The 48534-nt window shown below is 56.0% G+C and carries 47 protein-coding genes, 5 tRNA genes and 2 riboswitches; of the genes, 19 read left to right on the top strand and 33 right to left on the bottom strand.

Features of this window, described 5'->3' with window-relative positions; all coding sequences use genetic code 11:
* Positions 1 to 285 precede the first annotated feature (285 nt).
* Positions 286 to 1548 (bottom strand): UDP-N-acetylglucosamine 1-carboxyvinyltransferase, encoded by a 1263-nt coding sequence (murA, locus tag WG938_RS09880; RefSeq protein WP_339980040.1) that lies wholly within the window; start codon positions 1546 to 1548, stop codon positions 286 to 288.
* A 47-nt stretch (positions 1549 to 1595) separates the two neighbouring features.
* Between murA and WG938_RS09875 the strand changes: the two genes are divergently transcribed.
* Entirely contained in the window at positions 1596 to 2174 is a 579-nt protein-coding gene (locus WG938_RS09875) for a cob(I)yrinic acid a,c-diamide adenosyltransferase (RefSeq protein ID WP_339980039.1), read from the top strand.
* Positions 2175 to 2249: 75 nt separating this feature from the next.
* On the opposite strand, the gene ramA is transcribed toward WG938_RS09875, so the two are convergent.
* From ramA to WG938_RS09850, 5 genes are all read right to left on the bottom strand, one after another.
* The gene (ramA, locus tag WG938_RS09870) at positions 2250 to 3086 is read right to left on the bottom strand and encodes an acetate metabolism transcriptional regulator RamA (protein WP_339980037.1); all 837 of its coding nucleotides are present in this window, start codon (positions 3084 to 3086) and stop codon (positions 2250 to 2252) included.
* A 317-nt stretch (positions 3087 to 3403) separates the two neighbouring features.
* Positions 3404 to 3663, top strand: a riboswitch (cobalamin riboswitch).
* Positions 3664 to 3861: 198 nt separating this feature from the next.
* Positions 3862 to 4656: an energy-coupling factor ABC transporter ATP-binding protein gene (locus tag WG938_RS09865; protein WP_339980035.1), complete on the bottom strand. Its 795-nt coding sequence runs from the start codon at positions 4654 to 4656 to the stop codon at positions 3862 to 3864.
* 12 nt (positions 4657 to 4668) lie between these two features.
* Positions 4669 to 5421, bottom strand: a complete 753-nt coding sequence (gene cbiQ, locus WG938_RS09860) for a cobalt ECF transporter T component CbiQ (protein WP_339980033.1) — start codon at positions 5419 to 5421, stop codon at positions 4669 to 4671.
* Positions 5421 to 5798, bottom strand: a complete 378-nt coding sequence (locus WG938_RS09855; RefSeq protein ID WP_339980032.1) for an energy-coupling factor ABC transporter substrate-binding protein — start codon at positions 5796 to 5798, stop codon at positions 5421 to 5423. Before WG938_RS09855 ends, cbiQ begins: the two co-directional genes overlap by 1 nt.
* A gap of 6 nt (positions 5799 to 5804) precedes the next feature.
* Positions 5805 to 6554, bottom strand: coding sequence for an energy-coupling factor ABC transporter permease (locus WG938_RS09850; protein ID WP_339980056.1), 750 nt, complete (start codon positions 6552 to 6554; stop codon positions 5805 to 5807).
* A 66-nt stretch (positions 6555 to 6620) separates the two neighbouring features.
* Positions 6621 to 6856, bottom strand: a riboswitch (cobalamin riboswitch).
* A gap of 224 nt (positions 6857 to 7080) precedes the next feature.
* Between WG938_RS09850 and cysK the strand changes: the two genes are divergently transcribed.
* Both cysK and epsC read left to right on the top strand, forming a co-directional pair.
* Complete coding sequence (gene cysK, locus WG938_RS09845; protein WP_339980031.1) at positions 7081 to 8013, top strand: cysteine synthase A; 933 nt, start codon at positions 7081 to 7083, stop codon at positions 8011 to 8013.
* A 99-nt stretch (positions 8014 to 8112) separates the two neighbouring features.
* Positions 8113 to 8706, top strand: coding sequence for a serine O-acetyltransferase EpsC (epsC, locus tag WG938_RS09840; RefSeq protein WP_339980030.1), 594 nt, complete (start codon positions 8113 to 8115; stop codon positions 8704 to 8706).
* A gap of 90 nt (positions 8707 to 8796) precedes the next feature.
* On the opposite strand, the gene WG938_RS09835 is transcribed toward epsC, so the two are convergent.
* The 7 genes from WG938_RS09835 to WG938_RS09805 form a co-directional block, all read right to left on the bottom strand.
* A complete protein-coding gene (locus WG938_RS09835) occupies positions 8797 to 9078 on the bottom strand; it encodes a GNAT family N-acetyltransferase (RefSeq protein ID WP_339980029.1) in 282 nt (93 codons plus the stop codon).
* A 76-nt stretch (positions 9079 to 9154) separates the two neighbouring features.
* A complete protein-coding gene (locus tag WG938_RS09830) occupies positions 9155 to 9613 on the bottom strand; it encodes a hypothetical protein (protein ID WP_339980028.1) in 459 nt (152 codons plus the stop codon).
* 157 nt (positions 9614 to 9770) lie between these two features.
* A tRNA-Phe gene (locus WG938_RS09825) sits at positions 9771 to 9843 on the bottom strand.
* A 23-nt stretch (positions 9844 to 9866) separates the two neighbouring features.
* Positions 9867 to 9943 (bottom strand) — tRNA-Asp (locus WG938_RS09820).
* Between the two features lie 129 nt (positions 9944 to 10072).
* A complete protein-coding gene (locus WG938_RS09815) occupies positions 10073 to 10390 on the bottom strand; it encodes a rhodanese-like domain-containing protein (RefSeq protein ID WP_339980027.1) in 318 nt (105 codons plus the stop codon).
* A 169-nt stretch (positions 10391 to 10559) separates the two neighbouring features.
* Positions 10560 to 10633: transfer RNA gene (locus WG938_RS09810), tRNA-Asp, on the bottom strand.
* Positions 10634 to 10659: 26 nt separating this feature from the next.
* A tRNA-Glu gene (locus tag WG938_RS09805) sits at positions 10660 to 10735 on the bottom strand.
* A gap of 192 nt (positions 10736 to 10927) precedes the next feature.
* On the opposite strand from WG938_RS09805, the gene WG938_RS09800 reads away from it, so the two are divergent.
* Positions 10928 to 11446, top strand: a complete 519-nt coding sequence (locus WG938_RS09800) for an NUDIX hydrolase (RefSeq protein WP_339980026.1) — start codon at positions 10928 to 10930, stop codon at positions 11444 to 11446.
* A gap of 6 nt (positions 11447 to 11452) precedes the next feature.
* Here WG938_RS09800 and WG938_RS09795 read toward each other — a convergent pair whose 3' ends face one another.
* Positions 11453 to 12961: a succinate CoA transferase gene (locus WG938_RS09795; protein WP_339980024.1), complete on the bottom strand. Its 1509-nt coding sequence runs from the start codon at positions 12959 to 12961 to the stop codon at positions 11453 to 11455.
* A gap of 146 nt (positions 12962 to 13107) precedes the next feature.
* Positions 13108 to 13180 (bottom strand) — tRNA-Lys (locus tag WG938_RS09790).
* Positions 13181 to 13398: 218 nt separating this feature from the next.
* Here WG938_RS09790 and WG938_RS09785 point away from each other — a divergent pair.
* The 6 genes from WG938_RS09785 to phoU all read left to right on the top strand — a co-directional run bounded on the left by WG938_RS09785 (position 13399) and on the right by phoU (position 21561).
* Positions 13399 to 14952 carry a cytochrome ubiquinol oxidase subunit I gene (locus WG938_RS09785; protein ID WP_339980023.1) on the top strand — a complete coding sequence of 518 codons (1554 nt, stop codon included), beginning with the start codon at positions 13399 to 13401 and terminating at the stop codon, positions 14950 to 14952.
* A gap of 20 nt (positions 14953 to 14972) precedes the next feature.
* Entirely contained in the window at positions 14973 to 15977 is a 1005-nt protein-coding gene (cydB, locus tag WG938_RS09780; protein ID WP_339980055.1) for a cytochrome d ubiquinol oxidase subunit II, read from the top strand.
* 132 nt (positions 15978 to 16109) lie between these two features.
* Complete coding sequence (locus WG938_RS09775; RefSeq protein ID WP_339980021.1) at positions 16110 to 17732, top strand: ABC transporter ATP-binding protein/permease; 1623 nt, start codon at positions 16110 to 16112, stop codon at positions 17730 to 17732.
* Positions 17729 to 19357 (top strand): thiol reductant ABC exporter subunit CydC, encoded by a 1629-nt coding sequence (gene cydC, locus WG938_RS09770; RefSeq protein WP_339980020.1) that lies wholly within the window; start codon positions 17729 to 17731, stop codon positions 19355 to 19357. Before WG938_RS09775 ends, cydC begins: the two co-directional genes overlap by 4 nt.
* Positions 19358 to 19398: 41 nt before the next feature.
* On the top strand, positions 19399 to 20589 hold the full coding sequence (gene dusB / locus WG938_RS09765; protein ID WP_339980019.1) for a tRNA dihydrouridine synthase DusB: 1191 nt from the start codon (positions 19399 to 19401) through the stop codon (positions 20587 to 20589).
* 243 nt (positions 20590 to 20832) lie between these two features.
* Complete coding sequence (phoU, locus tag WG938_RS09760; RefSeq protein ID WP_339980017.1) at positions 20833 to 21561, top strand: phosphate signaling complex protein PhoU; 729 nt, start codon at positions 20833 to 20835, stop codon at positions 21559 to 21561.
* 278 nt (positions 21562 to 21839) lie between these two features.
* On the opposite strand, the gene pstB is transcribed toward phoU, so the two are convergent.
* The 5 genes from pstB to mshD all read right to left on the bottom strand — a co-directional run bounded on the left by pstB (position 21840) and on the right by mshD (position 27118).
* On the bottom strand, positions 21840 to 22616 hold the full coding sequence (pstB, locus tag WG938_RS09755) for a phosphate ABC transporter ATP-binding protein PstB (protein WP_339980015.1): 777 nt from the start codon (positions 22614 to 22616) through the stop codon (positions 21840 to 21842).
* 40 nt (positions 22617 to 22656) lie between these two features.
* Positions 22657 to 23592 (bottom strand): phosphate ABC transporter permease PstA, encoded by a 936-nt coding sequence (gene pstA / locus WG938_RS09750; protein WP_339980013.1) that lies wholly within the window; start codon positions 23590 to 23592, stop codon positions 22657 to 22659.
* A gap of 20 nt (positions 23593 to 23612) precedes the next feature.
* On the bottom strand, positions 23613 to 24656 hold the full coding sequence (gene pstC / locus WG938_RS09745) for a phosphate ABC transporter permease subunit PstC (RefSeq protein WP_339980012.1): 1044 nt from the start codon (positions 24654 to 24656) through the stop codon (positions 23613 to 23615).
* 155 nt (positions 24657 to 24811) lie between these two features.
* Positions 24812 to 25912, bottom strand: coding sequence for a phosphate ABC transporter substrate-binding protein PstS (gene pstS / locus WG938_RS09740; protein ID WP_339980011.1), 1101 nt, complete (start codon positions 25910 to 25912; stop codon positions 24812 to 24814).
* Positions 25913 to 26194: 282 nt separating this feature from the next.
* Positions 26195 to 27118 (bottom strand): mycothiol synthase, encoded by a 924-nt coding sequence (gene mshD / locus WG938_RS09735; protein ID WP_339980009.1) that lies wholly within the window; start codon positions 27116 to 27118, stop codon positions 26195 to 26197.
* Positions 27119 to 27277: 159 nt separating this feature from the next.
* On the opposite strand from mshD, the gene WG938_RS09730 reads away from it, so the two are divergent.
* The gene (locus tag WG938_RS09730; RefSeq protein ID WP_339980007.1) at positions 27278 to 28036 is read left to right on the top strand and encodes an LmeA family phospholipid-binding protein; all 759 of its coding nucleotides are present in this window, start codon (positions 27278 to 27280) and stop codon (positions 28034 to 28036) included.
* A gap of 135 nt (positions 28037 to 28171) precedes the next feature.
* A complete protein-coding gene (locus tag WG938_RS09725; RefSeq protein WP_339980006.1) occupies positions 28172 to 28822 on the top strand; it encodes an FABP family protein in 651 nt (216 codons plus the stop codon).
* A 41-nt stretch (positions 28823 to 28863) separates the two neighbouring features.
* On the opposite strand, the gene WG938_RS09720 is transcribed toward WG938_RS09725, so the two are convergent.
* On the bottom strand, positions 28864 to 29754 hold the full coding sequence (locus WG938_RS09720) for an aminodeoxychorismate lyase (RefSeq protein ID WP_339980005.1): 891 nt from the start codon (positions 29752 to 29754) through the stop codon (positions 28864 to 28866).
* Positions 29755 to 29796: 42 nt separating this feature from the next.
* Here WG938_RS09720 and ygfZ point away from each other — a divergent pair, with 42 nt between their 5' ends.
* A complete protein-coding gene (gene ygfZ, locus WG938_RS09715; RefSeq protein ID WP_339980003.1) occupies positions 29797 to 30972 on the top strand; it encodes a CAF17-like 4Fe-4S cluster assembly/insertion protein YgfZ in 1176 nt (391 codons plus the stop codon).
* A 222-nt stretch (positions 30973 to 31194) separates the two neighbouring features.
* The gene (locus tag WG938_RS09710; protein ID WP_339980002.1) at positions 31195 to 31374 is read left to right on the top strand and encodes a DUF3073 domain-containing protein; all 180 of its coding nucleotides are present in this window, start codon (positions 31195 to 31197) and stop codon (positions 31372 to 31374) included.
* A 103-nt stretch (positions 31375 to 31477) separates the two neighbouring features.
* Here the strand turns inward: WG938_RS09710 and purM are convergent, their stop codons facing one another.
* Both purM and purF read right to left on the bottom strand, forming a co-directional pair.
* Positions 31478 to 32545, bottom strand: a complete 1068-nt coding sequence (gene purM / locus WG938_RS09705) for a phosphoribosylformylglycinamidine cyclo-ligase (protein WP_339980001.1) — start codon at positions 32543 to 32545, stop codon at positions 31478 to 31480.
* 33 nt (positions 32546 to 32578) lie between these two features.
* On the bottom strand, positions 32579 to 34126 hold the full coding sequence (purF, locus tag WG938_RS09700) for an amidophosphoribosyltransferase (RefSeq protein ID WP_339980053.1): 1548 nt from the start codon (positions 34124 to 34126) through the stop codon (positions 32579 to 32581).
* A gap of 147 nt (positions 34127 to 34273) precedes the next feature.
* On the opposite strand from purF, the gene nagB reads away from it, so the two are divergent.
* Entirely contained in the window at positions 34274 to 35041 is a 768-nt protein-coding gene (gene nagB, locus WG938_RS09695) for a glucosamine-6-phosphate deaminase (protein ID WP_339979999.1), read from the top strand.
* A gap of 13 nt (positions 35042 to 35054) precedes the next feature.
* Here the strand turns inward: nagB and WG938_RS09690 are convergent, their stop codons facing one another.
* The gene (locus WG938_RS09690; RefSeq protein WP_339979998.1) at positions 35055 to 35432 is read right to left on the bottom strand and encodes a sterol carrier family protein; all 378 of its coding nucleotides are present in this window, start codon (positions 35430 to 35432) and stop codon (positions 35055 to 35057) included.
* 91 nt (positions 35433 to 35523) lie between these two features.
* Between WG938_RS09690 and WG938_RS09685 the strand changes: the two genes are divergently transcribed.
* Positions 35524 to 36492, top strand: coding sequence for an acyl-CoA thioesterase (locus WG938_RS09685; RefSeq protein WP_339979997.1), 969 nt, complete (start codon positions 35524 to 35526; stop codon positions 36490 to 36492).
* On the opposite strand, the gene WG938_RS09680 is transcribed toward WG938_RS09685, so the two are convergent.
* A complete protein-coding gene (locus tag WG938_RS09680) occupies positions 36489 to 36929 on the bottom strand; it encodes an arsenate-mycothiol transferase ArsC (protein WP_339979996.1) in 441 nt (146 codons plus the stop codon). The two genes, WG938_RS09685 and WG938_RS09680, sit on opposite strands and share 4 nt — an antisense overlap.
* Before the next feature lie 85 nt (positions 36930 to 37014).
* On the opposite strand from WG938_RS09680, the gene WG938_RS09675 reads away from it, so the two are divergent.
* Positions 37015 to 37446 (top strand): ArsR/SmtB family transcription factor, encoded by a 432-nt coding sequence (locus WG938_RS09675; protein ID WP_339979995.1) that lies wholly within the window; start codon positions 37015 to 37017, stop codon positions 37444 to 37446.
* Positions 37447 to 37627: 181 nt separating this feature from the next.
* On the opposite strand, the gene purL is transcribed toward WG938_RS09675, so the two are convergent.
* From purL to purS, 3 genes are read right to left on the bottom strand one after another with little or no spacing between them, the layout of a single operon-like run.
* Positions 37628 to 39979, bottom strand: a complete 2352-nt coding sequence (gene purL / locus WG938_RS09670) for a phosphoribosylformylglycinamidine synthase subunit PurL (protein WP_339979994.1) — start codon at positions 39977 to 39979, stop codon at positions 37628 to 37630.
* Between the two features lie 23 nt (positions 39980 to 40002).
* Entirely contained in the window at positions 40003 to 40674 is a 672-nt protein-coding gene (gene purQ / locus WG938_RS09665; protein WP_339979993.1) for a phosphoribosylformylglycinamidine synthase subunit PurQ, read from the bottom strand.
* A complete protein-coding gene (gene purS / locus WG938_RS09660) occupies positions 40671 to 40913 on the bottom strand; it encodes a phosphoribosylformylglycinamidine synthase subunit PurS (protein WP_339979991.1) in 243 nt (80 codons plus the stop codon). The genes purQ and purS overlap by 4 nt, the downstream gene beginning before the upstream one ends.
* Positions 40914 to 41057: 144 nt before the next feature.
* Between purS and WG938_RS09655 the strand changes: the two genes are divergently transcribed.
* Positions 41058 to 41843: a CHAP domain-containing protein gene (locus WG938_RS09655; protein ID WP_339979990.1), complete on the top strand. Its 786-nt coding sequence runs from the start codon at positions 41058 to 41060 to the stop codon at positions 41841 to 41843.
* Positions 41844 to 41859: 16 nt separating this feature from the next.
* On the opposite strand, the gene WG938_RS09650 is transcribed toward WG938_RS09655, so the two are convergent.
* The 5 genes from WG938_RS09650 to WG938_RS09630 all read right to left on the bottom strand — a co-directional run bounded on the left by WG938_RS09650 (position 41860) and on the right by WG938_RS09630 (position 46927).
* Positions 41860 to 42351 carry a glutathione peroxidase gene (locus WG938_RS09650; protein WP_339979989.1) on the bottom strand — a complete coding sequence of 164 codons (492 nt, stop codon included), beginning with the start codon at positions 42349 to 42351 and terminating at the stop codon, positions 41860 to 41862.
* 11 nt (positions 42352 to 42362) lie between these two features.
* Positions 42363 to 43112 carry a polysaccharide deacetylase family protein gene (locus tag WG938_RS09645; protein WP_339979988.1) on the bottom strand — a complete coding sequence of 250 codons (750 nt, stop codon included), beginning with the start codon at positions 43110 to 43112 and terminating at the stop codon, positions 42363 to 42365.
* Positions 43113 to 43212: 100 nt separating this feature from the next.
* Positions 43213 to 43878: a 5,6-dimethylbenzimidazole synthase gene (bluB, locus tag WG938_RS09640; protein WP_339979986.1), complete on the bottom strand. Its 666-nt coding sequence runs from the start codon at positions 43876 to 43878 to the stop codon at positions 43213 to 43215.
* The gene (locus tag WG938_RS09635; RefSeq protein WP_339979984.1) at positions 43878 to 46037 is read right to left on the bottom strand and encodes a S9 family peptidase; all 2160 of its coding nucleotides are present in this window, start codon (positions 46035 to 46037) and stop codon (positions 43878 to 43880) included. The genes bluB and WG938_RS09635 overlap by 1 nt, the downstream gene beginning before the upstream one ends.
* Positions 46034 to 46927 carry a phosphoribosylaminoimidazolesuccinocarboxamide synthase gene (locus tag WG938_RS09630; protein ID WP_339979983.1) on the bottom strand — a complete coding sequence of 298 codons (894 nt, stop codon included), beginning with the start codon at positions 46925 to 46927 and terminating at the stop codon, positions 46034 to 46036. The genes WG938_RS09635 and WG938_RS09630 overlap by 4 nt, the downstream gene beginning before the upstream one ends.
* Before the next feature lie 233 nt (positions 46928 to 47160).
* On the opposite strand from WG938_RS09630, the gene WG938_RS09625 reads away from it, so the two are divergent.
* Positions 47161 to 48483: an acetyl-CoA C-acetyltransferase gene (locus WG938_RS09625; RefSeq protein ID WP_339979982.1), complete on the top strand. Its 1323-nt coding sequence runs from the start codon at positions 47161 to 47163 to the stop codon at positions 48481 to 48483.
* Positions 48484 to 48534: the final 51 nt, after the last annotated feature.

Genomic DNA, 48534 nt, shown 5'->3' with positions numbered 1-48534 from the left:
CAAACCCCGCAGAACAAAGTCAAACCAGACCCGAACCACAACAAGGAACGAAACCATCCCCACCAACACAACAACCACAACCACCGGCCGCAGCCCGTCGCGCTGACTCCGATAACAATACACATACCGCTCCAACAAAGGCCAACTCCGCTGGTCGCATGTGTTTTTTAGCCCTATTGACACCGTCGAGAAGCGGAATATTGCTGGAAACAGCTGTCAGAAATGGAGAAGGCGGCACCCAAGAAGGATGCCGCCTGTTGTGTTCTTACTTAACGTGTCTTGGAACTAGGAGACGCGTTCGATTTCTGCGCCGAGCGCAGTCAGCGTTTCTACGAAGCATGGGTAGCCACGATCAATGTGGTAGACATCGTGCACTTCGGTGACATCCCCCGGCTCCGCACACAGACCCGCGAGTACGAGTCCAGCTCCGGCACGAATGTCCGAAGACCATACGGGAGCGGAACTCAGCTTGTCCTTGCCACGGATCATGACATGGTGACCATCGATGGTGGCATCAGTGCCGAGTCGAATCATTTCGTCGACGAAGCGGAAACGCGACTCGAATACATTCTCGGTGAGAACGCTGGTTCCTTCGCTCACTGCGGAGAGTGCAATTGCCATCGGCTGCAAGTCAGTGGGGAATCCCGGGAAAGGCAGAGTTTGGTAGTTGACTGCCTGTGCGCGGCCATCCATACGAATGCGGAATCCGTTGGTAAACGTCTCGATCTGAGCACCCGCGTTCTTCAGCTTCTCCAGCGGAAGATGCAGGTGACGCGGATTAATGCCACCAACAGTGACATCTCCACCGGTCATAGCCGCAGCATAAGCCCACGTACCAGCAATAATTCGGTCACCAACGACCTCGTGTGTCACGGGGTTCAAGGACTTCACGCCATCGATAGTGATGGTATTCGAACCCGCACCCTGGATCTTCGCACCCATCTCGATCAACATGTTGCACAAGTCGACGATCTCAGGTTCACGAGCAGCGTTGTCCAACACTGTGTGGCCCTCTGCCAACACAGCAGCCGTCACGATGTTCTCGGTTGCACCCACCGACGGGAAGTCCAACTTGATGTTCGCACCATGCAAGCCATCGGCTTCTGCCACGACGCAACCATGATGAATGAACGTCCGCGCACCCAGCTTCTCCAAACCAGACTGATGCATATCCAAAGGGCGAGAACCAATGGCATCGCCACCAGGCAGCGCAACTACAGCCTTGCGGCACCGCGATGTCAACGGCCCGAGCACACATACTGATGCTCGGAACTGACGAACCGCCTCGAAGTCAGCGACTGGAGAGATGCTCTGGGGAACATCAATGCGGATGACATCCCGATCACGCTCGACGGTGCAGCCCAATCCTTCGAGCACCTTTTGCATCAGCGGTACGTCATCAATTTCAGGGCAGTTTGTAAGAACAGTCGTGCCTTCGGCAAGCAGGGCTGCGCCCATCAGCTTGAGCACGGAGTTTTTCGCGCCAGACACGCGGACCTGCCCGCTCAGCTGCGCGCCACCTTTGACAAGGAATCGTTCATTTCCCACGCAACCTACCCAACCACACTTTTGCGATTCACGCTTAGGCTGGGTGTATGTCTGTACATCTCACACGCATTTACACTCGCACGGGCGACGACGGAACCACCGGCCTTTCTGACTTTTCCCGGGTTCCGAAGGACGATCCACGACTGATCGCCTACGCCGACTGCGACGAAGCGAACACAGCTCTCGGTCATGTTATTGCTCTGGGCGAGCTTTCCGACGACGTCGCAAAGGTCATCCGTCACGTCCAGAATGATCTCTTTGATGCCGGCGCAGACCTGTCTACCCCGATCGAAGAGAACCCAAAGTATCCACCGCTGCGCATTACCCCGGAGTACATCGAGCAGCTAGAGAAGTGGTGCGACCAGTTCAACGAGGATCTGCCGAATCTAGATTCGTTCATTTTGCCAGGTGGTACGCAGTCCGCAGCGTGGCTGCACACGGCTCGGGTCGTCACTCGGCGCGCGGAACGTTCGGCATGGGCTGCCGTCCGCGAATTTCCTGACACCACCTCGGTACTTCCCGCAAAGTACTTAAACCGGCTGTCCGACCTCTTGTTCATTCTGGGTCGCGTCGCCAACAATGGCGATGATGTTAAGTGGGTTCCGGGCGGTCAGCGCGATCAGTAGCGATATATACAAACGGGGTCGTCGTTAAGCGGAAAACTTAACGACGACCCCATCAACGTTTGTACGACATGAAGCTTATGGCAGCGCGCCAATTCGACGCGCGGCGTTCACGGCTTCGTAACGGGTGTGAGCACCCAGCTTGCGCATCACCGAGCGCAAGTACGACTTCACCGTTTCAGCACCAATACCCATTTCTTCGGCGGCCTCGACATTCGTGTGACCGAGTGCGACGCATGCCAAGACATCGAGCTCACGCGCAGACAGCTTGGTGGTCTGCTTGACGCGAACTGGGGTGACCATCTGATCGCACAGTTCCTCGAGTTCCTGACGAAGCTTTTCGTCATCGACCCGGTTGGCCAACATGCGCAGCTTCGAGTGCGTAGAGCGAACCTGCTCCCACTCGGCGCCGTTCATTATTCGGCCGCCCTTACCGCCACTCGTGCGGTCCATGTTGCGACATGCATCTACGACCGCCAGGTCTTGTTCCAAGCAACGCGCAGTCATGGTGACCTCTTCGAGGACCTTGTCCCCTAGTCGCACCGACGAATGCACCCCTGCGTACAAGACGCCACGAACCAATCGGCTCACAATAACTGGAACTGCAACCAACGAGTGCAGGCCTTCGTCTTTCACTGCCTGGTCGTATTCATGCGTGATCACCTTCGCGCGAAGGTAGTCACTCACACCTACCGGACGACGAGTCGCCAGCACGCGGCCACCAACACCTGCGCCAGACTCTATTACCAAGTTCTGCATAGCGGGAGTGCGCAAGCCAACCCAATGGCTAATCTGCATCTTCCCGTGCTCAGTGACCTCTGCATACATGGTGACCGGAATCCCGGTGGCATTCTTAAGCGTCACGAGAGACGACTTAATAACCTCTGCATCATCCAGAATGCGGTGGGGGTCCATCTAGCATCCTCCTGCTCCGCGGAAACCACCCGCCGGGGCAACCCAAGCGGGGGCGAAATTTCGTACAGGTTAGATATTACCCTCCGTTTGGGTGCCCCTGCATTGAGGCAAAAATCACACCACTACTAAACAGCGCTCAAAAATTGTCACTTTCCCACAACTTTAATGCATATTAACAATTCGCATGATTCACAGTTTGTCCACGTTATCTTTGATTGTCCTGTAATTGTGCAAGTTTGCTACCCCCACAACGGGAATCGTGTATCGCGCCTCCGAAATTTCGTATGCTGGCATGTGCACCAGGTCTTGTCTGATCGTTTTGCGTCATTCCTCCAAGTGATCCGAACTTTCATTGTCAAGCGCAAGAGGGAATCCGGTGAAATTCCGGAGCTGTCCCGCAGCGGTCAACTGGAACGAAATTCGACATGTGCACTGGGTGAATCAGCTCACCTGGGAAGCGTCGAAAAGTAGGCCATCTATCGTGTGGTGCTGCCAGCATTTGTGCGGCAGTCATCAAAAGCCACCGATAAGACAAACGCCAGTGAGCCCGAACACCTACCTGTTGCGTCGGATCCTGGTGATCCGGCCACTGAGGGCGCCCGTGGACAGGCGTGACGTGAAAGCCTGCAGGTAGACGACGCGACACGTTTGCTGCACTTCCGGCGTGCTGTTCCATGGGTCCTCTTAGTTTAGGTGTGCTCCAGTGCACGAGCTGCGACGTCACTACGCGAAGGCCCCACAGTGGAAAACACGCTTCTAACTGGTCAGTTAGCGACTATTTCTCACCGAGAATATCGGCGGGAGTCCTCACCGTTCGCCCCAACGCCTCAGATACCACTGGTGCCCACGGCAACGTGAGTCGCGCTTTGTTGATCAATTCGGACCTCAGCAAAACATCATTCGGCTCACCCACCACGAGCTTCTTTTCGACGATCACCGCTGCCCTATGTGCAAAATTCCAAGCAATGTTGACATCGTGCGTAGCCATGACGATTGCGGTACCGCCGGTATGGAGACGTTGAAGAGTGTCCAGGAGCCTCGCCGTTGAGGCAGGGTCGAGCCCTGCTGTCGGTTCGTCGAGAAGCAAGATCCGTGGGCGCATCGCCAAAGCTCCGGCTAGAGCCACCCGTTTGCGCTGGCCAAAGGACAGTTGGTGTGGAACGCGATCCGCAAGATCTGAGATCTCGGCAGCGTCCATGGCCTCGCGAACGCGGGCGCGGATCTCAGGTTCTTCGAGGCCTTGGTTCGCTGGCCCATACGACACATCCGCAGAAACAGTAACGGCGAAAAGCTGTTCGTCGGGATCCTGCGTCACCATTTGGACACTGCCCCGAATCCTATTTCGACCGCGACGCCCGTATGTGTAGGGAGCATCGTCCAGAGAAATGCTGCCCGTCGACGGGACAAGCGACCCTGCCAACATCCGCATCAACGTGGATTTCCCAGAACCGTTCGCACCGAGGAGCGCAAGCTTTTCGCCAGGATGAATATCCATATTGATCGCGTCGAGAATCTGCATACCGGGGTACGAAAAACCGAGCTCAGACGCCGTAAGAATTGGATCTGGCATTGAAATTCCTCCTCACCGCGTTAGATCTGGCACGTACCACTGAATTATCGCCCACACTGCAAGTACCGCGAAAAGCAGCCCGACAGAAACCACGACGAATCGCTTATCGACGGGCCGTATCTCAGCCAAAACCCTCGTTGCGCCTGGCTCCGCTCGAAGTTCTAGACCGTCTTGGAGCTTTTGTGCGCGGGCAAAAGCCACGATGAAAAGGTTCGCAGATTGTGCTGCCACGCCGGTTACCATCCCACGTCGAGTCGTATGCCCCAGCCTGCGTGCTTGTGATTCGTGCATGCCACGCGCAGTAGCGATCAGAGAGTCTGTCATGCGGTACGTCAGCTCGGCAACGTAGGTGATGGACCGCGGAATCCCACGGCGTTCCAGCCACACCAAGAGTTCTGACATGGGAGTAGTCAACGCAAACGTCATCGTGCAGGTTATGCCCGCAATAGATCTCATGACCACTTCTGCCGCCCGCTGTGGCCCAGTCGGTGACCACATGATGCCCTCTGCGGACACGGACACTAAAAGCGGAGTGATCCCCACTAATACAAAAGTGGCTGGCGCAATGACCATGGCTGCGAGCAATCGCATTGGTACTCGTGCAATCCACGCTGTGACAACCGCGATGGCGAAAACTAGAGGAGCTACTGCCCAGGGTGATAGCGAGATCACCAGCAGCAGTAGCCCACCGAACAGCAGTACTTTCTCGCCCACATTTCGCTGCGCCCACAGACTTGCTGCGGCCGCTACTTCCAGGGCGTTCATTAGGACGTGGTGTTTCCTACATCAGCTGCGCTTCGAGAAGCATTGTCAGCTTCACGACGGCTCCGTTCCTGAGAGCGACCACGATAGTTGCCCAGCACGTACCCAAGAACTCCAGCCCCGAGGCCAGCTTGGAGGGCAAAAATACCGGACTCAACTTCTCCAGGAAGTTCTCCGATTACAGGTTTAAACCATGGTTTGTAGTCAGGGTTGGATTCTTCAACCAACTCCGTTGCTGCACCGTCGGCTCCTCCGAACGATTCCTCCGCCTCGGGATCGCCAAAGTTGAAGAACATAGGAAACGCGGCCAGCAGAGCGATCGCTGCGATGATCAGCGCGGTAATCCAGCCATTGTTTTTTGTTGTGTCTTTGGTGGACATGGTGTTTTACGCTCCCTGCTTGACCGCGACGTCGTCACGTGTGTTGTCTTCGTACTCCGCTGCAACTTCAGCTGCAACACTGTCTGATACTTCGCTGCGAGTGAGCACGCCGAGACCAAACAGTTCCTTTGCTGCTACAGCTCGCAACGCACGAACTACCAAAACGGTGAGCAGACCCTCGATGACGGCTAGTGGGATCTGAGTGATAGCGAAAATGCCCATGAAAGTCGCAAGTGCACCGAGGAACCCGCCAGGATCTGCCGGGTGAGCCAACGCGAGCTGAGCCGAAGTGACACAGTACGTGGACAAGTCAGCCAAGAACGCGGCGACAAAAACTGCGGGGAGCAAGCCACTCCCCAGTTTTCGCGCTAATAGATAGCCGGCATAGCCTACCCACGGACCAACGACAGCCATCGAGAACACATTGGCACCAAGCGTCGTAATGCCGCCGTGAGCAAGCAATAACGCCTGGAATAGCAACACGATGGTGCCCAGCAGCGCCATCACTGGTGGCTTGAACACCACCGCACCAAATCCGGTTCCCGTCGGGTGCGAGGTAGACCCCGTCACAGATGGAATCTTCAGTGCCGACAGGACAAATGTGAACGCACCCGCCGCGCCCAACAACATGCCGGATCCGGGATGCTCTTTCAGCGTCTTCTTCACCCGAACCGCACCATGAATGAGAAATGGCGCCGAGGCAACAGACCAACCAATTGCATGGCTTACAGGGAGAAATCCCTCTGCAATATGCATTTTCTTCTTCTTTCCGCGACACCCATCACCTCGTGGATGACGCACGGTGAATCCAACCGCGTATGCGGCTGGGGCGATGCGACGGCCGGTCTCCTGGCTGACGAGGCACGCAACCACCATGCGCGAATCTGCATTGCAGTTTGCGACCAAACCGACGCCTTCCGCAACGTCACCGCACCTTTTCCATCGAGCACGATGCATCACGTGGCACCAACTGTCGGTTGGAGTCACCTCGATCACAGTGGCGAGGGCCGCTGTCCATTTTCAAGACATTCCCGTCCACCGTCGATCAGAATTGATTTTAGCAGTCACTTACGAACATTCTCGATTGCCTACCGCTACACATCTGTTCAGTGGCCAACCCTGCAATCACGCCCACTACCTGCACAGATAAACACATACCTGCCCGACCCCTGCCGCAAATAGACTAACCAGTCTGTACAAATGGAATAGTTGCGCGTACACTCGCCGTTGAATTCGACGATTAGACAATGAATCTCACAAACAGTGAAGGGAAAGACTACAAATGACAATCCACAACGATGTCACTGAACTCATCGGCGGCACCCCGCTGGTTAAACTCAACCGCGTAACCGAGGGCCTTCCAGGAACCGTCGTAGCGAAGCTTGAGTACTACAACCCGGCTAATAGCGTGAAGGACCGAATCGGCAAGGCGATTATCGATGCAGCTGAAAAGTCCGGCGAACTCAAGCCAGGTGGCACAATTGTCGAAGGAACCTCCGGAAATACCGGCATTGCGCTGGCTATGGTGGGCGCAGCGCGCGGTTACAAGGTCATCTTGACTATGCCGGACACGATGAGCTCCGAGCGTCGTGTTCTCCTACGCGCATTTGGCGCCGAGCTGGTACTGACTCCAGGCGCAGATGGCATGAAGGGTGCCGTCGATAAGGCAAAGGAGATCGTGGCTTCGACGGAGAACTCGATCCTTGCTTCCCAGTTCGACAACCCTGCCAACCCAGCAATTCATGAAATCACCACTGGTGAAGAAATCTGGGCGGACACCGATGGCAATATCGACTACTTCGTGGCGGGCATTGGCACGGGTGGCACGGTCACCGGCACCGGCAAGACCCTGCGCCGATACAACTCCGACATCAAGATCGTCGGCGTCGAGCCTGCTTCTTCCCCACTTCTTACCGAGGGCAACGCTGGCCCACACAAGATTCAGGGAATTGGCGCGAACTTCATCCCAGAGGTATTGGACCGCGAGCTTCTCGACGAAGTGATCGCGATCAGCAACGAAGACGCAATTGCAGTCTCGCGTGAGGTAGCGACCGCCGAGGGTATCTTGGGCGGCATTTCTGCCGGTGCAAACATCAAGGCAGCACTCGAGATCGCTGCTCGACCAGAAGCTGAAGGCAAGACGATCGTCGTCATCGTTCCTGACTTTGGCGAGCGTTACGTATCGTCAATCCTCTACGAAGACCTGCGTAACTAAGTCCCTAGACGCCTTCAACCTCCATGAGGCCACGACAGTATGCCGTAATTTCAGGCAGCACTGTTCGTGGTCTCATTCCACTCTGTAAGGTGTTTCCCTATGAACCGTATCTTCGAGATCCTCAAGGAGGATCTGGACAACGCACGTAATCACGACCCAGCTGCTCGTGGAGACGTGGAAAACGCTGTTGTCTACTCTGGCCTCCATGCGATTTGGGCACATCGGTTAGCTCATCGCCTATGGAAGCGAGGCGGAGCAGCCAAGGGAGTTGCGCGAGTTTTGGCGCAATTCACCCGCTTCCTCACTGGCGTCGAGATTCACCCCGGCGCAACCATCGGCCGACGTTTCTTCATCGACCACGGCATGGGCATTGTTATTGGTGAAACCACTGAAATTGGTGACGACTGCATGCTGTACCACGGTGTCACCCTCGGTGGCCGCAGCCTCGAGAAGGTCAAGCGTCATCCCACGCTGGAAAACGGCGTCACTGTCGGTGCTGGCGCCAAAGTACTTGGCCCAGTTGTAATCGGGGCCGGCTCTAGCATCGGTGCGAACTCGGTTGTCACGAAGGATTGCCCTCCGAACTCCATTGTTGTCGGCATCCCAGGCAAGGTACGGCAGGCCAAACCAACAGAGCATGAAAAGCTGTGTGATCCTGCTACCTACGTGCAAGGCGACGGCGACCGCAGCTAAGCGGATTCCCCTCGACTACAGCAAAACCCCAGGCATTTGCCTGGGGTTTCTTCTATCCACATGAAGTACGAACTACTTCGATGTAACTGGCTACTTCTGCACGACATCCTGGTATTCAGGATTCTTGGCGATAAACCGCTCCACGGCTGAGCAGGATGGGATGATCGTGCGACCGTTCACTCGAACGTCGTCAAGCGCAGCCTTAACGAGTGGCTTAGACAGCCCCTGGCCCTGGAACTCTGGGTAGACCTCAGTGTGGTTGAAGTCCAGGGCGTCACCAGCGGTCTCATAAGCTGCGAAACCAGCCTCGGCACCGTCGACAGTAATGACGTAACGTGAGGCGTCCTTATCGTGGGTAATTTCCTGCGACATGGTTACTTCCTTCTTTCAGAACTTTGGCAACAGCGCTTGTTTGTTTGAGTGTACTAGGACAGCAAACGCGTCGTCTTTAATTCTGGATAAGTGGAGGTTCGCCAGGATGCTCATCAGCAACGCCGACGGCTACACGGCATGGAACATTGCCTTCGGACTCTGCGCGCTCAGCTGCATGGCCTGAACGCCACCCTGGGCTCACAATGTCTGCGAGCGGACCGGACAAATCAGCCAGTTCCGCGTGGGACAACCCTGGAACGATGACAGAGATACGCTGACGCGCGCGATCGCCTGGATCCTGACCAGGGTTTGCCTGTGCCCACAAATCAGCCAACGACGACGTGCGATCGACATCCGGCATGACATCCTCGTAGACCGTGGCTTCACTCTCAGGAGCGAATTCAGTCAGCGCAGCTTTAATTTTTGCCGCAGCCTCCTTACGGCCTGCACCATCGGTATAGAGGAAAATACGAATTACCGATGGCAAGGTTGCGTCGCCAGACATCGTGCCGGCGGAAGCGTACTCAGTGGTCATAACCCCCATACTAGCGACCCCAATTCGCGGTTAAGCAATGTCCCCGAAACTCGTGGTCCATATAGTGAGAAATGTTGAAACTCGACGCATTTCTTGCCTCGATGGAGGTAACACCGACACAAAAGCCCCAGTTGACGAACCAACTGGGGCTACATTGTGGCCAGAAGCGGGATCGAACCGCTGACCTTCCACTTTTCAGGCGGACGCTCTACCGACTGAGCTATCTGGCCATAGCTTCACCATAAGGAAAAGCTGGCGACCCTGACGGGACTTGAACCCGCGACCTCCGCCGTGACAGGGCGGCGCGCTAACCAACTGCGCCACAGGGCCAAAATGTCTTTGCAGACATCTGCCGCGCTTGGACTTTCATCCTTGCACGAGAGGTTACTTTACACAGAATGGCATGAAAGCCACAAATCACCAGGTCACCCGCAATTTAGCCCAATGTGAAACAGCTCTCTACTGTGTTGCATTCCAGGAGCTTACGCCACCGGCCAACCAGTAGGCTTCGAAGCCTTCCTTCCGCAGCACGCTTGCCGCACGACGAGCTCGGGGACCATGCGCACATACCGCTACGATTGGACGCTTCTTGTTCAGTTCTTTACTGCGAGACGACAATTCGTGAACCGGTATATGAGCCGACTTCTTCAGCGGCTGAGACTTCCGCTCTGCAGCAGTGCGCACATCAAGCAAACGAGCACCGCCTTTAACCAAGGTGGCCGCCTCAAGTTCGCCAACCTTCCACTCGGAGCCAAACAACTTGCTAAAGAAGCCCATGCTGATCCCCTATTCCACGTCTTAACGGCACGCGATTGACAACATTTCAGGAAATCGTACCTGCAGAGCACGGAAATTGAGGAGCGTTGGCTCCGTGGAACTCAACAAATAACCCACCCGGGAAAAGCAAAAAAGGCACAGACCTAGAGTCTGTGCCTTCACATAATTGCGACCCTGACGGGACTTGAACCCGCGACCTCCGCCGTGACAGGGCGGCGCGCTAACCAACTGCGCCACAGGGCCATGAAGAAAACTAAAAAGAATTTTAGTGGTACTCCCAACGGGATTCGAACCCGTGTTGCCGCCGTGAAAGGGCGGAGTCCTAGGCCTCTAGACGATGGGAGCCCGGCTTCATATTGCTCTTGCTTTCGCTGTAAGCAACGATAGAAAGCCTAAATCATAAGGCATAGAAAGTACAAAACAGCAGTTCACAGCCACCTTTTCGAGTGTTTTTTGCTAGTTTTGGACACAGGTTTTACTTTACGACGACCGTCGCAAAGCCACCGTGCAAAGCCAGACCGAAAGGACTTGGTAGCTATGCCTACTCCACAGTTCATCGTGGATATTCGCGAGAAAATAGGACATGACTTGCTGTGGCTGCCCGGTACAACATCGGTGGTGCTTCGAGAGCGCGACTGCGATTCGAGCACTCTCGAGGTCTTGCTCGTGCAGCGCAGCGATAACGGTGAATGGACTCCTATTACCGGAATTTGCGAGCCCGGCGAAGAAGCACACGTGACCGCGGCTCGGGAGGTTCTTGAGGAGACGGGCGTTGCAGTGGATGTCGAGGCGGTCATCGGTGTAGTTACTATTCCACCACTCGTTCATGCCAACGGCGACAAGGCGAGCTACCTTAGCGTATGGTTTCGCTGCTGCCCTAAGGGCAGTACGGCAGCGCACGTGGCGGATGACGAATCCAGCAATGTCGCATGGGTTCCTGTCAACGAGCTACCGCCAATGCTCCACCGCTTTGAAGCGCCAATTCACGCCGCGGTGGAGCACTATCGAAATCCATCGGATTTCACGGTGGTGATGGGAATGCCTCCCGAAGCTTAAGCAGCCCTACTTCCCCTTCATGGAACCTTCCAAGAGGAAACGCTTGTGGAAGTCGAATGCAGTTTCCAGGTCATGCGGAGTCTGCATGAACGGGGTGGCTTTCAGAGCCCGCTCGTAGTACTCCTCCAACATCGGGCGGTAGTCAGGGTGTGCAATTGAAATCATCTTTGCGACGCGCTCACGAGGCGCTAGGCCCCGCAGGTCCGCATAGCCATACTCCGAGACCACCACCATCACGTCGTGCTCGGTGTGGTCGTGGTGGGACACCATCGGCACAACCGCAGAAATCTTGCCTCCCATCGCCTCAGACGTCGTAATGAAAGACGAAATGTAGGAGTTGCGCGTGAAGTCACCACTACCGCCGATGCCGTTCATGATGCGAGAGCCAGCGATGTGGGTGGAGTTCACGTTGCCGTAAATGTCAGCCTCGAGCATGCCGTTTGCCGCCACCACATCGAGACGACGGATAACTTCAGGGTGGTTCGAGACCTGGAGCGGACGCAGGATGATCTTGTCGCGGTATTTCGCTGCATCACGGTTGAGACGCTCGGCGTACTCTGCCGACAGACCGAATGCTGTAGCAGAGGCTACTTCCATTTTGCCGGCATCAATCAGGTCGATCATGCCATCCTGGATAAGCTCCGTGTACGCGTGAATGTTTTCGAATTTCGATTCCAACAACCCGGCCATAACCGCATTAGGTACATTGCCGACACCGGACTGCATCACGTAATTGTCATAGGAGAGACGACCAGCGGCTACCTCGCCCTCCAGGAAATCGAGGTAGAAACCTGCGATCTTCTCGGAAATCTCGTCAAACGGCTTGAACGGCCCGTTCGAGTCCGGCCCATTCGTCTTTACAACCGCGACTACCTTGCTTACATCGATATCGATGTAGGTCGTGCCGATACGGTCTCCCGTGCTCGTAATCGGAATCGGCTGCCTCCCTGGTGAGGTACCAATGCGGTAGATGTCCGCCATACCTTCGAGATCAAGGGATGGCCATTCATTAACCTCAATGATGATGTTCTTCGCCGCATCGAGGAGTTCGACCGAATTGCCGATACCTGATGACGGGACGATATGCCCCTCTTCAGTGATTCGTAGTGCTTCCACGATGGCGACGTCGATTGCGCCAAAGTAGCCTTCAGAAATCTGCTTGGCGGAGTGGGACAGGTGGACATCGTCGTAAAGCATGCTGCCGGCGTTTACCGACTTACGCATCGTTGGCTCACCCTGGTACGGCATGCGGAAGCGAATAGCATTTGCCTCTGCGAGAACGCCGTCACACGTAGCGGAAATCGATGCGCCAGTGAGGAGGTCGATCTGGAAAGCTTCTCCGCGCTCCTGGTGCTCCTTAGCTCGCGTCGCGATGGCACCGGGAAGCTCTTTAGGGCAGGCAAAGCCTGTGAAACCGGAAATACCGACACGATCCCCGTGCTTAACGAATTCTGCAGCAGCTTCTGGGGTGGTGACCTTCGCACGAAGTGCGGAATTAGCAATACGATCAGACATACCTTCTCCTAGGAAACGAAATAGCCTGAACACTACTTACCACCCCGTATAGGCGCACCAGGCGGTTTCTGGGAAAACAGTGTGCGCCGATCCAAGCGGCATCTAGACACAAAAATGCCTGCAGTCGCGTGACTGCAGGCATTTTGTGGGCCCCGCGGGGCTCGAACCCGCGACCTACGGATTAAAAGTCCGCAGCTCTACCAACTGAGCTAGAGGCCCGTGAGTGAAGATTCTAGCGCTCACGTTTTTCATTGGGTAATCGCCCTACCCAAGACACCGACAATTGCAGGTCAGAGCCACTAACCCACCCAATGAGACCAACACCACAATACCCCCCCTCCCATAATTCGGAACTTTATTAGCGGATTTAACGACCTACTAAGTGAACTCGCTAAAAGCGACCAAAATGTGCGTCGTTTAACAAATGAGGTTTTTCTATGGATGTCGTCGATATATCGCGGTGGCAATTTGGCATTACCACTGTCTATCACTTCATATTTGTTCCATTAACGATCGGTTTGGCTCCTCTCGTTGCGCTCATGCAAACGTTCTGGGTCACCACTAAGAAGGCTCACTGGTATAAGGCAACACGGTTCTTCGGAACTGTGTTCATCATTAACTTTGCGATGGGCGTTGCCACCGGTATCGTCCAAGAATTCCAGTTCGGCATGAACTGGTCGGAGTATTCGCGCATGGTCGGCGACGTATTCGGTGGCCCGCTGGCGCTCGAAGGTCTCATCGCCTTCTTCCTTGAATCGACATTCCTTGGATTGTGGATCTTCGGATGGGGTCGAATTCCTGCATGGCTGCACACACTGTCTATCTGGATTGTGGCTCTGGCAGTCAACTTGTCTGCATATTTCATCATCGTGGCCAACTCGTTCATGCAGCATCCAGTTGGCGCCGTGTACAACCCTGAAACTGGACGTGCGGAGCTTAACGACTTCGGCGCGTTGCTCACCAACCCCACAGCTCTCGCTGCATTCCCCCACGCAGTTGCGGGTTCATTCCTGACTGCAGGCACGTTTATTCTCGGTGTTGCAGGCTGGTGGGTCGTTCGAGACAGTAAGAACAAGACCCACCGCTCAGCAATGAAGGTTGGCTTCTGGGCAACGATCTTATCGTCGATTGGTGTCGCTGTAACCGGCGATATCCAGGCGAAGCTGATGTTCGTGCAGCAGCCGATGAAGATGGCTTCGGCCGAATCTCTTTGTCATACCCAGACCGATCCAATGTTCTCGGTTCTCACCATCGGTACGCACAACAACTGTGAATCTGTCCACCACCTGATCGAGCTGCCTTGGGTGCTGCCATTCCTTTCAGATGGCAAGTTCTCGGGTGTCACTCTCGAGGGTGTCCTTGATCTGCAGCAGAAGGCCGAGGCTCTGTACGGCCCCGGCAACTACTCTCCCAACTTGTTCGTTACGTACTGGTCGTTCCGAGCAATGATTGGCCTGATGGTCGGTTCGCTGGCTATTGCCTTTTTCGCATGGCTGTTCACACGCAACGGCCGTACACCGCAGGGCAAGATGGCTAGCATTTTCGCGACGTGCAGTCTGATTGCTATTCCGTTTCCATTCCTCGCTAACTCCGCTGGTTGGATCTTTACGGAAATGGGACGTCAGCCATGGATCGTGCATCCGAATCCTGAATCAGTCGGAGACTCCCGCACTGAGCTCATCCGCATGACCGTCGACATGGGTGTGTCCAACCACGCACCAGCAACAGTAATCCTGACCCTGGTTGGCTTCACGCTGGTCTACGCGGCACTTGCAGTCGTGTGGTTCTGGCTCATTAAGCGCGCCGTGATTGCTGGTCCCCCAACTGAAGATGCACCAGTGCTTCACGACGGCGCTGCCACTACGGGTGCTCACCCAGCAGATGATCCTTCGGCTGCTCCTGGCCCATCTGCTCCGGTAGCCACCGCCATTGGCGCACGTATTCCGCAACCAGTCCGTTTCGCCGCACGCGACGATGAGAACGAAAAGTAGGTGAATCTGTCATGTTCGGTTTGGAATTGCCTGTCATCTGGTTCGTACTCGTAGCCGTGCTGTTTGCGGGCTACTTCTTGCTTGAAGGTTTTGACTTCGGCGTCGGTATTCTGTTGCCGTTTGTCGGTCGAGATGAGAATCGCCGTGCTGCACTTCTCAAGACCATTGGTCCAGTGTGGGATGGCAACGAAGTGTGGTTGATTACCGCTGGAGGTGCACTTTTTGCAGCATTTCCCGAGTGGTATGCGACCATGTTCTCCGGTTTCTACCTGCCCTTGTTCTTGATTCTGATTGGCTTGATCGTCCGCATTGTGGGCTTGGAATGGCGGTTCAAGGTCGCGGATGAAAAGTGGCGTCGTTGGTGCGACGCAGCAATCATCGTCGGCTCCTGGCTACCACCAGTCCTCTGGGGTGTAGCTGTCGCCAACTTGCTAGGTGGCATCCCTATTGATGCAAACCGGCAGATGGACGCTGGCCTTGGCGGGCTGCTTGGCTTGCTCAACCCTTACGGTTTGCTGGGTGGCGTCGCCCTGACTGCAGTATTCGTCCTACATGCAGTGGCATTCCTTCGCTTGAAGACCGCCGGTAGTATCCGCGAAGAAGTGGGCAATTCGCTCACGATCGTGGCTGCTCTCGCCGTCGTTTTCGGAGCGCCATTCGTCATTTGGACTCAGCTGGCACACGGTAAGGCTTGGACCTGGATCCCAACGGTTATCGCTCTTCTTGGCGTAATAGCAGGTGCTGTATTTGTGAAGATGGGCAAGGATGGTTTGTCATTCCTTGCAACATCGTTTGCAGTACTGTCAGTCACTGCTCTGGCGTTCGGATCCTTGTTCCCTAACCTGATGCCAACAACCTTGGCGGACGGAGTCACGTTGGATATCTGGAACTCGGCGTCGAATCCGTACACCCTGACAATCATGACCTGGTCTGCGCTCTTCATCACTCCATTGGTGATCGCCTACCAGGGATGGACGTACTGGGTTTTCCGCAAACGTATTGTGGCAGAACCTGTCACTGCCTAGCAGGCGCACAACTGCTACGTTGTTGCTCGACTATTTGTGCATGAAAGCTGGCTCAACTCGGGAAACGTATTCTCGGATTGAGCCAGCTTCTGTTTTTCTAACTCTCGCAGTTTTGTCATTCGTGGTCTAGGAGTGAGCACTATCAAGCCCGTCGACCCCCGTCTCCTTCGGCATTCTCGCCCGGCGCGCCAATGGATCGTATTATCTGGCGTTCTCACTGCAATCGGCAGCGTTGCTGTGATCGGCATGGGCATGATCGTGGCGACCATTGCAGCTGACATGATCATTTCTCCGGCATCTCCGTCACAGTTGTGGGAACGCCATGCATCGAAGTTCACGTGGCTGATTGCCTGCGCCGTGGTACGCATTACCGTGGCGTGGGCGTTGGAGCGTTTCGGGAAACTTGCTGCTGCGCAGGTAATTGCAGATCTACGTCAGCGCGTACTCTCCCGCCTCGCTGTGTCCGATCCCCGCACGATTGATGTTCCGTTGTGGCGAGCAATCACCACCACCGGAATCGACGGTTTGAGCCCCTATATTTCCGGGTTCCTCCCGTCACTTGTTGCGATGTGTATTTCCACTCCGGTGGCGCTGGCAGCGGTAGCGTGGCTTGATCTCGGGTCGTTTGTCATTGCGATAATCACGCTGCCGCTGATTCCCGTGTTCATGTGGTTGGTAGGCCTGCTCACTCAGGGCAAGACGGAACAGCGGCTACGCGATGTAGGCACTCTGCGCGATCAGATCCTCGATCTCGTCGTCGGACTGCCGACGCTTCGCGCACATGGAACTATTGATGCCCCGACACATGAGGTCAAGCGCCTTTCGGAAGCGCACCGCACCTCGACCATGGGCGTGCTGAGAATCGCCTTCTTATCTGGCATGGTGTTGGAGTTCTTCGCAACCATCTCGGTCGCTCTTGTCGCCGTCGGCATTGGTTTCCGACTCCTCGACGGAGCCATGGCATTATCCGCTGGCTTGGCAGTCCTCATCATCATTCCGGAGGTGTATGCCCCGGTTCGCGACGTCGGAAAGCAATTCCATAATGCACAGGATGGTCTGATTGCTTCCGCTGCTGTGTTGGATGTGCTTCACGACGAATCGTTGCACAGCGACCAAGCAAACCAAGTAGATGAAGTGCCAGAACAGGTCTTGATGTCGGGATGGCCCGGCTTACACGTGGTGTTGACTGGTTTCACGGCTGAGGGGCGAGATGGTCAGCGTCCGTGGAACTTGTCAGTGCATGCTCGTCCCGGCGAGATCACAGTTCTGGCTGGCGAAAATGGCTCTGGCAAGTCTACGGCACTGTTAGGTGTGCTCGGCATTGCGACGGAAGGCATCAGCGGAACAGCAACGGTAGTGCAGGTTGCGAGCGGGCAGCCAGCTGAATGGAGGCCTGCCGGGACGGCACCCTCACCTCGGATTCTTCGCGATCAGCAACTGTGGGAGCACTGCGCCTATCTGCCACAACGGCCGGTCTTGGATTCCGACGCGGTTGGCGACACGTCGAATTTGTCGCTAGGGCAACGCCAGCGTGTCGCCCTCGCCAACGAACTAGCCGACCGGCAGCGCACGCTGCTCATTCTTGACGAACCAACAGCACACCTTGATGAGGCGAATGCACGCATAATGATGGATACTCTCCGCGACCGTGCCCACGCTGGCGATACAGTCCTCATGGCTAGTCATGATCCGATTGCGATGGAGGCTGCAGATTCCGTCGTCACGGTTTCTCACCTGGAGGCCCAAGCCTCATGATTATCACTACCTTGCGAGAAATCACTGGGCTCAAGGCACGAGCGCTGGTCGGACCGGTAGTAGCGGGAACGGTGACATTGTTGTCAGCGCTAACGTTGACGATCGTGTCGGCGTGGTTGATTACCCGCTCCTGGCAGATGCCACCAGTCATGGATATCACCGTCGCAGTGACTGCTGTCCGTGCCCTTGGCATTTCCCGTTCCGCGTTCCGCTATTTGGATCGTGTCTTGTCGCACAATGTCGCTTTCCGAGCAGCATCTAACGCACGTGCGAATATGTGGACTCGAGTGGCACGGTCCAGGTCAGGCACCTTGTCCACGTGGTCACGGGGAAATGTACTGACCCGACTTGGTGATGACGTTGACGCGATTGCCGATGTCATCGTTCGTGCGCTCGTCCCTATCTGCGTTGCTGCACTGACCTCCTTTTTCGCGGTCATGTTTACCGCTCTTCTGTCACCGGGGGCTGCGATAGCGCTTGCGACGGGCTTACTCTTTGCGGGAGTAGCCGCGCCATGGATTGTCTACCGCGGCACGATGAAGGCCAATGCTTTGCATGCAGCCGCCCTCGACGAGCACGCCACAGCGGTGGATCGGGTGCTGACTGACGCACCATCGCTACGCGTCCACAATCAACTGGACACCGCCCTGGCGCGCACTCAGAAGTCCACCTTGGCGCTGGCTCACGCTACAAAAGCCGCTGCACCTCATGACGGTGCCAGCCATGCACTGTCCACCGCCGCGTCAGTTTTCACTGCGATTGCAACCATCGTCGTTGCCCTATGGACGTACACGGCAGCAGACCACACACCACTTCATACGCCGGAGTGGCTCGCGGTCATCGTCCTCGTTCCGTTGGCAGCATTTGAAGCCGTGTCCGTTCTACCCAGCGCTGCGATAGCGTTGGCTCGAGCTCATGATGCTCTGACCCGGCTATCCGATGTCTGTGGCCTAGACACAGAGACACCACTTTCAGACGACCAGACACCCCAGCACTACGCTGTGGACGTTGACCATGAACTACGGCCACGACTGCGTGCACTTTCGCTCGTCACCGGCTATGACCGGGACTTGCAGACGTGGAACGCGGATGTACCTTTCGGTGCTCGTCGAGAAATCATCGCTCCCTCTGGTGCCGGTAAGACCACTTTGTTGAAAACCCTGGCGGGTCTCGTACCCCCTCGCTCCGGAACAGTCCATATCACCGACGCTGACGGCCATGAACTGACCAGCTCCCCTGGTACACCAGTGCTCTTCGTCGCCGAAGACGAACATATCTTTGCCACCACCATTCGGGACAACCTTGCCATCGGCAACCCCTACGCTACGGATGCCGACATGATCGCGATTCTCACCGAACTGGGTCTCGGCGACTGGCTCACCGCCCTCCCCGAGGGTCTCTCTACTGTTCTCGCGGCTGGCGATAACAGTGTCTCCGGCGGCCAGCGTCGCCGCCTCATCGTTGCCCGCGCATTGCTCACCCACGCACCGATCCTGCTTCTCGACGAACCCACCGAGCATCTCGACACCCACAGCGATGACGTCTTGCAGAAGCTCCTTCACGACGAGACCCTGCCGGGCATACGTGCTGAACGGACAGTGATCGTCGTCAGGCATCCACGATAGGAATTTCGCAATATTAGGACGAAAGTGGAACAATAACCGCCGTGACTACCCCCACCGTTTCTTCCGCATCTGGCCTGCACATCGGACCTTTCGAGCTGCCATCCCCTGTCGTGCTCGCACCGATGGCGGGTGTCACAAACGTCGCTTTCCGCACCCTGTGCCGTGAGCAGGAACGGCAGCGGACCGGAACGGTGTCGGGGCTGTATGTCTGCGAAATGGTGACGGCACGAGCGTTGGTCGAACGCAACGAAAAGACGCTGCATATGACCACGTTCGCCCCAGAAGAGAATCCGCGCAGCCTGCAGCTGTACACCACTGATCCAGAGTGGACATACAAAGCTGCGAAGCAGATCGTCGATGAGAACCTCGCGGATCATATCGACATGAACTTTGGTTGCCCGGTTCCAAAGGTAACTCGAAAAGGTGGGGGTTCCGCACTTCCCTACAAGCGTCGCCTCTTTGCGAATATCGTGGCAGCTGCAGTGAAAGCTACCGAAGGCACTGACATCCCGGTCACGGTGAAGTTCCGCGTCGGTATTGATGACGAACACCATACCCACCTCGATGCCGGCCGCATTGCAGCTGAACAAGGCGCGAAATCAGTTGCTCTTCACGCTCGAACGGCTGCGCAGCGCTACTCTGGCCAGGCAGATTGGTCTGAAATCGCACGTCTGAAAGAGCACATGGTCGCGTCTGGTTTTGAAGACATTCCTGTTCTTGGCAATGGCGATATTTTCGCGGCAAGTGATGCCCGTCGCATGATGAACGAAACCGGCTGCGACGGGGTCGTTGTCGGCCGTGGCTGCCTCGGTCGCCCGTGGCTCTTTGCCGAGCTTTCTGCCGAACTCCGGGGGTTAGATGTACCCGCTCCCCCGACCTTCGGCGAGGTGGCTGCTATCATTCGTCGCCACGCTGAGCTACTAGTAGAGCACGACGGAGAGCGCAAGGGTTGCCGCGATCTTCGCAAGCACATCAGTTGGTACCTGCGTGGCTACCCAGCTGGTTCTGAGGTACGTAAGGCTCTCGCTCAGGTTTCGACTCTGCAAGAGCTGGACGATGCATTGGCACCGCTTTACGACGGTCCGAATGCCGCGGCTCTGCCGTGTGACGCCGATGGTGCCCGCGGCAGGCAAGGCTCGCCTGCAAAGGTAGTCTTGCCAGAAGGATGGCTCGACGACCCTGAGGATGACACTGTTCCAGAGGGCGCTGACATCATGCATTCAGGTGGATAGCTACACTTTTATGACCATCGACGTGGTGACTGGATTTCGGACCCACTAGCTGTTTACCCCACAATAGGGGTAACACTGTGACCAGCACTACTCCAGGCTGTTTTAGTATTGTGACTAATGGTGTTCACATCGCGGTAAACACGCAGGTAGAAAGTTTGACGATAGAAAGTACGAGACGCTTTATCGTTTTCTGCCAATCATCAAGGGCGCGCATCTTAAACGATTAACCCTTAACATTTAGATATGCGCACTATTTACCGAGAACAGATGGACGCCCTTGCACATGGCCTCATTGTCATGTGCGATCACGTCCATGGCATGCACCGCGCAGCGGCAAAGGCTCTCTTCGATGCCGATTTGGAAGCTGCTGAACAGGTGCTCTCTAGCATCGACAAGCTAGACGAGCTTCGCACGTCGGCCGAAGAGCGCGCATTCGAACTGCTCGCCCGCGAAGCGCCTGTTGCACGAGATCTGCGACAGGTCGTGTCTGGTATCTATATTGTGGAAGATATTTCCCGCATGGGTGCTTTGTCCGTACACATCGCAAACGTGGCTCGTCGCCGTTTCCCTGAAAAGGCTTTGCCAGAAGATATCACTGGTTTCTTCCAGGAGATGGCTAAAGTCTCCGACCAATTGACGCATGACACGCGCCAAGTCCTCATCGATTACGACGTTGATCTGGCCATGAAGGTCAATCACGATGATGATGCAATTGATGATATTCATGCGCACCTGCTTCAGGTCACCACGTCACCAGAATGGACTGGCACTCCTGCTCAAACAGTCGACATCACGCTGCTTAGTCGCTACTTCGAACGCTACGCAGACCATGCTGTTGAGGTTTCAACCCGAGTTGTCTACTTGGCTACCGGATACAAGTGGGGCGATTACCTCGAACGAATCGAGGATGAGAAACAGCGTGACTCTATCTCACGTCGCCTGGAGTACTTGGAGCGTCACTTCACCATGTAGCGAGAGCATGCTCAACGATTAGTCATCAAGCATGTACCCCACGCTGATCACCGAACCCAGCCGCACTTCCTCTTGAGGATAGTGTTGCTGGATTCGTGCTTTCCACAGCCCGGAACTAGAGTTTGACTGCTGTCTCCAGGTGACTGGCTTAGCCACTGGATGACGACAACAGGCTATACGACTGCAAAAGCGCCACCATCCAGAATTGGACAGTGGCGCTTTCAGGCTTTGCGACGACAGCTCGTCGCTAAACACACAACTTCGCGGACGCGCTCGACTTAGCCGAAACGACCCGAAATGTAGTCTTCGGTTTCCTTCTTGTCTGGGTTCTCGAAGATCTTCTTGGTTGGGCCAACTTCAACAAGCTGACCTGGCTTGCCAGTAGCTTCGAGGGAGAAGAACGCGGTCTGGTCGGACACACGAGCAGCCTGCTGCATGTTGTGCGTCACGATGACGATGGTGAATTCTTCCTTCAGCTCGTGGATCAGGTCCTCGATTGCCAGAGTCGAGATTGGGTCGAGAGCGGAGCAAGGCTCGTCCATGAGGAGAACTTCTGGCTCAACTGCGATTGCACGAGCAATGCACAGACGCTGCTGCTGACCACCGGAGAGGCCACCGCCTGGCTTGTCAAGACGGTCCTTAACTTCATCCCACAGGTTTGCGCTGCGGAGAGACTTCTCTGCAACTTCCTTCAGACGCGCACGATTTTTCACGCCCGAAAGCTTCAGACCCGCAACAACATTGTCCTCGATGGACATGGTTGGGAATGGGTTTGGACGCTGGAAAACCATGCCGATGGTATTACGAACGGACACTGGGTCAACCTTTGGTCCGTAGATGTTCTCGCCATCAAGAAGAACCTCGCCCTTGACGTATGCGCCTGGGATAACCTCGTGCATACGGTTCAGGGAACGAAGAACAGTGGACTTACCACAGCCGGATGGGCCGATGAATGCGGTAACCGAGCGTGGTGGTACATGCAGGTTGACTTCCTTAACTGCGTGGAAATCACCGTAGTAGATGTTGACGTCGTTCAGATCAAGGCGCTTCGCCATTGTTCTTTACCTTCCTAGGAATCTGAGGCTTAGCGCCCGATTAGCTCTTTACAGAGAACTTTGCGGAGATGACTCGCGCGATGACATTGATGAGTGCAATGATCAGGACCAGCGTCAGAGCTGCGCCCCACATCTTGTCGAATGCCGCACCGGTGTTACCTGCCTTGTACATGTCCAGCATGAACAGTGGCAACGAAGACTGAGACTGACCGAATGGGTTCCACATGATGATTCGGGAAGTAGCAACCAGAATCAGCATTGGTGCCGACTCACCCATAACACGTGCAACTGCAAGCATGACACCGGTAACAATGCCGGAGAGAGCGGTAGGCAAAACGATCTTTGCGATGGTCTTCCACTTTGGAACGCCCAGTGCGTAAGACGCTTCACGCAGGTCGTGAGGAACAACGCGAAGCATTTCCTCTGTGTTTCGAACAACTACTGGGAGCATAAGCAGCACCAGAGCCAACGAAACTGCGAAGCCTGAACGGCTCATGCCGAACATAACGACCCACATGGAGTAAATGAACAGCGAAGCAACGATGGATGGAACACCCGAAAGGATGTCCACCATGAAGGTCGTGATCTTGCCAAGACGCGAGTTGCCCGCGTACTCGACCAGGTAGATTGCAACGAAGATGCCGACTGGCACCGTGATGATTGCAGTAACCAGAGCCTGAACAATGGTACCGATGATTGCGTGTGCAACACCGCCTTCTGCAGAACCAACGGTCACACCTCGCTGAGAGGCGGTCCACCATTCTGGAGAAAGAAGTGAGCTGGTGCCACGGGTGATGAGTTCGAACAAAACCCAGCCGAGTGGGATCAGTGCCAGCGCCATGCAGGCGTAGATCAATACGGTCGAAAGGTTGTCAACTACCTTGCGCGAACCCTTGAGAGGGGTAAAGGCAGAGTCACTCGTAGAGACCTTTTCATTAGGGTCCGCCACGATGACGCTATCGTTTTGGTTAGTCATGTCGATATCCTCTTTTCCGATTACTTCTTCGCAATCATGCGAGCAGCGGAGTTAACCACGAAGGTCAACAGGAACAAGACAAGACCTGCGGACATGTAAGCGCCGGCCTTCAAGTTGTCGTTGAACTCCGGAGCAGCATTAGCAATGGCCGTTGCGAAAGTGGTGCCACCATCGAACAGCGAACCACGGAACGCGTCAGACGTAGAGATAACCATGTACAACGCCATGGTTTCACCGAGTGCACGACCAAGACCCAGCATCGAGCCGGAGATGTAGCCGGACTTACCGAATGGAAGAACCGCCATACGGACCATTTCCCAGCGGGTTGCACCGAGTGCGAGGGCAGCTTCGATGTGTCCACGAGGAGTCTGAACGAAAACCTCTCGGGTGGTAGCTGCGATAACCGGCAGAATCATAATTGCCAGGACGATGCCACCAGTGAAGAGGTTACGACCCGTCGCAAAGTCCGGAGAGTTGACGTAGGTCTGGAACAACGGAATGAACGACAAGTTCTTTGCCAAGGCCTCGTAGAAGCCTGACAGTGCTGGTCCAAGAGCCATGAAGCCCCACAGACCGTAAACGATGGATGGTACTGCAGCGAGCAGGTCAACTAGGTAACCAAGTGGCTTAACTAGTCGCTTTGGCGCGTAGGTGGTCAAGAAGATAGCGATACCAAGTGCAACCGGCATAGCCAGGATCAGGGCCAAGATCGAAACCGTGATGGTTACGAGGAACAGGTTTGGAATACCGAAGTGCATTGCTGCGGTATCAGCCAAGTTCCAGCGCTCTGAGTAGGTGAAGAAGTTCTCTTGGTTTCGGGAGATGGCCGGAATAGCGCGGAGCATCAAGAATGCCGCAATCGCGATAATGAAAACCGTAACCAAAGCCGAAGAACCGACCGAAAGCATGCGGAAGATACGGTCACCTGGGCGCACCACACCGTGTGCTACCTGAGCTTCACCCGGCTCATCTGAGCGGGTGCCAACGCGAGGCGCGTTGGACAACGTATCGGCAGTTACTTCTTTCAGCTCTTCGTTTCCCTTAGCGGATGTAGGGGAAGACATAATCAATTTCCTTGTCAAAGTATTTAGCTGCCATTTACGCACCTGAGGCCGATTGACCTATTGCACCGCTTTTCAAAGAAAACACGTGTCAAATGGTCAACCGGCCGGCGGCTCTCGTGACTGCTAAAAGTCAGGATTATACGATTCGCAGAGAACTACTTGATGGCGTCGACTGCGTCGACCAGCTTCTGCTTGAACTCACCCTGAACTGGGATGTAGCCCAGCTCTTCGAGCTCTGGGGACTGACCCTTCTCAAGAACAACCTTGAAGAAGTTCTTGACCAGGTCGCGGGTCTGCTCGTCGTAGCCAGCGGAGCAAACGATCTCGTAGGTGGTCAGAACCAGTGGGTAAGCACCTTCCTGATCCATCGAGAAGAGCTTGTCGGAGTCCACAACCATGTCGTGGCCCTCGGACTTGTACTCAACGTTGTCCATTGCCTTACCAACGGTTTCAGCGTTCAGCTCAACTGGGCCGTTGCCGAAGTCCATCTTGGCGATGCCAAGATCCTTATCCTTAGCGAAGCCAGCCTCAACGTAGGTGATGCCACCGTCAATAGCTGCAACCTGGTCCACAACACCAGCGGAGCCGTTAGCGCCAGCACCGGTTGCGGTTGGGAAGGACTTCGAAGCCTCGTGCTTCCACTGATCTGGAGCGGAAGCCGACAGGAACTTCATGAAGTTGTCGGTGGTACCGGACTCTTCCGAGCGGTAGATAACCGAAATGTCCTTGTCTGGAAGATCTGCGCCTTCGTTCAGCTTGGCGATCTTTTCATCGTTCCACTTGGTGATCTTGCCGTCGAAGATTTCAGCAACAACTTCTGGCGACAGGTTAAGCTCAACGCCCTCGAGGTTGTATGCAACAGCAACTGGGCCGATGACCATTGGCAGGTGCCAAGCGTCGTTGCCACCGCAACGCTTCTTAGCTTCTGCGATCTGATCCTTGCCGTCCTTCTCCTTCAGTGGAGAGTCCGAGCCAGCGAATGCAACGGTGCCTGCGATGAACTGGGTCTGGCCAGAGCCCGAACCGGTTGCGTTGTAAGACAGGGTCGAACCGGTCTCTTCGTACAGGGTTGCAAACAGGTCCATTGCACGCTGCTGGGAGGTAGCGCCCTCACCCTGCAGCTCACCGGTGGTTTCGGTCAGACCTTCAACTTCAGATGCTCCGGTGTCTCCACCCTCAGAGCAAGCGGAGAGGGTCAGACCAGCAACAGCGGTCAGTCCCAAAATGGCAGCACGGCGACGAGTGTTCTTCAGCACGGGTTCCTCCGGATGAAAATTAATGCAGCATCTCTAGTACGCGCCAGGATTGGCGACAACCTTCAACACTTAACGGAATCAGGGGGGCGAACACGGTTCCTATTCAGCGAGCACAGCCGCAGACATCAGTTCCGCATCTTCCGTGGAACCAATGTCCAGGCCCCACTAGTAGGCGAAGATAACGTTCCAGGGTGACGCACTGCTGTTATCTAGGTTAACAATTGGTTAACTACTTAATTTTGACTGTGAGTACTGCAACAAATTCGCCATATATTCCTGTAATTACCCGTACATAACGTCCATTCGCGCAAGCTCGAATCCTGTCTTTTCGTAGGTTCGAATTGCCGTCGCGTTACCCCCTTCCACATAGAGAATGACCGCCCCGGCACCTCGCGCAACCAGATCTTTCAATCCAATTCGGGTTAACCAAGCCCCTACACCCCGTCCTCGAGCACGCTCAGCCAGCCCAATGACATAGACCTCACCTACACGTTCCTCCTGTTCAGGATGCATTTTTGTCCAGTGGAATCCAACGACTTCTCTACTATCTCGATCAACCGCGAAGAACACCCCGGCTGAATCAAACCAGTCAGCACTGCGCGCCAAATCTAGATCGCCCTGCGTCCAATTCCCCTGTTCTGGGTGCCAATCAAAGGCTTCATTATTGACGGCCAACCATGCGCTGTCCGCAGCTTCCCTACCTATGTTTTTCTCAAGTTCTGCATAGGTTTCGAGCTCAATCCCATCGGGGACCTCGCCACCCTCCGCAGCCAAGTCAAGCGACTCTCCTTCAATCGACATCTGCAGCAACTGCCGATTCATCTTCCGCCCCGTGACAGCTGCCAACTGCTGCGCACCCGGAAGATTGCCATGAGCCCATATCGGCAGACGCCCCGGCTTTACGACGATCTCATCAACGCTTTGCAGCAATCGTTGCCCGACTCCGCGACGTCGAAAAGCTGGGTGTACGACCAACTCGATGGAATCAGGGGCAATACCTGCGAGTGCTATGCATTGACCCGGCTGATCCGCGGAGAATACGGCCACGTGCTGATGGCCTCGCTGTGGTTCCGACAATCCACGTACAAAGGCCTCGCCGAATGGTTCGACGCGGTCCTGAGCCGTGGCGTCGACAAGGAGACGTCGAGCAGAGTTCAACGAATCACCGGAAAGAACGGATGGAAAGTGCTGCAAGTTGAGGTCCATGGCACCACTGTAGACAGCCTCAGGAGTCCTAGCTGGCGAATCGTACGCACAAACGAATACACAAGCGAATACTGGAACAAGCAGCCAATAGGGTATGAATGAGATGTGTCATCTTCTCGTCGTCGGAAAATAATAGGTGGAGTATGTGCCTCATTGGCCATGCTTTTCCTTGCCGACGCTGGGGTTGCCATCCACGCTGAACGCAGCTTCGCCAATTCCTTGCGGGCGGACGCGAATTTGCCCGCAGATCCGTACGTTGGACTGGGCGGCATGGCGTATTCATCCTCGTTTGTTACCGGGAAGCTGTCTTCAATTCGTGTGCGCGCTCGTGACCTCGAAGTCCCTGGATTTGGCCTCGTATCCGTCGAATCCGGCGCTTCCGATGCCAAAGTTCCGGCCCGCAGCGTCTGGAGTGGGGACTTCGAATCGACCTACGCAAAGAAGTTTTTCACCAATCTGCAGTTCGATGGCCTTGCCCTTGGTCAACACATGGGGCTGACCGACCTCGTCATTCAAAACCTTGACGACGTCTCCCCCGCTGGCGGTTGGGAAACCGAGGCCATCCTCGAAGCGACCCCGAAGGGGTATTCGGCACCAGTGACGGCCGTCGTAAAGCTGCGAATTAAAAGCGGTGACGTGTACTTCCTCCCGGATCATATTATTTCGGGTCCGGAAGATAAGGAGACGACGAAGGAGACTCCGGGTAAAGAGCTAAACGACGAGCTCACCCAGGAATTCTTGGATGTCTTCTATCTCGAACTTCCAGGTGAAAGTTTGCCTCTGGATATGCCTCCGACTCGTATTTACGTGTCGGGTGGCTTCATCTTCGTGGAAGCGGAGAAGATCCATGCAACAGTGTCTCCTCGTGATTTCCTCCCAGTTGCTGACGACAAATCTGATTTCGAAGGTTCACACTAAGAGGACTCCAATTAGTCTGCCGGGGACTGCATCGGTGTCGTTAGTTGCCACGGATCTCAGTCTTCACTACGCAAACTAGCGCTTCAACCTTGGCACCCCGCATGGTCGGAAAAGTGGATGCGTAAACTAAGAGGCATGACCGATGCCAATGAAGCGAACGAATCAAACGCACCACTCCTCAACGGAAATGAGGCAGTGAACCGTGCTGCACAAACTGCAGAATCCACGGCTTCGCGGAATATTTCTGAGCTACCTGGGCTGCCGATCCCAGAAGACACCGCGAATCTTCGCCAGGGACCAAACCTGCATGATGGTTTGCTGGCGTTGCTCCCGCTCGTCGGCGTGTGGCGTGGAGAGGGCAAGGCAGACACTGTCGTCGACGGCAACTATGCGTTCGGCCAGCAGCTGATTTTCAAGCACGATGGCGAAAATTACCTCAGCTACGAATCACGCTTCTGGAAGCTCGACGAAGACGGGAACCCAACGGGGCCAGACCTCCGCGAAACCGGTTTCTGGCGCATCAACGATGACGACGAGATCGAGTTCGTCTGCACCCACTCCACTGGCGTTGTCGAGATCTACTACGGCGAGCCAATTTCCGAGCGCGCATGGGAACTGCAGGCGGCCTCCACGATGGTCACCGCCACCGGTCCCGCATCTCTCGGCCCTGGCAAGCGCCTGTACGGCCTCATGCCAAACAACGACCTAGGCTGGGTCGACGAACGACTGCGTGACGACGAATTCGTGCCACGTATGTCCGCTCAACTGACGCGTTACGCCGGCTAGGCTCGATCTCGTAGCGGGCCATGAGCGTGGCTAACTGTGGGCTAGTTGCTGGCGAGGGCGTCGTCGCAAAGCTTGTGAAATGCCAGCTGCGATTCTGCAGACGGCTCTGCGAGTGGCTGCCCGTCCACAGTGGTGACGCGAACTGCAATGCGGACGGAAGAAACAAGCCAGACAGAGTCGGCGGTCTGTAGATCCTCAGGGGTGAGATTTGCTTCTACGCATGTCCACCCCTCTTTTTCTGCCTGAGCAAAGAGTGCTGCCTGCGTGGTACCCGGCAGAATGCCTTCCCCAGGCTTCGGTGTAAGCAACTCCGTGCCACGAACGATGATAATCGTCGACGTTGGGCCTTCCAGCAGATTTCCTTCGGCAGAAACGAAGATGACATCGTCAAAGTCGTTGGCTTTTGCGTATCGGAGTGCCGCCATGTTGGCCGCGTACGACAGCGTCTTCGCCCCAATTAGTGCCCACGGCGCCTTGCTCCCCAGGTCCAGTGAAAAACCACGCTGCGCAAGCATGACTTTCACTCCTTGACGACGCACCTGCCCCATGTCCGGTGAAATCGAGGCCAGAACATAGCCAGTAGGCTCACCAGTCGATTCTCGACCTCGGGAGTACACCCACCGCAACGAACCATCAGAATCGCCGATACCGAGCTTGCGCAGTTCTGCCAGAGCCAGTGCGTTGGCTGCGCGCCACTGTTCAAGATCCGGTTCCGGCATCTCCAGCATCGCTGAGGACGACAGGAAGCGGTCCTCATGTCGTTTGGTATTACACGTGTGTCCGTCGCGAACGAGGAGCGTTTCAAAGACTCCATCGCCACGTACAGCTCCTAAGTCATCAGCGAAAAGAAACGGCTGCGAGGCATCAACTACGAATGGGGTATCGCCGGATAAGACGTCGATAAGAACCAAAGAAGTCTGGGAATTCTTCATGACCCTTAGCCTATTACCAACAAGACACGATACGATGTCGGTGTGGCTATCGATTTTTCCAGTCCGATCGTCTCGCATCTTCCTGGCGCTGTTGCAGTCGAAGGTGATGATGTCGGCGGGCGTGCGGGCGTGGCATGGCATTACGGCTCCCCATTGGTCGAGCAGCGAGCAATACACGAATCAACCGCTTTAGTTGATCGCTCGTACCGCACCGTCATTGAGATCACCGGCGAAGATCGGTTGACGTGGCTCAACACCCTGTTTTCACAGAAGCTTGACGACGTTTCGTCGGGAACCGTCACCGAAGCACTCAATTTGGATCCTCAGGGGCGCGTTCTTCATCACATGGTGGTGACAGTGCTGGAGGATTCCGTGCTGTTGGATGTCCCACCGCTTTCTGCCGAGTCGTTGCTGAAGTATTTGACCATGATGATCTTCTGGTCAAAGGTCGAGGTTCGCGAAACAGATCTTGCAGTGTTGTCAGTGGTTGGTCCGACCTCACCGGAAACATTGGCGGCGGCCCATCTTCCCTTTCCGCAGGTGGGCACCGCATCGCTTGCTGGCGCTGACTGTGCTGCACTTGGCGACGATGTCGCGATGATCCGACATCTTCCCTGGCCAGCTGGCGGGACGGTTGACCTTTTAGTTCCTCGCAGCGCCTCAGTTGCTGTCACTGACCAACTGTTGGCAGCTGGTGCGCGCCCGACTGGACTCATGGCATGGGAAGCCGAACGAGTGGTGTCACTGCGCCCCGAAGTCGGCCTTGATGTCGATGAGAAGATGATCCCCCACGAATCGCCACGCTGGATCGCATCTGAGTTCGATCCAGCGGCTGTGCATCTGGAAAAGGGCTGCTACCGCGGCCAAGAGACTGTGTCGAGGGTCCATAATCTTGGTCGGCCTCCTCGCACTCTGGTGATGCTGCAGATTGACGGCTCTGCGTCTGAACTTCCCGAAACCGGCGATGCTGTGAAATCTGGGAAGCGAACTGTTGGCTACGTCGGCACGGTTGTGCATCATTGCGACTTCGGTCCTATCGCTCTTGCGCTGGTCAAACGTTCAGTTCAGGAGGGTGTTGCACTCACTGTTGGCGAATGCGCCGTGTCAGTCGACCCATCCACTGTTGACCGCGACGATGCAATTCGTCCTGGTCGAGCCGCGGTAACACGTCTACGCACTGGAATCGACCCCACAAGCGACCTTCGCGACACGAATTAGGTGTGGCCTTATTGACAATCTACTGAACATCGTTTTTACATAACCGCAGGTCAGCGAAGTTTCACCTCGGCAATAGTTGTGACACGACACGATATTGTCCAAGGGCGGTCACCCGTGCGCTCTGTAATAGGCTATGGTGTCTTACAGGAATTGACGCATATAGAACATAGTGGGGCGGCCGAATCCCGTGCCGTACCCCAGACCACATGAGGGGGTCAGGCCATGGGTCGCGGCCGTGCCAAGGCAAAGCAGGCGAAAGTAGCTCGTCAGCTCAAGTACGACACGCCAGATATGGATCTGGAAAGGCTTCAGCGTGAGCTCGTTGGAAAGAAGGACGACTCCGACGTTGAAGACGATTACTCTGATTGGGAGGATTGGGCGTCCGGCGACGATCGCTTTTGACGCGTAACATGAACGTCTTCTCCACTTATGTGTGAGTAAATGCTTCAAGCGGAAACCCCGCCGCACCGAATGGTGTGGCGGGGTTTCCGTCGTTTTTATATTCCTAGAACCGTGGGTGGTCGCCCACCAGAACTGCGCCAGCTTCGCCGTCCTGAGCAGCACGAACAGTTCCGATCTCCCAAGCATCGATGTGACGTGCAGTGAGCAATGCCAGCGCACGATCGCGATCTTCAGCGGCCACAATAGCGACCATGCCGACACCCATGTTGAAGGTCTTTTCCATCTCTTCGCGAGCAACCTGACCAACTTCAGCAATAGTGCGGAAGATTGGGCCAGGAGTCCACGTTGCACGGTTCATGTCAGCGCACAGTCCCTCTGGAATGATTCGGACCATGTTGCCCACCAAGCCACCACCGGTGACGTGGCAGAACGTACGGACCTCTGTCTCATTCATCAGTGCCAAACAATCCTTGGCGTAAATGCGAGTTGGCTCGAGCATTTCTTCGCCCAAGGTACGACCAAAGTCCTCGACGTGCTCGTTCAGGTCCATGCCTGCGCGCTCCAGGAGTACGTACCGAGCCAGCGAGTAACCATTGGAGTGAAGACCTGAGGAGGCCATACCGATGACAACATCGCCCTCACGGACGCGGTCTGGGCCAAGCACCTTGTCTTCTTCGACCACACCAACTGCAGTAGCCGAAACGTCGTACTCGCCTGGCTCCATCACACCTGGATGCTCCGCGGTTTCGCCTCCGAGCAGTGCGCAACCAGCCTGAATACACCCTTCAGCAATCCCCTTGACGATCTCCGCCACGTGCTCTGGGACAACCTTGCCAATAGCAATGTAATCCTGCAGGAAAAGTGGTTCTGCACCGCAGACCACCAGATCATCAACAACCATGGCAACCAGGTCTTGGCCGATGGTGTCATGCTTGTCCATTGCCTGCGCAACAGCAAGCTTCGTACCCACACCATCGGAGCCTGCAGCCAACAGTGGCTTCTTGTACTCCCCTAGCGCGAAGAGACCGGCGAAACCGCCGAGACCTCCACGTACCTCTGGTCGAGTGGCCTTCTTAGCAATTGGCGCGAACAGCTCTACTGCGCGATCGCCTGCCTCGATATCCACACCGGCTTCCGCATAGGAGGCGCCACGGTTCTGATTGTCGGTCATATCCGCTTCTCGCTTCTTTCTTTTCAAACGTGGTTAGTCGCTACCCAGGGTAGCTGCATGGGCGGATTGCATTCGTGCGACGGCTTCCGCATTAGCGTCATTCTCCGGCAATCCCAGTGGATAGTGTCCGTCGAAGCATGCACGGCATAGCTCGGTGCCGGCCTGCTCTGTCGCCTCTGTCATACCGTCGACAGAAACGAAGCCGAGACTGTCTGCACCGATCGCACGCGCGATACCTTCAACAACGGCATCCTCTGACAAACCATTAGCAATGAGCTCACCTGGAGAAGCAAAATCAATGCCGTAGAAGCACGGCCACTTGACTGGTGGTGAGGCAATACGGACGTGAACTTCAGCAGCTCCCGCCTCGCGGAGCATACGAATCAATGCACGTTGGGTGTTGCCACGAACAATCGAGTCATCGACAACAACGAGTCGCTTACCTGCGATGACTTCCTTCAGAGGATTCAACTTCAGTCGGATACCCAGCTGACGAATCGTCTGAGAAGGCTGGATGAAGGTACGTCCAACGTAGGCGTTCTTGGTCAAGCCCTGACCGAATGGGATTCCGGATTCCTGGGCATAGCCAACAGCAGCTGGAGTACCTGAGTCCGGTGTTGGCATCACGAGGTCACCGTCTGCTGGGAACTCTCGCGCCAACTGGCGTCCCAGTTCCAGACGGACAGCATTAACAGAGCGACCACGGATCACGGAGTCTGGGCGAGCCAAGTACACATACTCGAAAATGCAGCCAGCATGCTTCGTCTCAGCAAAACGCATCGAGCGGACACCGGCGGCGTCGATAGATACCAATTCACCAGGCTGAATTTCACGTACGAAAGAGGCGCCAACAATGTCGAGCGCACACGTCTCCGAGGCGATGACCCAACCATTTGCAAGACGGCCCAGGCACAGCGGACGGACGCCCTGTGGGTCACGGGCAGCATAAAGCGTGTCGCCATCAGTGAACGTCAAACAGAAGGCGCCCTTAATGCGTGGCAGAACTCGCTTCGCAGCAACCTCCACCTTTGTTTCGCATCCGTCTTCCGTCGGATCGTCGACACGCCCGGTCTCATGAGCGATCAGCGCGCACATAATATCCGAATCGCTCGGCATGCCGTTGCTGTCATCGACCAGACCTAGAGCTTCTGCTTCCTCGAACAACGTCAGATGGTTGGTGAGGTTGCCATTGTGTCCGAGGGCGATGTCGGTGCCATCGTCTGCCATACGGAACATGGGCTGTGCGTTTTCCCATGACGGCGAACCCGCCGTGGTGTACCGCGTATGTCCAATGGCGACGTGCCCCTTCAGCGCTTCCAACGACTGCTCGTCAAAAACCTGGGACACAAGGCCTAGATCTTTGAAGACGAGAATCTGGTCGCCGTCGCCGACAGCAATGCCAGCGGCTTCTTGACCGCGGTGCTGCAGTGCGAACAAACCGTAGTAAGTCAGTTTCGAAACATCTTCGCCCGGAGCCCATACACCGAATACGCCACACTCTTCGCGGGGAGCATTCTCACCGCAATCGTCGAAAGGTGAAGTCGGCTGGGTTGGGCAACCTGTAAGGGAACCTGGGTTCATGGTATCGGCCACATCATTAAAGATAGTCGTGCCAGGTAGGTCAAAACCAAATAGGCGGTTAACGAGACGAAAACCGGGGGCATTAACCTGGCACCGCTAAACTTGTGCCCGACGTGTCAATGAACCTGTGGAAGGGTCGATCCAAGTATGGAAATCATCATTCTCGAGGATGAGGCTGCTGTCGCTAATCTCGCAGCTGACATCCTTGCCCGCTATGCCGAAGCTGAAGCCAATCTTGGCTTGGCAACGGGTTCGACCCCTGTTCCGACGTACAAGGAGCTCATCCGCCGCCACCGTGAAGAGGGACTGTCGTTCGAGCATTGCAACGCCTTCCTTCTCGATGAATACGTCGGCCTGCCACACGACCACGAGCAGAGCTACTACTCCACCATTCGTCGCGAGTTCACCAGCCACATCGATATTCACGATTCCGTGGTGTACTCCCCGAATGCACAGGATCCGCAGCACGCCTACCAGTACGATCGTCAGATCCAGGAAGCCGGTGGCATTGATGTCCAGCTGCTAGGTATCGGATCCGATGGGCATATTGGTTTTAATGAGCCAGGCAGTTCACTGCAGTCGATCACTCGGTTGAAGTCACTGCACCCACGCACAATTGCGGATAACGCGCGTTTCTTCGACTCTCTTGACGACGTCCCCAAGCAGTGCGTAACCCAGGGTCTCGGCACAATCTCGAAGGCGCGTCACCTGCTGTTGCTGGCCACCGGTTTGGGCAAGGCACAGGCCGTTGCCGATATGTGTGAAGGACCGTTGTCAGCCAACTGCCCTGCGTCGATACTGCAGATGCATCCACGTGCAACCGTGATCATTGACGAGCGCGCCGGCTCTCTGCTGCAGCACTCTGAGTACTACAAGTTCTCTTGGGAGAACAAGCCCGACTGGCAGGACGTGTAAGCCAGCCAAGCAGCTACAGCTTGACGACGGGCAGGTGTTCAGCGACCTCATGTGCTCGCGTGCCCGATACGTCGAGCTCAGGCGCTGAGGCATCAAAAACACGCAGTCCTGTGGCTAGCTGAAGCCACGTCACGGCATCGGTTTCCACCACGTTGGGTGGCGTGCCACGAGTGTGGCGTGGTCCCTCGATGCACTGTACGGCCACATAAGGTGGCACTCGCAGCTCGACGCTATGCCCTGGCGCTTCCTGAGAAATCGTGCGCGCGGTAAGCCGCACCGCAGCTGCAATCGCTGCGCGCGTCGGTCGCGGTTCGTTCTCAGGGTCTTTTACCCACTCCGCGACACGGAGCACTGCGGCGCGAACTTCCTCTGGGTCAATGGTTTTGGCCATGCGTTGATGATACGAAACGACCGTCGTAACGCTGTTTTCAAAAGCTGCAATTCCGCTGCCAATCATCATGAATGTTGTTAGTCTGACAGCCATGAATTTGTCGCCATCGCTCACTTTGCGTTTCCTTGCTGCACCCACTGACGTACTAAATGCAGGCACCAATAGTGTGCATGGAGGGCGAGTATTGCAGTGGATCGATAAGGCTGCATACGCGTGCGCTTCGCAGTGGTGCGGAACGTACTGCGTAACGGCGTATTTCGGCCATATTCACTTCACACGGCCCATTCCGAGTGGCCATATCGTTGAGGTTCGCTCGAAGATTGCGTATACCGGTCGCACATCGATGCACATTGTGAATGAGGTGCTGTCGGCAGATCCGCGTGACGGCAAGTTCACGCGAGCTGCAGACTGCGTAGTCATCTTCGTTGCGATGGACGAGAACCGGAAGCCGACGGAGGTGCCAAAATGGGAGCCCGAGACCGAAGAAGAAAAGCGCGTGCAGGAAGCTGCGTTGTCGCGTTTTGATCTTCGTCGCGATATCGAGGCGTCAATGCGTGCTCAGACTTACTCCGCGGATTCTTCTGCCCCAGAAATGACGACTCGGTTCTTGGCTAAGCCGACCGACATCAACTGGGGTGGCAATGTGCACGGTGGCACCGCAATGGAATGGATTGACGAAGCCGCAACAGCTGTCACGACCAACTGGTCGGGGCGCCAAACAATCGCGGTGTACGCGGGTGGTATTCGCTTCTACAAGCCAATCCACATTGGTGATCTCGTAGAGGTTCGAGCACGCGTTTTGCGCACCGGCACCACGTCCATGCATCTCAGCGTCCACGTGCATTCGGGAGAGCCTCGCAAGGGCCGTGGTGGCCTGGAACTCGCGTTGCATTCGTCGATGACATACGTGGCCATTGACGATGATTTCAATCCGCAACCTGTTCCACACTTCACTCCGGTCACGGATGAAGATAAGCGCCTCGAAGCACACGACCTGTCCCTCAAGGCGCTGCGCGACAGGTACCAGCCACTGCCGCTGGTTCTGCCAGAGAAGGCTTAGAGCTCGTCGACCAGATTCTGTACGCGCTGGTCAATTTCATCGCGAAGCAGGTCCATGCGCCCGTCACCGTGGATGCCACGAAGTGACGGCTCGTCGACTTCCCATCGTTCGACGCTGGTCTTCATGCCGTCGTACTGTGGAATCTCCGCGCCACCGACAACGATGACACGGTCAGCGGTAGCCATAACGTCGCCGTCAATAGCGGTTGGTTCACCGTTCGACATATCTGCTCCGATTCGGCTTAACGACGCTACCGACTCAGCATTAACTTCCGAACCGGGCTTTACGCCAGCCGAACGCACGTCAACCGAGTCACCAGCACGCAGTCGCATAATGGCTTCGGCCATTTGCGACTTCCCGCAGTTTGAGTTGCATAAAAAATAAATTAATGGTTTATTATTTTCACTATTTTGTGGTGTGCTACCTGCGTTTGCCATGTCTTAATCCTTCCGAGGGTAAGCACTATCCACCTTACATTTAGATTCTTGCCTAATCATGTCCAAGCGAGTACACCTGTTGAATATGAACGCCGAAAATATGACTCCCCTGATCATCACGTCCGAGGAGTCGTCGGGTGCAGATTTTTGCGCTTCAGATGGCGAAAAGCCACTGCAAATATTTCAGCCTGCCATCGCACAGCGCCTCGCAGAGAAGTTCCAACTTCTTGGCGATGCCACTCGTGTTCAGCTGCTCACAATTCTGTCATTTGCAGAGGGCCAAGAAGTATGCGCCTGCCACCTCGCAGAAGCACTTGAGCTGACACCTGCAACTATTAGCCATCACATGAAACGCCTGGTCAAGGGTGGACTAGTGGCAGTGAACCGAAAAGGGCGATGGGCACATTATCAGCTTGTCCCCGAGGGTTTCGAGGCACTTCGGAATGTACTCGACCTCAGTTCCGAAGCTCCTCCGGGTGTCTTGGTGAACGCGCCGTTGTCTGCGCACAACTCCTAACGATCTAGCTTGCTCACGCGTGAGCTGCTGACAATCTTCTTCAGAACGAGCAGCGCGGAGGCAGCTCAACTCGCACCGATTACGTAAGAGGGGCGGGAAACCATTGCGGTTTCCCGCCCCTCTTTTCGGAGCTACACCTCGCATAGAGGCCGAGCTGTCGCTCTTAAGTGTTCTGCTTCATTTACTCTGCTTCAACAACCGAGTTGGCACCTGCAGCGTGAGCAAACAGCTTTGGCAATGTCGAACGCCATGCATCCTCTGCCTCCGCTACTGGAATCTCGAATTCAACAGCGCCTGCGGCACCAGACACCTTGATCACTGGCTCATCGGCTGCAACGACAGCGCCAATGCGTGTTGCCTTCACGCCAGTTGCTGCGGCGCGCTCCTCCAGCTTTGCTGCGTCTACTGCTGGCACTGCGACTAGCGCACGCGATGCAGATTCGGAAAACAGGGCGACGAATGCGTCGGAATGGACGTCGTCAAGAGTGGCCTCAACGCCGACACCGGCTTGAACTGCAGCCTCCACCAGTGCCTGGGCAAGACCGCCCTCGGAAAGGTCGCGGGCCGCAGAGACGAAATGCTTGCCTTCTGCCTCGATGGTGCCGTGGAAGAAATCAACGAGCTTCTCTTCGTTAGCCAAATCGATAGCAGGTGGCATACCACCAAGCGCGTTGTGGGCAACCTGCTGCCAAATGGAACCGCCAAGTTCGTCAGCAGTCTCACCGAGAACGTACAGCACCTCGTCCTCGACAGTGCCGAGACGGTTGGTGATGGTGTTCTCAACGTTGTCCATAATGCCCAGCACAGCAATCACTGGGGTAGGCAGAATTGGCTCGTCGCCAGTCTGGTTGTAGAAGGAAACGTTGCCGCCAGTTACTGGAACAGCGAGTTCCGCACAACCATCAGCAAGTCCACGGACAGCTTCCGCGAACTGCCACATTGCATCCGGATTTTCTGGGGAACCGAAGTTCATGCAGTTCGACACTGCGTATGGCTTTGCACCCGACACAGTGACGTTGCGGTGAGCTTCAGCCAGTGCCAGCTGCGCACCGGTGCGTGGATCCAGCTTTGTGTAACGACCCGAAGCGTCGGTGGACAGAGCAACACCACGGCCAGTTTCTTCGTTCACGCGAAGAACACCGGCATCTGCATCCTTGGCAGCGACAGTATTGCCACGAACGTAGCGGTCATACTGTTCGGTGATGTGCGCACGGGAGCACAGTGCTGGGGATGCTGCCATCTCCAGAACGGTCTTCCGCAGCTCTTCGCTTGACGACGGACGCGCCAGCTCAGGTTCAATCTGAAGCGCATCCTGCCACTCTGGACGAGCGTATGGACGGTGGTAGGTCGGACCTTCATCAGCGATGGTCTTCGGCGGAGCGTCGACAACAGTCTTGCCATCGTGAGTGATGACCAGATTGGTGTTCTCGGTGACTTCACCAATGTCGGATGCGATGACGTCCCACTTGGCGCAGATAGCCATGAACTCGTCCATGTCTTCTGGGCGCACAATTGCACACATGCGCTCCTGGGACTCGGACGACAGGATCTCTGCTGCACTCATGTTTTCGGCGCGAAGATGGACATTGTCCAGGTTCACGGCCATGCCGTTGTCGCCGGATGCTGCAAGTTCGGAAACAGCACAGGACAGGCCTGCGCCACCGAGGTCCTGAATGCCGACCACAACGCCAGCCTTGTATAGGTCGAGGCAGCATTCGATGAGGACCTTCTCAGCAAATGGGTCGCCGACCTGTACCGCTGGAAGCTTGCGCTCTGCTCCTTCTTCGAAAGTGTCCGAAGCAAGAACAGATACGCCACCGATACCGTCCAGACCGGTGCGGGAACCGAACAGAACGACGCGGTTACCGGTACCGGTTGCGAAAGCCAGATGCAGGTCTTCCTTCGGAAGTACACCAACGCACAGTGCGTTCACGAGTGGGTTGCCAGCGTACGACTCGTCAAAGACAGTCTCGCCACCGATGTTTGGCAAACCGAGGCAGTTGCCGTAGCCACCGACACCTGAGACAACACCAGGCAAAACGCGCTGGGTGTCTGGCGCATCAGCTGCACCGAAACGCAGCTGATCCATCACTGCTACTGGGCGTGCACCCATAGCCATGATGTCGCGGACAATGCCACCGACGCCGGTTGCTGCGCCCTGGTACGGCTCGACGTACGACGGGTGGTTGTGGGACTCGACCTTGAAGGTCACGGCCCAGTCATCTCCGATGTCGACAACACCGGCGTTTTCGCCGATGCCTGCGAGCATCTTCGACTTCATTTCGTCTGTGGTGGTTTCGCCGAAGTAGCGAAGGTGCACCTTCGAGGACTTGTACGAGCAGTGCTCAGACCACATAACGGAATACATGGCGAGCTCTGCATCAGTTGGACGACGACCCAGGATCTCGCGGATGCGCTGGTATTCATCTTCCTTCAGACCAAGTTCAGCCCATGGCTGTTCCAGATCTGGGGAGGCAGCTGCTGCCTCAACGGTGTCGTCATGCACCGTGTACTCGGAGTTAGTTTCAGACATGTACGTTCTCGACTTCCCTGCTTCTACGCACCGATTGTGCCGACGACGGACAAGAAGAGCTCCAGGCCATCCAGCGATGGACCAGTCAGCTTTTCGACAGCATGCTCTGGGTGTGGCATGAGACCAACAACGCGACCATTCTTGCTGGTAACACCAGCAATCGAGTTGATAGAACCATTGAAGTTGTCGGTGTAGCGGAACACTACGCGACCTTCTTCTTCCAGTTCCTTAATGGTCTCTGTCGCTGCCTGGAATCGACCTTCACCATGTTTTGCTGGGATGAGGATCTTCTGCCCAACCTCAAAACGGTTGGTCCACGCAGTTTCGTTGTTTGCAACTTCCAAGTACGTATCGACGCAGTGGAAATGCAGTGCTTCATTGCGAGTCAAAGCACCTGGCAGCAGACCCGACTCCGTCAGGATCTGGAAACCATTGCAGATACCCAGTACTGGCATGCCACCTTCCGCAGCACCAATCACGGACTGCATGACGGGTGCCAGTGCGGAGATAGCACCGGAGCGTAAGTAGTCGCCGTACGAGAATCCACCAGGGACAACTACTGCATCTACAGACTTCAGATCGGCATCGGCGTGCCACAGCTCTACTGGCTCTGCGCCAGCAAGGCGAACTGCGCGCAACGCGTCGACGTCATCAAGAGTGCCGGGGAAAGTGATGACGCCAATCTTGGCGGTCACTTGGCTTCCTCGCGGACAACTTCGTAATCTTCAATAACCGTATTTGCCAGCAGGGTTGCTGCCAGTCGGTCCAAGTCTGCGTCGGTGATAGACTCATCCACTTCCAATTCAAACCTCTTGCCCTGACGAACATCGGCGATTCCATTCACACCGATGCGCCCCAGCGCACGCTGGACGGCCTGCCCCTGAGGGTCGAGAATCTCGGCCTTGGGCATGACATTGACAACTACACGGGCCACGCTTTGCTCCTGGTTGCTCGGACTATCCCACCTGGTACACCGGCATGTGCCGGCTGTGGGCGATTCCTACGAGACCCACTTTACAAGGCCATGCGGATAACAACCCCACTGCAGTCTCTCGTAGCCGACCTATATGGTTAATGCATGACGAAAACCGCCCACGACGTTGAGGACAGTGCAACCACTCCCCGCACGTCAAAGCTCAAAAGGATCTCCATCCCGCCATGGCCGATCCTGCTGTTGAGCTTCGTCTTCATCTTTGGCGCGGTTTTCATTTTGTGGGGTCCAGTACGCCCCATGGCTTGGCGGATTGATCAGTTTCCGGCCACCAATCTGGAACGTCCACAGTGGCAGCAGAATATAACAAACGTCACGCGCCAACAGTTCTTAGACAAACCCGATGGTTCCCGCTACTTCGGTCCAATGTGCACCGATCAGATTTTGCCGGAGCCCACTCCGCAACCGGAACCCCCGCGTGACGGCGATTCGCCTGCACCCGACGTCGTAAAGAAGGAGTTTCCATACGACTGTGACGGCAAGTGGGATGCGGCGTTCGTGTCTTGGGTAATGAATGAGGTGGGCATGCCACTTGCGGAGCCGACACCTGAGGACCCATACGCGTGGTTGGAGCCGGATGTTGATCGCATGATCGAGCGCTTTCGGGCTAACGACGCGTTTCATGAGGAGCCTGATTTCATGCCACAGATTGGCGATATCGTCTTTTATGACGACCCATGGCCGCTAGGCAAGCACGTCAACTTCGTTGTTGATGTGCAGGGCGATCTGGTCACCGTTGGTGGTGACGAGGTCGGCGGAGTAGGCGTTGCGACGATGAAGCTCGCCCATCGAGGTGGCATTCTCGGCTTCGGCGCGACCGGCAAGTTCGAACGCCCAGCTGAGGCTGCCCCCGAGGCCGTTGTGGCCAATTAGAACTTGTGGGCTCCAGTTAGACTGGCAGATTCTCCTCGATGAGGTCGAGAAGATCGTCGTCTTCTGGATCCACCGTAGGGCGGAAACGGCCGATGATTTCACCGGAATCGCTGACCACAAACTTCTCGAAGTTCCACTTCACGTCGCCTGCTTCACCGTCGCTATCAGCAAACTCCGTGAGCTTCTTGTACAGCGGGTGTGCATCTGGCCCGTTGACTTCGACCTTGGAGAACATCGGGAACGAGACCCCGTATTCAGAGCTACAAAAGTCGGCGATGTCGTCATCGCTGCCTGGCTCTTGAGCACCAAACTGGTTGCAGGGGAAGCCAAGCACGAAGAAGCCACGCGCAGCATAATCCTGGAAAAGCCGTTCCAGACCTTCGTACTGGCTGGTCAAGCCACATTCGCTGGCGGTGTTTACTACCAACCAGACGTGCCCTGCCCAGTCTCCAAGTGTCGTGGTCTTACCGTCGATGGTGGTTACTTCAATGTTGTAAAGGTCGCTCATGGCTACCAAGTCTAGGCAGCGACGCGCAATGGCACCATGGCATGACCAGTCGGCTGCGCACCCGCGTCGAGCGCTCGGTCGACCATCTCCAGCGCGGCATCGCGAACCTTCGGCTCGCGCAGGCGAGTTGCTGACACCGACAGTCGAATTGGACGGTTGCTACGTACTGCCCGATCGATGGAATTGCGCATCGCTCGGCGCCACCAACCTGCGGCACCGAAACCTTCTCCCAGTGCCAACACACGAGTTGGATCTACCGCGCCGGTATCCAGGTCATGCACACCATGAAGATCCGCTGCAATGCGGAAACCCAAACCTGGCAGAGCTTCCAGCGTGCCTGGAGACATTGCCCACTTCGGTGGGGCGAACATGTCAGTCTCCAGCCCCAGCGCCTTCATCTGACGCGTCGCGGCCTTCAAACGCAGGTGCGCTTCATGCGCATCCAACGTTGAAAACTCGCCTAACCTGCCACGCACGGACTGGTCGAATCCAGCCAACAGTACTTCCGTGCCTTCTTCTTTACGACGACGCACCCAGTCCAATACTGCCGGAGCCTTACGCAAAGACCAGTCCTTACCCGCGTGCGGTGCTATGAGCAGCGCAGGGCTGACATCGCGCTTGTCCATCGCCGCGACGAACCTTGCTGCATCCAGCAACGTGGAATCCCGCAACCCCGACACCGATACAACAAGCGCTGGCGGATGTGGATGGAAGCCAGCGAGGTGAACGGATGGGTCGAGAGGCACTGGTACGAGGGTCATGCCTATACAACATCACTATTTCGTTAAATCAAAGTAAAACCAAGGCTACGCTGCAGAAAACGATTGCATACCAATTGTTGTCTAGTTAATCTTTAGCAACTTAGTCGTTTGCAACGGAATCGGCGATATCCCAGTGAACAACGGCATCGAGAGGCAAACCCTTGCGCCATCCGAAGGCTTCGAGGTCGCGTTCTTTCGCCAAGTGTGTCACCGGCCCCAGGCATAACCAGCCAACGGGGCGGACAGGTGCTTCCACCCCGATGAAATCAGCGAGGAATTCTTCCTTGTAAAAACTCACCCAGCCCATGCCAATGCCTTCAGCGGTTGCCGCTAACCACAGATTCTGGATTGCCAGCGCAACTGACATCAATCCGGTGTCAGCGATGGTGTCGCGACCCAAGATGTTGGTGCCACCGCGCGTCGGATCGTACGTCACCACAATGCCGGTGCCAGCCGCTTCAATTCCTTCGATCCGAATCGGATTGAACGTATCTTTTCGTTCACCGTCGAGCTTTGCAGCAAAGTCATCACGACACTGTCCGACGTGCTGAGCAAACTCAGCCAATCGCGCCGGATCCTGCACAATGTGAAAATCCCACGGCTGAGTCAACCCCACCGAGGGTGCCGCGTGCGCAGCTTCCAGCACACGCATCAGCATGTCACGGTCGATAACCTCACCCGAGAACTCACGACGCACGTCACGACGACGAAAAATGTTGTGATAGACAGTAGCAACATCGTCGGGAAGCTCATTGAACCACTCCACTATGCAGCTCCTGCCGTGCGCAGAATCCAGGCGTACTGGAAAGCAGTTTCGCGCCACTTTTCATAGCGGCCAGACACACCACCGTGACCGGCAGACATTTCAGTCTTAAGGAGGAACTTTTCAGCGGGCTGGTCCGCACATACATCGCGAAGCTTGGCAATCCATTTCGCCGGCTCCACATACAGCACGCGGGTGTCGTTCAAGCTGGTGATCGCCAGGATCTTCGAATAATCCATCTCAGCCGTGATGTTCTCGTACGGGGCATACGACGCCATGTAGTCATAGACCTGTGGGTCATGGAAAGGATCTCCCCACTCATCCCACTCGACCACAGTCAAAGGCAACTCTGGCATCAACATCGATGTCAGACAATCCACGAACGGTACAACCGCTTGAATACCGGCAAACCGGTCGCCCGCCATATTCGCTACCGCACCCATGAGCATGCCACCAGCGGAGCCACCGTTGGCAACCATCTGCTCGCGCGTGGTCCAACCGTGTTCCAGCAAGTAGTCGGCCACATCAATGAAGTCCGTAAAGGTGTTCTTCTTGGTCAGGCCATGACCGTGTTCCCACCACAGTCGCCCCATCTCTCCACCACCGCGCACATGCGCGATCACAAAGATCATGCCCCGATCCATCAGTGACAATCGAGCCACCGAAAAACCAGGATCGATCGATGCTTCATAGCTGCCGTATCCGTACAGCATCACTGGATTCGGCTTTGCGACGTCCACATCCTTGCGCCGCACCACTGACACGGGGATGTCAGTTCCGTCGTTCGCGGGTACCCACAAGCGCTCCGCGACATAATCATCCCGATTGAATTCGCCTAGTACCGGCTGTTCCTTCAGTAGTTCTCGCTCGCCGGTTGCAAGGTCAATCTGCCACAACTGTGATGGTGTCGTGAACGAGCCATACGAGTACCGAAGCACAGGAGTTTCCCACTCTGGATTCCCCGCAGTACCCGCGGTGTAAAGCTCCTCGTCAAACTGCATATCGACGAAATCCAGCGACTCGACATCGGCACCGACCGAGGTCAGTGCCAGCCGACCAATGCCGCCCTTGCGGTAACCCACGACGATGTGGTCGCTGAAACAATCCACACCTTCGATGCGGGTGCCGTCGTCATGCGGGATAAGTTCGATGAGCTGTTCTACGCTGTCGAATGAGCCCACCGGTGTCGTTGCCAAGGCGAAGTTCTCGCCAGTCATATTGTGCGTGACCAACCAATGGTCGCGCCCACCAATGACAGCGTGATCAACGTCGTATTCCACGCCCGTTTCACGAGGTCGTACGCAGGTTAGTTCACCGCATGGATCGCTGCAGTCGAGATACCAGCTTTCCGACGTGATCTTTGAGGCAGCCTCGATGATGAGGTACTTCTCGCTTCGGGTGGTGCCAACGCCGGTCCAGAAAGCTTCATCGGCTTCGTGGAAAACACGGACATCTTCGTCGGCAGGAGTGCCCACCTTGTGGCGCCACACGGAATCTGGACGCCACGCTTCGTCAACGCGCTGATAGAAGATCCATTCGTTGCCGACCCAGGTCGCGCCAGCTGCGATGCCTTCGAGAGTGTCGTCGTAAAGTTCGCCCGTAGCAAGGTTCTTGATGCGAAGGGTGTAGCGTTCATCGCCAACGACATCCGTGGAGTACGCGAGCAAGGTGCCATCGACGGACACTGAGGCAGCACCCAGCGAGAAGAAAGAGTGGCCTTCGGCGAGCTCGTTTGCGTCGAGAATAATGTGCTCGCCGATCGCCTGCGTCTGTGCGCTGCCCGGCGCGCCCTCAGGAATCTGCGGAGGGATCCAATTGCCTGGTTCGGCAGCAATACGGCAGCTCATGCCGTAGGACTTACCCTCGAGGGTGCGGGAGTAATACCACCAGTCGCCGGAGCGAACTGGCACCGACATGTCTGTTTCCTTCACTCGAGATTTGATCTCGGTGAAAATGCTTTCTTGGAGTTCTTTCAAGTCCGCCGTGTGCGCGTCGGTGTACGCATTTTCGGCATCGAGGTAGTCGATGACGTCGGGGTTTTCTTTATCCCGAAGCCACTCATAGTCATCGGTGAAGCTGCGACCATGGTGCGACCGAACTACCGGCCTTTTGTCTGCAACTGGTGCGGAAGTGCTGGCCGGTGAGTTGGCGGCGTTGGTCACGCAGGGGCTCCAATCCAATCTGAGAAACGACGTCCCGAAATACGCTCGTATGCTTCGATGTAGCGTTCGCGGGTTGCCTCGACGACACTACCTGGAAGCGCTGGCGGTGGGGTGCCAGATCCCTTGTCCCAACCAGACTTCGCAGAGGTCAGCCAGTTGCGGACATACTGCTTGTCGAAGCTTGGGTTGACCTGACCCTCGACGTGGGTGTCGGCCTGCCAGTAGCGGGAAGAGTCTGGGGTCAGGACTTCGTCAGCGAGGACCAGCGTGCCGTCGGTGTCGATTCCGAACTCGAACTTGGTGTCTGCCAAAATGATGCCCCGCTCCAGGGCGAGATCTGCCGCCTGCTTGTAGATGGACAAGGTGGCATCGCGAAGCTCGTTTGCACGCTCCTCGCCGAGGTCCTTGACAACACGGTCGAACGACACGTTCTCGTCATGGTCACCGATTTCAGCCTTCGTAGCTGGCGTGAAGATTGGCTCTGGGAGCTTAGAGCCTTCGGTCAAGCCTTCTGGCAGCTCAATGCCACAGACAGTGCCACTCTCGCGGTATTCAGCCAAGCCAGAACCGGTGAGGTAACCACGAGCAACGCACTCGAAAGGAACCATGTCGAGCTTCTTGCACACCAGTGCTCGGCCCAGAGATTCGGCGGGGATACGGTCATCGTCTGCTGGACCGGCGAGGTGATTCGGGAAATCGAGTTCATCGAAGAAGAACACACTCATCGCGGTCAGGACACGTCCCTTGTCGGGGATTGGAGTGTCCAGGATGTAGTCATATGCCGAAATACGGTCACTGACGACCATCAACAGAGTCTCGGAGTCAATCTCGTAAATCTCACGAACCTTGCCAGCGGCAAGATGACTGTACGAGGAAAGTTCAGGGCGCATGGCAAGACAGTGTAGACCCCATGAACTCTGAAGACCCTTTTAACCCAGTCATTCCCCCTAATGTGGAGTAATTACACCGATCTGTCACAAGTTCTCGCCATCGTTTAAGCGCCCCAATCCATCAGCATTGTTCTATAAAAAGTGAAAACCCGTGACAGTGCTCGGACAAGACAAGTAAGGTCTAATTTTAGTAATTCAAGTCACATGCGAGGGACCCGGAAGGTACCAATTCCATGACGAATCAGACCACCAATTCTTCTCTCCGCCGCGCTGTCATCGTCGGCGGCAACCGCATCCCATTCGCGCGTTCCAATAAGGAATATGCCAACGCATCGAACCAGGACATGCTCACCGCAGTTATCGACGGCCTCGTCGCTCGCTACGGACTCGCCGGCGAACGACTCGGTGCAGTTTCCGCTGGTGCAGTGCTCAAGCACTCCCGCGATTTCAATCTCACTCGCGAATGCGTTCTCGGCTCAGCATTGTCCCCTGCCACCCCAGCATTCGATGTGCAGATGGCCTGTGCCACGGGCATGGAGGCCCTGAACTCGGTGTCAAACATGATCAAAATGGGGCAGATCGACTCCGCCATTGCTGGTGGCGTAGACACCACCTCGGATGCACCTATCGCCGTTAATGACCGTCTCCGCAAAATCCTGCTGGAAGCCAGCCGTAAGAAGAAGCCACTCGACATGGCGAAAGTATTCGCCAAGGTACGCCCCGCTGATCTTGCTCCCGAACCACCGTCAACGGGCGAACCTCGCACTGGCCTGTCCATGGGCGAGCATCAGGCACTGACCACTGCCAAGTGGGGCATCACCCGCCAGGAGCAGGACGAAATCGCAGCTGCGTCACATCAGAATCTTGCCCGCGCGTACGACGAAGGTTTCTTTGCCGACCTCATCACCCCATTCAACGGTGTCACCAAGGACACGAATTTGCGCGGGGACTCGACCGTCGAAAAGCTAGGCAAGCTGAAGCCGGTATTCGGTCGCGGTCTCGACGTGGAACCAACGATGACCGCAGGCAACTCCACCCCGCTTACCGACGGTGCATCCGCCGTGCTGGTTTCTTCCGTGGAGTGGGCGCAAGAGCGTGGCCTGCCGGTCCTCGCAGATGTGGTGGATTCGGAAGCTGCGGCAGTTGACTTTGTTCATGGCGACGAAGGCTTGCTGATGGCGCCTGCCTACGCCGTGCCACGCCTGTTGGCCCGCAACGGCCTCTCATTCGATGACTTCGATTTCTTCGAGATCCACGAGGCTTTCGCTGCTACCGTCTGCGCCACCATGAAGGCGTGGGAGGACGAGGAATACTGCCGCGAGCGCCTCGGACTCGACCAGCCACTCGGTTCCATCCCACGCGAAAAGCTCAACGTCAATGGTTCGTCCTTGGCCTGCGGCCACCCATTTGCAGCAACTGGCGGTCGCATTACCGCATCGCTGGCAAAGATGCTGCGTGCCAAGGCTGACGAAACCGGCACCACCACTCGCGGACTTATTTCCGTATGTGCAGCAGGCGGCCAGGGTGTCGTCGCAATTCTTGAAGCACGCGTCTAGCCGCAATTCCGCATCGTTCTCAGTACTCAGAGCACTCACAGCAATCACAGC

Source organism: Corynebacterium sp. H113, assembly GCF_037572315.1.
Lineage (GTDB): Bacteria > Actinomycetota > Actinomycetes > Mycobacteriales > Mycobacteriaceae > Corynebacterium.
This window is presented reverse-complemented; position numbering and strand designations above follow the sequence as displayed.

Bases quoted from the DNA above. Each gene is read 5' to 3' on its own strand.
- WG938_RS09655 (WP_339979990.1), top strand. From the start codon at position 41,058: ATGACGAAAACCGCCCACGACGTTGAGGACAGTGCAACCACTCCCCGC.
- WG938_RS09675 (WP_339979995.1), top strand. From the start codon at position 37,015: ATGAACGCCGAAAATATGACTCCCCTGATCATCACGTCCGAGGAGTCG.
- cydC (WP_339980020.1), top strand. From the start codon at position 17,729: ATGATTATCACTACCTTGCGAGAAATCACTGGGCTCAAGGCACGAGCG.
- WG938_RS09645 (WP_339979988.1), bottom strand. From the start codon at position 43,112: ATGACCCTCGTACCAGTGCCTCTCGACCCATCCGTTCACCTCGCTGGC.
- pstA (WP_339980013.1), bottom strand. From the start codon at position 23,592: ATGACTAACCAAAACGATAGCGTCATCGTGGCGGACCCTAATGAAAAG.
- pstB (WP_339980015.1), bottom strand. From the start codon at position 22,616: ATGGCGAAGCGCCTTGATCTGAACGACGTCAACATCTACTACGGTGAT.
- WG938_RS09680 (WP_339979996.1), bottom strand. From the start codon at position 36,929: ATGGCAAACGCAGGTAGCACACCACAAAATAGTGAAAATAATAAACCA.
- WG938_RS09815 (WP_339980027.1), bottom strand. From the start codon at position 10,390: ATGGGCTTCTTTAGCAAGTTGTTTGGCTCCGAGTGGAAGGTTGGCGAA.
- WG938_RS09685 (WP_339979997.1), top strand. From the start codon at position 35,524: ATGAATTTGTCGCCATCGCTCACTTTGCGTTTCCTTGCTGCACCCACT.
- purL (WP_339979994.1), bottom strand. From the start codon at position 39,979: ATGTCTGAAACTAACTCCGAGTACACGGTGCATGACGACACCGTTGAG.
- WG938_RS09690 (WP_339979998.1), bottom strand. From the start codon at position 35,432: ATGGCCAAAACCATTGACCCAGAGGAAGTTCGCGCCGCAGTGCTCCGT.
- WG938_RS09720 (WP_339980005.1), bottom strand. From the start codon at position 29,754: ATGAAGAATTCCCAGACTTCTTTGGTTCTTATCGACGTCTTATCCGGC.
- WG938_RS09855 (WP_339980032.1), bottom strand. From the start codon at position 5,798: ATGTCCACCAAAGACACAACAAAAAACAATGGCTGGATTACCGCGCTG.
- WG938_RS09710 (WP_339980002.1), top strand. From the start codon at position 31,195: ATGGGTCGCGGCCGTGCCAAGGCAAAGCAGGCGAAAGTAGCTCGTCAG.
- WG938_RS09650 (WP_339979989.1), bottom strand. From the start codon at position 42,351: ATGAGCGACCTTTACAACATTGAAGTAACCACCATCGACGGTAAGACC.
- WG938_RS09800 (WP_339980026.1), top strand. From the start codon at position 10,928: ATGCCTACTCCACAGTTCATCGTGGATATTCGCGAGAAAATAGGACAT.
- cbiQ (WP_339980033.1), bottom strand. From the start codon at position 5,421: ATGAACGCCCTGGAAGTAGCGGCCGCAGCAAGTCTGTGGGCGCAGCGA.
- mshD (WP_339980009.1), bottom strand. From the start codon at position 27,118: ATGGACCTCAACTTGCAGCACTTTCCATCCGTTCTTTCCGGTGATTCG.
- WG938_RS09625 (WP_339979982.1), top strand. From the start codon at position 47,161: ATGACGAATCAGACCACCAATTCTTCTCTCCGCCGCGCTGTCATCGTC.
- WG938_RS09835 (WP_339980029.1), bottom strand. From the start codon at position 9,078: ATGTCGCAGGAAATTACCCACGATAAGGACGCCTCACGTTACGTCATT.
- WG938_RS09830 (WP_339980028.1), bottom strand. From the start codon at position 9,613: ATGACCACTGAGTACGCTTCCGCCGGCACGATGTCTGGCGACGCAACC.
- WG938_RS09725 (WP_339980006.1), top strand. From the start codon at position 28,172: ATGACCGATGCCAATGAAGCGAACGAATCAAACGCACCACTCCTCAAC.
- ramA (WP_339980037.1), bottom strand. From the start codon at position 3,086: ATGGACCCCCACCGCATTCTGGATGATGCAGAGGTTATTAAGTCGTCT.
- WG938_RS09865 (WP_339980035.1), bottom strand. From the start codon at position 4,656: ATGCCAGATCCAATTCTTACGGCGTCTGAGCTCGGTTTTTCGTACCCC.
- WG938_RS09795 (WP_339980024.1), bottom strand. From the start codon at position 12,961: ATGTCTGATCGTATTGCTAATTCCGCACTTCGTGCGAAGGTCACCACC.
- WG938_RS09785 (WP_339980023.1), top strand. From the start codon at position 13,399: ATGGATGTCGTCGATATATCGCGGTGGCAATTTGGCATTACCACTGTC.
- cysK (WP_339980031.1), top strand. From the start codon at position 7,081: ATGACAATCCACAACGATGTCACTGAACTCATCGGCGGCACCCCGCTG.
- WG938_RS09630 (WP_339979983.1), bottom strand. From the start codon at position 46,927: ATGCGCCCTGAACTTTCCTCGTACAGTCATCTTGCCGCTGGCAAGGTT.
- phoU (WP_339980017.1), top strand. From the start codon at position 20,833: ATGCGCACTATTTACCGAGAACAGATGGACGCCCTTGCACATGGCCTC.
- purF (WP_339980053.1), bottom strand. From the start codon at position 34,126: ATGAACCCAGGTTCCCTTACAGGTTGCCCAACCCAGCCGACTTCACCT.
- purM (WP_339980001.1), bottom strand. From the start codon at position 32,545: ATGACCGACAATCAGAACCGTGGCGCCTCCTATGCGGAAGCCGGTGTG.
- WG938_RS09850 (WP_339980056.1), bottom strand. From the start codon at position 6,554: ATGCATATTGCAGAGGGATTTCTCCCTGTAAGCCATGCAATTGGTTGG.
- nagB (WP_339979999.1), top strand. From the start codon at position 34,274: ATGGAAATCATCATTCTCGAGGATGAGGCTGCTGTCGCTAATCTCGCA.
- WG938_RS09730 (WP_339980007.1), top strand. From the start codon at position 27,278: ATGCTTTTCCTTGCCGACGCTGGGGTTGCCATCCACGCTGAACGCAGC.
- epsC (WP_339980030.1), top strand. From the start codon at position 8,113: ATGAACCGTATCTTCGAGATCCTCAAGGAGGATCTGGACAACGCACGT.
- WG938_RS09875 (WP_339980039.1), top strand. From the start codon at position 1,596: ATGTCTGTACATCTCACACGCATTTACACTCGCACGGGCGACGACGGA.
- pstC (WP_339980012.1), bottom strand. From the start codon at position 24,656: ATGTCTTCCCCTACATCCGCTAAGGGAAACGAAGAGCTGAAAGAAGTA.